Source organism: Arcicella sp. GW822-FHT02H01, from assembly GCF_058802005.1.
The window spans coordinates 3,040,001-3,097,671 of record NZ_JBXANT010000001.1; the positions used below are offsets into that span (position 1 = coordinate 3,040,001).

The 57,671-nt window shown below is 34.8% G+C and carries 50 protein-coding genes and 2 rRNA genes (2 of these 52 running past the window's edge); 27 read left to right on the forward strand and 25 right to left on the reverse strand.

Features of this window, described 5'->3' with window-relative positions; translation table 11 throughout:
• The 4 genes from AC1RNE_RS12920 to AC1RNE_RS12935 form a co-directional block, all read left to right on the forward strand.
• Positions 1–899 (forward strand): 23S ribosomal RNA (locus AC1RNE_RS12920); it begins 1,929 nt to the left of the window's first position.
• A gap of 105 nt (positions 900–1,004) precedes the next feature.
• A 5S ribosomal RNA gene (gene rrf, locus AC1RNE_RS12925) occupies positions 1,005–1,116 on the forward strand.
• A 219-nt stretch (positions 1,117–1,335) separates the two neighbouring features.
• Positions 1,336–4,245: a response regulator gene (locus AC1RNE_RS12930; protein WP_492801354.1), complete on the forward strand. Its 2,910-nt coding sequence runs from the start codon at positions 1,336–1,338 to the stop codon at positions 4,243–4,245.
• 92 nt (positions 4,246–4,337) lie between these two features.
• The gene (locus tag AC1RNE_RS12935) at positions 4,338–6,524 is read left to right on the forward strand and encodes a TonB-dependent receptor family protein (protein WP_492801355.1); all 2,187 of its coding nucleotides are present in this window, start codon (positions 4,338–4,340) and stop codon (positions 6,522–6,524) included.
• Between the two features lie 81 nt (positions 6,525–6,605).
• Here AC1RNE_RS12935 and namA read toward each other — a convergent pair whose 3' ends face one another.
• The 4 genes from namA to AC1RNE_RS12955 all read right to left on the reverse strand — a co-directional run bounded on the left by namA (position 6,606) and on the right by AC1RNE_RS12955 (position 9,602).
• Entirely contained in the window at positions 6,606–7,676 is a 1,071-nt protein-coding gene (gene namA, locus AC1RNE_RS12940; protein WP_492801356.1) for an NADPH dehydrogenase NamA, read from the reverse strand.
• Positions 7,677–7,773: 97 nt separating this feature from the next.
• A complete protein-coding gene (locus tag AC1RNE_RS12945; RefSeq protein ID WP_492801357.1) occupies positions 7,774–8,478 on the reverse strand; it encodes a DUF4386 domain-containing protein in 705 nt (234 codons plus the stop codon).
• Between the two features lie 4 nt (positions 8,479–8,482).
• Entirely contained in the window at positions 8,483–8,938 is a 456-nt protein-coding gene (locus tag AC1RNE_RS12950) for a hypothetical protein (protein WP_492801358.1), read from the reverse strand.
• 97 nt (positions 8,939–9,035) lie between these two features.
• A complete protein-coding gene (locus tag AC1RNE_RS12955; RefSeq protein ID WP_492801359.1) occupies positions 9,036–9,602 on the reverse strand; it encodes a Crp/Fnr family transcriptional regulator in 567 nt (188 codons plus the stop codon).
• A gap of 161 nt (positions 9,603–9,763) precedes the next feature.
• On the opposite strand from AC1RNE_RS12955, the gene AC1RNE_RS12960 reads away from it, so the two are divergent.
• Entirely contained in the window at positions 9,764–10,534 is a 771-nt protein-coding gene (locus AC1RNE_RS12960) for an SDR family NAD(P)-dependent oxidoreductase (RefSeq protein WP_492801360.1), read from the forward strand.
• Between the two features lie 176 nt (positions 10,535–10,710).
• Entirely contained in the window at positions 10,711–11,847 is a 1,137-nt protein-coding gene (locus AC1RNE_RS12965) for a hypothetical protein (RefSeq protein WP_492801361.1), read from the forward strand.
• Positions 11,848–11,887: 40 nt separating this feature from the next.
• On the opposite strand, the gene AC1RNE_RS12970 is transcribed toward AC1RNE_RS12965, so the two are convergent.
• The 4 genes from AC1RNE_RS12970 to AC1RNE_RS12985 form a co-directional block, all read right to left on the reverse strand.
• Positions 11,888–12,439, reverse strand: coding sequence for a DNA-3-methyladenine glycosylase I (locus AC1RNE_RS12970; RefSeq protein WP_492801362.1), 552 nt, complete (start codon positions 12,437–12,439; stop codon positions 11,888–11,890).
• Positions 12,440–12,443: 4 nt separating this feature from the next.
• Entirely contained in the window at positions 12,444–13,361 is a 918-nt protein-coding gene (locus tag AC1RNE_RS12975; RefSeq protein WP_492801363.1) for a helix-turn-helix domain-containing protein, read from the reverse strand.
• 121 nt (positions 13,362–13,482) lie between these two features.
• On the reverse strand, positions 13,483–14,289 hold the full coding sequence (locus AC1RNE_RS12980) for an SDR family oxidoreductase (RefSeq protein WP_492801364.1): 807 nt from the start codon (positions 14,287–14,289) through the stop codon (positions 13,483–13,485).
• 105 nt (positions 14,290–14,394) lie between these two features.
• Positions 14,395–15,276: a DMT family transporter gene (locus AC1RNE_RS12985; protein WP_492801365.1), complete on the reverse strand. Its 882-nt coding sequence runs from the start codon at positions 15,274–15,276 to the stop codon at positions 14,395–14,397.
• Positions 15,277–15,772: 496 nt separating this feature from the next.
• On the opposite strand from AC1RNE_RS12985, the gene AC1RNE_RS12990 reads away from it, so the two are divergent.
• The 3 genes from AC1RNE_RS12990 (at position 15,773) to AC1RNE_RS13000 (ending at position 20,310) form a co-directional block, all read left to right on the forward strand.
• Entirely contained in the window at positions 15,773–17,578 is a 1,806-nt protein-coding gene (locus AC1RNE_RS12990) for a tetratricopeptide repeat-containing sensor histidine kinase (protein ID WP_492801366.1), read from the forward strand.
• A gap of 21 nt (positions 17,579–17,599) precedes the next feature.
• The gene (locus AC1RNE_RS12995; protein WP_492801367.1) at positions 17,600–18,370 is read left to right on the forward strand and encodes a LytR/AlgR family response regulator transcription factor; all 771 of its coding nucleotides are present in this window, start codon (positions 17,600–17,602) and stop codon (positions 18,368–18,370) included.
• A gap of 206 nt (positions 18,371–18,576) precedes the next feature.
• Positions 18,577–20,310 (forward strand): hypothetical protein, encoded by a 1,734-nt coding sequence (locus tag AC1RNE_RS13000; protein ID WP_492801368.1) that lies wholly within the window; start codon positions 18,577–18,579, stop codon positions 20,308–20,310.
• A gap of 266 nt (positions 20,311–20,576) precedes the next feature.
• Here AC1RNE_RS13000 and bla read toward each other — a convergent pair whose 3' ends face one another.
• From bla to AC1RNE_RS13030, 6 genes are all read right to left on the reverse strand, one after another.
• Positions 20,577–21,479, reverse strand: coding sequence for a class A beta-lactamase, subclass A2 (gene bla / locus AC1RNE_RS13005; RefSeq protein WP_492801369.1), 903 nt, complete (start codon positions 21,477–21,479; stop codon positions 20,577–20,579).
• A 113-nt stretch (positions 21,480–21,592) separates the two neighbouring features.
• Positions 21,593–22,441 carry a carboxylesterase family protein gene (locus AC1RNE_RS13010; RefSeq protein ID WP_492801370.1) on the reverse strand — a complete coding sequence of 283 codons (849 nt, stop codon included), beginning with the start codon at positions 22,439–22,441 and terminating at the stop codon, positions 21,593–21,595.
• Between the two features lie 26 nt (positions 22,442–22,467).
• A complete protein-coding gene (locus AC1RNE_RS13015; RefSeq protein WP_492801371.1) occupies positions 22,468–23,082 on the reverse strand; it encodes an HD domain-containing protein in 615 nt (204 codons plus the stop codon).
• Positions 23,083–23,166: 84 nt separating this feature from the next.
• On the reverse strand, positions 23,167–23,565 hold the full coding sequence (gene yiaA, locus AC1RNE_RS13020; protein ID WP_309924142.1) for an inner membrane protein YiaA: 399 nt from the start codon (positions 23,563–23,565) through the stop codon (positions 23,167–23,169).
• A gap of 186 nt (positions 23,566–23,751) precedes the next feature.
• A complete protein-coding gene (locus AC1RNE_RS13025) occupies positions 23,752–24,540 on the reverse strand; it encodes a type 1 glutamine amidotransferase domain-containing protein (protein ID WP_492801372.1) in 789 nt (262 codons plus the stop codon).
• Positions 24,541–24,635: 95 nt separating this feature from the next.
• Entirely contained in the window at positions 24,636–25,199 is a 564-nt protein-coding gene (locus tag AC1RNE_RS13030; protein ID WP_492801373.1) for a Crp/Fnr family transcriptional regulator, read from the reverse strand.
• A gap of 241 nt (positions 25,200–25,440) precedes the next feature.
• On the opposite strand from AC1RNE_RS13030, the gene AC1RNE_RS13035 reads away from it, so the two are divergent.
• The gene (locus AC1RNE_RS13035; protein WP_492801374.1) at positions 25,441–26,559 is read left to right on the forward strand and encodes a DUF2891 domain-containing protein; all 1,119 of its coding nucleotides are present in this window, start codon (positions 25,441–25,443) and stop codon (positions 26,557–26,559) included.
• A gap of 69 nt (positions 26,560–26,628) precedes the next feature.
• On the opposite strand, the gene darG is transcribed toward AC1RNE_RS13035, so the two are convergent.
• The 3 genes from darG to AC1RNE_RS13050 all read right to left on the reverse strand — a co-directional run bounded on the left by darG (position 26,629) and on the right by AC1RNE_RS13050 (position 30,758).
• Positions 26,629–27,657 (reverse strand): type II toxin-antitoxin system antitoxin DNA ADP-ribosyl glycohydrolase DarG, encoded by a 1,029-nt coding sequence (gene darG, locus AC1RNE_RS13040; RefSeq protein WP_492801375.1) that lies wholly within the window; start codon positions 27,655–27,657, stop codon positions 26,629–26,631.
• Positions 27,658–27,669: 12 nt separating this feature from the next.
• Positions 27,670–28,296 carry a type II toxin-antitoxin system toxin DNA ADP-ribosyl transferase DarT gene (darT, locus tag AC1RNE_RS13045; protein WP_492801376.1) on the reverse strand — a complete coding sequence of 209 codons (627 nt, stop codon included), beginning with the start codon at positions 28,294–28,296 and terminating at the stop codon, positions 27,670–27,672.
• A 134-nt stretch (positions 28,297–28,430) separates the two neighbouring features.
• Positions 28,431–30,758 (reverse strand): TonB-dependent receptor, encoded by a 2,328-nt coding sequence (locus AC1RNE_RS13050; RefSeq protein ID WP_492801377.1) that lies wholly within the window; start codon positions 30,756–30,758, stop codon positions 28,431–28,433.
• A 360-nt stretch (positions 30,759–31,118) separates the two neighbouring features.
• Between AC1RNE_RS13050 and AC1RNE_RS13055 the strand changes: the two genes are divergently transcribed.
• From AC1RNE_RS13055 to typA, 6 genes are all read left to right on the forward strand, one after another.
• Complete coding sequence (locus AC1RNE_RS13055; protein WP_492801378.1) at positions 31,119–31,625, forward strand: RNA polymerase sigma factor; 507 nt, start codon at positions 31,119–31,121, stop codon at positions 31,623–31,625.
• A 264-nt stretch (positions 31,626–31,889) separates the two neighbouring features.
• Positions 31,890–33,359, forward strand: a complete 1,470-nt coding sequence (gene crtID / locus AC1RNE_RS13060) for a bifunctional phytoene desaturase/3,4-desaturase (RefSeq protein WP_492801379.1) — start codon at positions 31,890–31,892, stop codon at positions 33,357–33,359.
• A 34-nt stretch (positions 33,360–33,393) separates the two neighbouring features.
• Complete coding sequence (locus AC1RNE_RS13065) at positions 33,394–34,236, forward strand: phytoene/squalene synthase family protein (RefSeq protein ID WP_492801380.1); 843 nt, start codon at positions 33,394–33,396, stop codon at positions 34,234–34,236.
• A 166-nt stretch (positions 34,237–34,402) separates the two neighbouring features.
• Positions 34,403–34,900, forward strand: coding sequence for a hypothetical protein (locus AC1RNE_RS13070; protein ID WP_492801381.1), 498 nt, complete (start codon positions 34,403–34,405; stop codon positions 34,898–34,900).
• A 126-nt stretch (positions 34,901–35,026) separates the two neighbouring features.
• Positions 35,027–36,865, forward strand: coding sequence for a sensor histidine kinase (locus tag AC1RNE_RS13075; protein ID WP_492801382.1), 1,839 nt, complete (start codon positions 35,027–35,029; stop codon positions 36,863–36,865).
• A gap of 331 nt (positions 36,866–37,196) precedes the next feature.
• The gene (gene typA / locus AC1RNE_RS13080; RefSeq protein WP_492801383.1) at positions 37,197–39,005 is read left to right on the forward strand and encodes a translational GTPase TypA; all 1,809 of its coding nucleotides are present in this window, start codon (positions 37,197–37,199) and stop codon (positions 39,003–39,005) included.
• Positions 39,006–39,566: 561 nt separating this feature from the next.
• Here the strand turns inward: typA and AC1RNE_RS13085 are convergent.
• Complete coding sequence (locus AC1RNE_RS13085) at positions 39,567–41,297, reverse strand: hypothetical protein (protein WP_492801384.1); 1,731 nt, start codon at positions 41,295–41,297, stop codon at positions 39,567–39,569.
• Positions 41,298–41,656: 359 nt separating this feature from the next.
• Here AC1RNE_RS13085 and panB point away from each other — a divergent pair, with 359 nt between their 5' ends.
• Positions 41,657–42,472, forward strand: coding sequence for a 3-methyl-2-oxobutanoate hydroxymethyltransferase (gene panB, locus AC1RNE_RS13090; RefSeq protein ID WP_492801385.1), 816 nt, complete (start codon positions 41,657–41,659; stop codon positions 42,470–42,472).
• Between the two features lie 51 nt (positions 42,473–42,523).
• Positions 42,524–43,249, forward strand: a complete 726-nt coding sequence (locus AC1RNE_RS13095; RefSeq protein ID WP_492801386.1) for an RluA family pseudouridine synthase — start codon at positions 42,524–42,526, stop codon at positions 43,247–43,249.
• Here the strand turns inward: AC1RNE_RS13095 and AC1RNE_RS13100 are convergent.
• Together AC1RNE_RS13100 and AC1RNE_RS13105 are read right to left on the reverse strand one after the other, a co-directional pair.
• Positions 43,215–43,400, reverse strand: a complete 186-nt coding sequence (locus tag AC1RNE_RS13100) for a hypothetical protein (RefSeq protein ID WP_492801387.1) — start codon at positions 43,398–43,400, stop codon at positions 43,215–43,217. The genes AC1RNE_RS13095 and AC1RNE_RS13100 overlap by 35 nt on opposite strands.
• Before the next feature lie 297 nt (positions 43,401–43,697).
• Entirely contained in the window at positions 43,698–44,108 is a 411-nt protein-coding gene (locus AC1RNE_RS13105) for an RrF2 family transcriptional regulator (protein ID WP_492801388.1), read from the reverse strand.
• 590 nt (positions 44,109–44,698) lie between these two features.
• Between AC1RNE_RS13105 and AC1RNE_RS13110 the strand changes: the two genes are divergently transcribed.
• The 3 genes from AC1RNE_RS13110 to AC1RNE_RS13120 all read left to right on the forward strand — a co-directional run bounded on the left by AC1RNE_RS13110 (position 44,699) and on the right by AC1RNE_RS13120 (position 47,890).
• A complete protein-coding gene (locus AC1RNE_RS13110; protein WP_492801389.1) occupies positions 44,699–45,778 on the forward strand; it encodes an LptF/LptG family permease in 1,080 nt (359 codons plus the stop codon).
• Between the two features lie 132 nt (positions 45,779–45,910).
• On the forward strand, positions 45,911–46,801 hold the full coding sequence (locus AC1RNE_RS13115) for a DMT family transporter (protein WP_492801390.1): 891 nt from the start codon (positions 45,911–45,913) through the stop codon (positions 46,799–46,801).
• A gap of 141 nt (positions 46,802–46,942) precedes the next feature.
• The gene (locus AC1RNE_RS13120) at positions 46,943–47,890 is read left to right on the forward strand and encodes a glycosyltransferase family 2 protein (RefSeq protein ID WP_492801391.1); all 948 of its coding nucleotides are present in this window, start codon (positions 46,943–46,945) and stop codon (positions 47,888–47,890) included.
• 50 nt (positions 47,891–47,940) lie between these two features.
• Here the strand turns inward: AC1RNE_RS13120 and AC1RNE_RS13125 are convergent, their stop codons facing one another.
• Positions 47,941–48,900 carry an AAA family ATPase gene (locus AC1RNE_RS13125; protein ID WP_309924180.1) on the reverse strand — a complete coding sequence of 320 codons (960 nt, stop codon included), beginning with the start codon at positions 48,898–48,900 and terminating at the stop codon, positions 47,941–47,943.
• A 590-nt stretch (positions 48,901–49,490) separates the two neighbouring features.
• Entirely contained in the window at positions 49,491–49,892 is a 402-nt protein-coding gene (locus tag AC1RNE_RS13130) for a MerC domain-containing protein (RefSeq protein ID WP_492801392.1), read from the reverse strand.
• 117 nt (positions 49,893–50,009) lie between these two features.
• Here AC1RNE_RS13130 and AC1RNE_RS13135 point away from each other — a divergent pair, with 117 nt between their 5' ends.
• Positions 50,010–50,561: a hypothetical protein gene (locus AC1RNE_RS13135; protein ID WP_492801393.1), complete on the forward strand. Its 552-nt coding sequence runs from the start codon at positions 50,010–50,012 to the stop codon at positions 50,559–50,561.
• A 218-nt stretch (positions 50,562–50,779) separates the two neighbouring features.
• Here the strand turns inward: AC1RNE_RS13135 and AC1RNE_RS13140 are convergent, their stop codons facing one another.
• The gene (locus AC1RNE_RS13140; protein WP_492801394.1) at positions 50,780–51,298 is read right to left on the reverse strand and encodes a DUF192 domain-containing protein; all 519 of its coding nucleotides are present in this window, start codon (positions 51,296–51,298) and stop codon (positions 50,780–50,782) included.
• A 314-nt stretch (positions 51,299–51,612) separates the two neighbouring features.
• On the opposite strand from AC1RNE_RS13140, the gene AC1RNE_RS13145 reads away from it, so the two are divergent.
• The 3 genes from AC1RNE_RS13145 to AC1RNE_RS13155 all read left to right on the forward strand — a co-directional run bounded on the left by AC1RNE_RS13145 (position 51,613) and on the right by AC1RNE_RS13155 (position 53,084).
• Complete coding sequence (locus AC1RNE_RS13145; protein WP_492801395.1) at positions 51,613–52,230, forward strand: DedA family protein; 618 nt, start codon at positions 51,613–51,615, stop codon at positions 52,228–52,230.
• A 28-nt stretch (positions 52,231–52,258) separates the two neighbouring features.
• Positions 52,259–52,726, forward strand: a complete 468-nt coding sequence (locus AC1RNE_RS13150) for an NADH-quinone oxidoreductase subunit A (protein WP_492801396.1) — start codon at positions 52,259–52,261, stop codon at positions 52,724–52,726.
• 199 nt (positions 52,727–52,925) lie between these two features.
• A complete protein-coding gene (locus tag AC1RNE_RS13155; RefSeq protein ID WP_492801397.1) occupies positions 52,926–53,084 on the forward strand; it encodes a hypothetical protein in 159 nt (52 codons plus the stop codon).
• Between the two features lie 7 nt (positions 53,085–53,091).
• Here AC1RNE_RS13155 and AC1RNE_RS13160 read toward each other — a convergent pair whose 3' ends face one another.
• Positions 53,092–54,123, reverse strand: coding sequence for a PorP/SprF family type IX secretion system membrane protein (locus AC1RNE_RS13160; RefSeq protein ID WP_492801398.1), 1,032 nt, complete (start codon positions 54,121–54,123; stop codon positions 53,092–53,094).
• 522 nt (positions 54,124–54,645) lie between these two features.
• Between AC1RNE_RS13160 and bshC the strand changes: the two genes are divergently transcribed.
• Positions 54,646–56,193 carry a bacillithiol biosynthesis cysteine-adding enzyme BshC gene (bshC, locus tag AC1RNE_RS13165; protein WP_492801399.1) on the forward strand — a complete coding sequence of 516 codons (1,548 nt, stop codon included), beginning with the start codon at positions 54,646–54,648 and terminating at the stop codon, positions 56,191–56,193.
• A gap of 84 nt (positions 56,194–56,277) precedes the next feature.
• Here the strand turns inward: bshC and AC1RNE_RS13170 are convergent, their stop codons facing one another.
• The gene (locus AC1RNE_RS13170) at positions 56,278–56,745 is read right to left on the reverse strand and encodes an Lrp/AsnC family transcriptional regulator (protein ID WP_309924199.1); all 468 of its coding nucleotides are present in this window, start codon (positions 56,743–56,745) and stop codon (positions 56,278–56,280) included.
• Positions 56,746–57,412: 667 nt separating this feature from the next.
• Between AC1RNE_RS13170 and AC1RNE_RS13175 the strand changes: the two genes are divergently transcribed.
• A protein-coding gene (locus AC1RNE_RS13175) for a glutamine--tRNA ligase/YqeY domain fusion protein (protein WP_492801400.1) crosses the window boundary here: on the forward strand, positions 57,413–57,671 show its 5' portion. 1,415 nt of this gene lie beyond the right edge of the window; the window shows 259 of its 1,674 coding nt (coding positions 1–259); the start codon lies at positions 57,413–57,415; the stop codon falls past the right edge of the window.

Sequence of the window (57,671 nt, forward strand, 5' to 3'; positions counted from 1 at the left end):
TGTAACGATCTGGACACTGTCTCAGCCGTGAGCTCGGTGAAATTGTAGTAACGGTGAAGATGCCGTTTACCCGCAACGGGACGGAAAGACCCCATGAACCTTTACTATAGCTTAGCATTGAGTTCTGGTACTGGATGTGTAGGATAGGTGGGAGACTGTGAAATTGTGTCGCTAGGCATGATGGAGTCAACGTTGAAATACCACCCTTCTTGTACTGGAATTCTAACCTAAATAGGGACATTGCTTGGTGGGTAGTTTGACTGGGGTGGTCGCCTCCAAAAGAGTAACGGAGGCTTTCAAAGGTACCCTCAGCACGCTTGGTAACCGTGCGTAGAGTGCAATAGCAAAAGGGTGCTTGACTGTGAGACATACAAGTCGATCAGGTACGAAAGTAGGATATAGTGATCCGGTGGTTTAGTATGGAACAGCCATCGCTCAAAGGATAAAAGGTACTCTGGGGATAACAGGCTGATCTCCCCCAAGAGCTCACATCGACGGGGAGGTTTGGCACCTCGATGTCGGCTCGTCACATCCTGGGGCTGGAGAAGGTCCCAAGGGTTCGGCTGTTCGCCGATTAAAGTGGCACGCGAGCTGGGTTCAGAACGTCGTGAGACAGTTCGGTCCCTATCTGTTGTGGGCGTAGGATTATTGACAGGTTCTGACTTTAGTACGAGAGGACCGAGTTGGACTGACCGCTGGTGTATCAGTTGTTCTGCCAAGAGCATAGCTGAGTAGCTACGTCGGGACCAGATAAGCGCTGAAAGCATCTAAGTGCGAAACTGACCTGAAGATGAGTAATCCATATAAGGGCGGTCGTAGATGACGACCTTGATAGGTTGCAGATGTAAAGGTAGAAATACCAAAGTCGAGCAATACTAATTACCCAACAGCTTTATTAATACAACCGTATGATATATAATCTTTATAGTTCTTACTCTTCAACATCTTTCACAATATTATATGAATTACTCATAAAGAAATAGAGCTTAATAGCTCAAAGAATTTATGGGGTTGATAGGACTGGTGTTCACCTCTTCCCATCTCGAACAGAGAAGTTAAGCCCAGTTCCGTTGATGATACTGCAATCACATGCGGGAAAGTAAATAAACCCCAAAAATATTAGAACACCCCTTATTAATTAAATAATAAGGGGTGTTTTTGCGTTTAAAAACAAATCTGCCATTACAGTGTTATTTATAAACTTTCGTTATTGATTATTTATGCTTAATTAATAATGAAAATAACTTTGTACAAAAGAATTATTTAATATTCTTTTGTAACGGAATTAACTGCTATGATTTCAGTTCTAGTATCAATAATTAATCAAGTATTCTGATGAAAAAGTTCTTTTTAGAAATTCAGCGTTATCAGTACTTGCAAAAACAAAATAAAAACATGAATCAAAGGATGTATTATTTTGTTTTTGAGAATTATAATGTAAAACATAGCGTACTTACCTTTACTATATTCTTCCTATCTTTCATCACTTCACCTTTATTGGCAACAGAATATCATGCTAATAAAGGAGTTTTGGATTTAAGACAACATAATTTCAAAAAAGATAATACAGAGTTAAGAGGTCCTTGGGCATTTTATTGGAACCAGCTATTAACTCCTCAGATGCTTGCTGCTAAGCCTAAACCAAGTTATTATACAGATTTAACCAAAGTTTGGAATAAGCATGAGCAATTGAATATGCCTTATAAAGCTTTTGGAGTAGCTACCTATTCATTAGATTTGGTGATTGACCACAGGAGAAATCCTTCTTTAGCCTTCTTTCTGCCTGCTACTTACTGTACTTTTAACTTTTGGGTGAACGGAGAACTATTTGCTGTTAATGGAGTAGTTGCTAAAAATAAAGAGCAGTATAAACCGCAATGGTTACCCATCCTTAGGAATTACTATGCTAAAACTGATACATTAAAGTTAGTCTTACAGATTGCTAATTTTGAACATTATAAGGGTGGAATTTCTCAAATGATTGTGTTGGGTGACTCCGAAATAATGCATGAACAAAGAGAAAGAGAAATTGCCTCTGATTTGTTACTCGCAGGCGTATTGTTTATGGGAAGTCTATTCTTTTTTGGCCTTTACTTCATGGGGCAACGAGACCGCGAAATTCTTTATTTTGCCCTCTTTTGCTTATTCTTTATTTACAGAATCGTTGGCGTTGATAAGCAATATTATTTGCATCATATCTTGCCTAACTTAAATTGGTATTTTTCAATCCATGTTGAATATTTTGCGATATTCTTCTGCATTTTTATTTTCACATTATTTCTTAAAGACTTATATCCCGACGAAACAAAAGATTGTTTTATCAAATTTGTAAGCTTTTCAAGCATATTTTATATCGTTATATTGATGCTGACGCCAATTTCATTTTTTACGTTGGCTTCTCAGTTATTCCTTTTTATTGTATTATTCTTTATCGTATATAGTTTTTATGTGGCGATTAGGGCTGTAATTAATAAACGGGTAGGCTCAAAATATGCCTTTTTAAGCTTTTTATCGTTAGGAATTGCTATTGGTCTAACCATTCTGAGTTATTTGAAAGTATTAGATGCTTCACCATTTTACTTCATTTTTGGTTTTTTAGGCTTTATATTTTTTCAAAATCTGATTCTGTCTTACCGATTTGCCTATTCTTTGCGAAAAGCTAAAGAACAAGCAGAGCAAGGTGGAAGGGCAAAATCTGAATTCTTAGCAAATATGAGCCATGAAATCAGAACGCCTTTGAATGGCGTAATTGGTTTTGTTGATTTATTGATGAAGACCAAGCTAGACAATACACAGAAGCAATATATGTCTACTGTTTTCCAATCTGCCAACTCTTTATTAGATATCATCAATGATATTCTTGATTTCTCGAAAATTGAAGCAGGAAAACTAGAGCTGTCGATTGAACAATATGATTTATACAAACTGGGCGAACAAGTAGTTGATATCATAAGCTATCAGGCAAATGATAAAAAGCTAGAAGTATTGCTTAATATTCAGTCAGATATTCCTCGTTTTATTTGGGTAGATTCTATTCGCTTACGCCAAGTATTGGTAAATCTTTTAGGGAATGCTGTGAAATTTACGAAGTCAGGGGAGATAGAATTGAAAATCATGTTGCTGAAAAGTGACTTGAGTGGGCATGCTAAATTTAGATTTTCGGTAAGAGATACAGGTGTGGGGATTGATCCTAAAAATCAAAAAAAGATATTTACAGCTTTCTCTCAAGAAGATGCCTCAACTACCCGAAAGTTTGGCGGAACAGGCTTAGGCTTGACGATTTCAAATAAATTGTTGGGTTTGATGGGAAGTAAACTGCAAGTAGAAAGTCAGATGGGCATAGGCAGTACTTTTTTCTTTTATATTTCACTAAAAGCTGTAGAAGGCGATGCTGTAGAGTCGGATGCCTCTTTAGAGAGCATTAAAAATGTATTGATAGTAGATGATAATGCTAATAACCGTATCATTTTGAAAGAAATGTTGGCATTGAAATCTATTCCTTCAGAACAGGTACTAAGTGGTCAAGAATGTATAGAATTATTGAGTGCTGGCAACCGTTATGATGCTATTTTGATTGACTACAAAATGCCTGAAATGAATGGTATTCAGGCTGCAAGAAAAATTAGAGAAGAACTTAGACTATCTCCAGAAGCTCAGCCAATCATGCTATTGTATAGCTCGTCGGATGATTATGAAATTACGAAGGCATGCGAAGAGCTAGGCATAAAACAGCAATTAGTAAAGCCAATTAAGATACAACAGTTATACAATGCATTGCATGAATTAATAAATAGAATAGAGCCTGTAGAAACAGTTCAAATAGAAGAGCAACCTCCTGCTAAAATAGGGAATAGGCTACATAACATAACGATACTTATCGCGGAAGATAATCCAATAAATATGCTATTAGCTAGAACAATATTTAGCAGATTATTTCCTGAAGCGAAAGTAGTTGAAGCTGTTGATGGCAAAATTGCGATAGAAAAGTACAAGGAGAGTAATCCAGATATCATCTTTATGGATGTTCAGATGCCAGAAATAGGTGGTTATGAAGCAACAAAAATTATAAGAGCACTCGAAAAACAAGAAAGGAGAGTACCGATTATTGCTTTAACTGCCGAAACCATTGTGGGAGAGAAAGAAAGATGTATGGAAGCAGGAATGGACGACTATATCACAAAGCCCGTATTAAAAGCAACAATAGAAAAAACAGTGTTGAAATGGCTATTAAAAGATTATAACTAGACTAGTTAAAAATTACGTTCCGTATTTTTGGATAAAGATATAAATTTCCATAATTTTGGAAAAATACAAATAGATTAACTTTAGCCAACAATATGAAACATATTTTACTCCCCTTTTTATTACTCCCCTCTTTAGCATTTAGCCAAAAGACTACCAGTGATTCAAGCAAGGTTAAGCATCTCGACGAAGTAGAAGTAAAAGCTTTTAAACGTGATGAAAATAGCTTATTGCCTTTAAACGATGTTCATAATTCCTATATTTTCTCGGGTAAAAAACATGAAGTAATTTCTGTTCAAAGTTTGAACGCAAATATATCAGAAAAAACTGGAAGACAAATTTTTGCGAAAGTAGCAGGTGCATTTGTGTATGATATGGATGGTTCTGGAAACCAAATGAATATATCAACACGTGGACTCGACCCACACCGTAGTTGGGAATATAATGTTCGTCAGAACGGAATAATGACCAATAGTGATATTTATGGCTATCCCGCAAGTCATTATAGTGCGCCAATGGAATCTATTCAAAAGATAGAAATTGTACGTGGTACAGCTTCTTTACAATATGGTGCTCAGTTTGGTGGAATGATAAATTATGTAACCAAACAGGCTGATACTACTAAAAAAATATCTTTTGAAAGTATCAACTCAGTAGGTTCGTATGGGTTATTTAGTTCTTATAATGCGATTGGTGGTAAAGTGGGGAAATTGAAATATTATGGATATTTTCAAAAAAGAGTTTCAGATGGCTATCGTAAAAATGCACAATCTGATGCACAGTCGCAGTTTCTTGCTTTAGAATATGAGTTTTCATCTAAATTAAAAGCAAAAGCTGAAATCGGAAGAAGCCAATATGTTTTTCATATCCCCGGTCCATTGACAGACGATATGTTCTATCAAGACCCTCGCCAGTCAACCCGTAGCAGAAATTACTTTAGTCCAGATATTGTGGTTCCTTCTTTATCATTCGATTGGAAAATTAATGAAAGTACACAACTAAACTGGATAAACTCAGCTGTATTAGGAACTAGAAATAGTGTACAAATAGTAGCTTTAGCAAATGTTCCAGATGCCATTGACCCAGCAACAAATCAATACAAAAACCGTCAGGTTGATATTGACCATTTCAATAGTTATTCATCTGAATTGCGTTTAACGAAGTATTACAATATCGGCAATTTTAAAAATACTTTAGTCGGTGGACTTCGTTATATCAATAATGATTTGAATCGTCAGCAATTAGGAAAAGGAACTACGGGTTCAGATTATGATTTAACATTGGTTGACCCAGCTTGGGGAAGAGATTTACATTATAAAACACAGAATGTAGCGGTGTTTGTAGAAAACATATTTTATGTAACACCAAGATTTAATATTTCGCCTGCGTTTCGTTTAGAAAGTGGTACAACTAAAATGTCAGGATATATTAAATACTTAGCCTCTGATAAAGTACCTAACGAGATTAAACATTCTTTCCCTCTTTTTGGTGTTAATTCGCAATACAAGATTAACAATCATCTTAAAATTTATGGAGGGTGGTCTCAAGCATATAGACCAGTTATTTTCTCAGATATTATACCACCAACAGCGTTGGATGTTACTGACCAAAATCTTAAAGATGCTTCGGGCTATAATGCTGAAATAGGTATCAGAGGAAATCACAAACAAATTTTACACTTTGATATTACTTATTTCCAGATTCAATATGATAATAGAATTGGAAGTTTGATTTTACCAGATGCGTCGGGAAACAACTTCGTGTATAAAACGAATGTTGGAAGTAGCTTGACTAAAGGGTTAGAAGTATTTATTGAAGCAAAACCAATTAGAACAAAAACTACTGAGGTATCTATTTTTACAGCCACTTCATATTTTGATGCAAGTTATGTAAAAGGGTCTGTTACGTTGAGTGGTGAAAACAAAAGTATCGTAGGCAATCGTTTAGAGACTGTACCAAGATGGATTAGTAGAAATGGTGTAATGATTTCGCATAAAATTGTAAGTGCTACGTTGCAATATAGTTATGTAGCAGATAGTTATTCAGATGCCCTTAATACCGAAAAGCCTAGTGCAGATGGTTCAAAAGGGTTAGTGCCATCTTATAGTATTTTAGACTTTAATACTTCGCTAAAAATAGCACCAAGCTATACGTTAAAGTTAGGTATCAACAATATTACTAACGAACAATATTTTACAAAACGCCCAACGGGTTATCCTGGTGTTGGTGTTTGGAGTTCAGATGGAAGAAGTATTGTAGCTACTTTGCAGTTTAAGATTTAGACATTGAGTTCTTTAATTAATAAGGCGGGAATTAATTCCCGCCTTATTTTATTTTTGACGAGTTGAAAACTCGTGCTACTATTATCTAAATTTTCCTCTTTCATACTGTACTGGCCATTGCACATCTTTTTGCCCTAATTCAGCGGCAGCTCTTAATGGGAAATATGGGTCACGGAGTAATTCTCGTGCTAAAAAGATTAAATCAGCTTGACCTGTTACAAGGATTGATTCTATCTGAGCGGAACTAGTTAACAAACCTACTGCACCTGTAAGAATCCCCGTTTCTTTTTTGATATTTTCAGCAAAAGTCACCTGATAAGCAGGACCTACTGGAATTTTAGCAGTATGGATATTCCCTCCTGTCGAGCAATCAATTAAATCGATACCAAGGTTTTTAAGAATAGCTGAAAGCTTGATGGCATCATCTTGATTCCACCCTCCTTCTGCCCACTCTGTAGCCGAAATTCTTACGAATAAAGGTAATGTATCGGGCCAAACGGTTTTTACGGCTTCAACGACTTCCACCAAAAAACGTATTCTATTCTCAAAACTTCCTCCGTATTCATCTGTTCGTTGGTTGCTGAGGGGAGATAAAAACTGATGAATCAGATAACCATGTGCTGCATGAATTTCAACAACGCTAAATCCTGCTTTCAAAGCTCTTTCAGCAGCGTTTTTAAAATCTATCACAATTTGTTGGATTTCAGCTTGTGTTAAGGGTTTTGGTAAACCATAAGCATCATTAAAAGGAATTTCGCTTGGTGCTACTACTTGCCAACCGCCTTCTTCTATCGGCACTAATTTACTTCCTTTCCATTGAGAAGCAGTACTTGCTTTTCTGCCTGCATGAGCTAACTGAATACCTGCTTCTGCGCCGTTTGCTTTGATGAAAGTAGTTATTTTCCGTAAGCCTTCTATATGTTCATCTTTCCAAATGCCTAAATCATCGGGTGAAATTCTGCCTTCTGGTGAAGTAGCGGCTGCTTCGGTAATGACTAACCCTGCTCCGCCAACGGCTCTACTGCCTAAATGTACAAAGTGCCAATCGTTTGCAAAACCATCTATGGATGAATATTGGCACATCGGAGAAACAACAATACGATTCTTTAAAGTAAGCTCCTTAATTTTTATCGAACTAAATAATTGTGACATACGTAACTGAACGGTTTTAGAATGATGAATGAGTATGAAACTCTTTAATCATAATGTTCAATTGTATCTCATAGTTCAAATTATCGTTGAAATTCGACTAAAGTTTAAGCTTCAAAAACTTAACTCCAATAATTATTAACCAAATCAACCATAACGTACTTCCGATAAATCCTGCGAAATTAACTACTGGAAAAGTAGGAATAACGGTTGCAAATAATTCTGTTTGAGCCAACAAATAAATACCCGAAGCTATATAACCCCAATAAATTATCCATTTGGGCATTACCTTCATTAATTGTAAAGCAGAGGCAATCATGATTGTCCATGCAATGGTAAAAATTTGCCCTAAATGTTCCCCCAATATTACGCCACCAAATTGGTGAATTAATTGAAATGAAACTACATTCGCTGCTTTTTGCATGGCATTTCCGTGAACATAATTATTTGCCAGCATTGGTACAACGAAAGTCCAACGTAATAATCCTATCATCTGCACTACTAAACCAATAATGCCTAAAGTAGTAGCCCAACGAACAAAGTAGAACTTGTTTTCTAGTTTTTGACCCATTAATATAACGGCTTCTAATAATGGTAAACCCACTATAGCAAATGCCCACCAAGTCCAGATAAGAGGACTTCCTCCTTCATGGAATTTTGTTAGAATGACACCCGTGTCTTGTCTGAGAATGACAGGGTATTCAAAAATGATTGAGAGAATAGTATAAGGAATCAATAAAAGAATGCTACCTGTAATTAGTAAAATACCAATTGTTTTTTCTGTGTTGAATAATTGCTTTTCCATGATTTTAGAAGAAGAAGGCATAGCCAATGCTTGGTGTAGGGTTTATTTTTAGGCTTTGTCCTTCTGCTGCTAAGGCAACTACGCCAATTCTAAGGTTTAATCCTTGCCAAACCATCCAACGGAAACCAACATCTACCGAAGCACCGTTTTTATCTTCATATGCTCTGTTTAACCCTCTTAGATAACTTAGTTGTGCATAAAATGAAGATGGGTTTTCTTGATGTCCTACTGGCAAAAACCATAAAGTAGCACCAACCTTAATGAATTTTGTGGTAATGCCCGGATCAAAACTAGTGATATAATAACCACCATGAATAGAAACAGATTTGTAGCGATACTCTAATCCGATAGATGGATTTCTAAAAGCATTGATGCTAATTTCTTGTTTAGAAAACTTGTTTTGTGTGAAAGATTTACTTGCAACCAAAAGAAGTAAAGAGAGTAAGAATAACTTTTTCATATCATCGTTTATTTGTTAAATTGATGATACAAAGTTCGCTAGGTGATTTTTGAAGGTACTAGACAAATGTCTAAAAGCAATTGAATGAAGAAAAATATTAAGCAATATTTTTGCGGATGCGACTTAAATGCCGAGGTGTAACACCAAGGATAGAAGCTAAATATTGTAAAGGAATTTTGTGTAAAAGATGCGGTTCTTCTTTTAACATTTTCTCATAGCGTTGTTCGGCTGTAAGCATAATAAAATCAAGACGACTTTTATCGATACAGCTTATTTGCCATTCTAACAATTCGATGTAGAAGTCTTTGAAAGCGGGAATGGTATTTTGTAAATTTAAAAGGCTACTTTTTTCAATGAGCCAAACGCTTGAATCTGATAATGCTCGGATGTATTCTCGCGAGGGAGTTTCATTCAAAAAACTTAGTAAAGAAGCTACAAAACTGTTTTCAATAGCCATGTAGGTTGTTCTTTCCTCGCCATCATTCAGTAACACAAAATATTGAAATGTACCCGTGGCAATAAACCCTAGATGTTTGCTTATTTTATCTGCTTCAATAAAATATTCATCCTTTTTGAATTCTTTTAAGAAAAAAGAATTCATGATAATCTCTAAATCTTCTTCCGAGAAACCTACGCCTTGAAAATATTGCTTTAAATTTTCCAAAATAAAATTCGTTAAATAAGTACTAATTTTATTTTATGAAAATACAATATTAAAATTTAATCCTAGTATAGAAATATGTTTTTAACGAAGGATTTTGACTATTTTTATGAAAATACAAGCAGTTTATTTTAAAATTCTATCAACTAAACTTACAAAATACCATGTCAAGATTCTCAGGGAAAGTAGCTTTAATAACAGGTAGCAGTAAAGGAATTGGTCGGGCGATAGCCGTTCGCTTTGCACAAGAAGGGGCAAACGTAGTAATTAATAGCAGAAACGATGATGAGCACGTAGCCGAAACCAAGCGACAAATAGAAGCCACAGGAGCAAAAGTACATTTTATAAAAAGTGATATTTCGAAAGTGGAAGTGGTGTATGCCATGATTAAAGAAAGTGTAGAGGTATTTGGGAAACTAGATATTTTGGTAAACAATGCTGGCGTAGAGATTAATGCACCTTTCTGGGACGTAACCGAAAAAGACTATGATACAGTAATGAATATCAACCTAAAAGGTATGTTTTTCCTGACACAAGCCTTTGTTCGTTACATGAGAGAAAACAACGTAGTGGGTGTAATTGTGAATAATAGTTCTGTACACGAAGAGTTACCTTTCCCGAATTTCACGGCTTATTGTGCTAGTAAAGGAGCGATGCAAATGGTCATGAGGAATTTAGCGGTAGAATTAGGGCCTATGAATGTTAGAATTAACAATGTAGCCCCTGGAGCCATTCGTACACCAATAAATGCAGATTTATTAAGTAAGCCCGAATTGTTAGGAATACTACAAAATAATATTTCATTACGCCGTTTGGGTGAACCAGAAGATGTAGCAGGTGTGGTAGCATTTTTAGCGTCTGATGATGCAAAATATGTAACAGGCTCTACTTATTATGTAGATGGAGGACTTACATTTCATTATACAGAGCAGTAAAATAACTATGTTAATTGCTATAAATAGTCTAAGCTTAAGGTTTAGACTATTTTTTTTATTAAAGTTTCCTCTAAAACTAATTGATATACGCTTATGCTTAATAACAGTAAATGAGCTACTTTTGCCCAAAATTGGTATATACCCAACTAAAAAACTACAAATAAAACAAAGAAAGCATGCAAGAAAACATTACAAGACTTATAGAAGAGGTGAAATCTAACACGCTTCATAATAAAACAATATGGTGGATTGTATTTAGCTTTTTTTTATTTGTTTGGACAGTACAATTAAATCCTCCTGTAAATACAGGAGATTTACATACGGGCTTGTGGGGAGTAATGTTGATGCAGGCAAAGGATATTACTAATAATGATTATTTAGAGAATGTGCTATATGGCTATAACAGAGCTTTGAGGCTGACTGTACCTGTGATTATGAAACTTCTTTCTATCAGTAGCACCAAGCAAATGTATCTTATCCAATTGCTAGTAAGTTTTATTTTTCAGCTTCTGTTGGTAAAATTGGTTTATCGAATCAATAAGGGACACATTATCAATACCATCTTGTTTTGTATCGCGTGTACTTATTGTTATTTCAGTCATACGGCAACAGGCGATACCTTTGGGCATGCAGATACCTTTGCCTTTTTGTTTATTCTCATCTCTATTTATAGTAAACAGCCAATTATTGTAGCCTTTAGCTTATTTTGTGCCATTTTCGCCAATGAACGAACATTGATTATAACCGTACCAGCTGTTTGGTTTTGGTGGTTTTTGCAAGACCAACAAAACAAAAAATTGATGATATATGGAGCAGTTCCATTGGCGGTGATTGGCTATTTTATTGGAAAATACACGCTGTTAAGTCTGCCAAATTTTAAAACAAGCTTACCAGACGATTTTAGTCTTGGCTACTTGTTAGGGCAACACTCTTTTTTTAGTATATTCATCTTTACATTCAAAGGACTATGGGTGTTTGTTTTTTTGCTAGTAGTTAGACTAAAAAAGATTCCTTTTTATTTAATCGTATGTTTGGTTTTTTCAGCCTCTGCTTTTGTAGTAGCCGACCAAACAAGGGGTATTTCTTTCCTTTTTCCATTGTTTATGCTTGTATTAAGCCAGCTTAACAAATTTGTGGATAAAGAGGAAATAAGTAAAACCACTATTTATTGCCTGATTGCATCCGTTGTCATTCCTAACATTGTATTCTACGGGCATTATGAATTAAGACCTTCGTTTTTCTATATCGTGCTTGAAAAAGTAGTATTTATTCCTGTTCAAGATATTGTAGCGAGTTTAGTTAATCATCCATAAAGAGAAAGAGATTATTATAAAAATATCTGCTGAATAGTCGTTAAACCGTTGTCAACCACATCGGTTTAGTCGCTATTATCTCTTGATGAATAGCACAATTTTCGGAATGTGCGCCTAATAAATATCCTGTACTCATTAAAAATTCATTCACAATCTCGCCACCTGTGAATTTAAAGGTCTTCTTAAATATTTTCACCCATTCTTCTTTTGTTTTTGGATGATGGTGTTCCAGCCATTTTTCGAATGAACCATATTCTTTTTGAAGTACTAAAATCGTTTTGGCATTTTCTATGGCAGCATTTATTTTTAGGCGATTGCGAATAATTCCTGCATCCGCCAATAGTCTTTCGCGGTCAGCTTCTGTATAGGCCGCTACAATTTCGATATTAAAATTATCATAAGCCTTTCTGAAAGATGCTTCTTTTTTTAAAACAGTTTCCCAACTCAATCCTGCTTGATTTATTTCAAGCACTAGTCGACAAAACAGCTCGTTATCATCGTGTATAGGGAAACCATACAGTTTGTCGTGATAGGCTTTGTGTAAAGCTTTTCTATCTTCCGACATAAATTCTATTGCATTACAATATGACATGGTGTTAGTTGAATGATTGCTTAAAAGCAATCGGTGTAAGGTTAGTTTTTTGTTTGAATATTTTATTGAACGACTGTGGATGTTCAAAACCCAACTGATAGGCTACTTCGGCTACTGTCAGATTACTAGTCGATAATATCTCTTTCGCCTTTTCAATCAAATGATGATGAATGTGCTGTTGTGCATTCTGACCCGTTAATGTACGAAGCATATCACTTAAATACCGTGAAGATACATTTAATTTTTCAGAGAGGTATTGAACAGTGGGTAAGCCATGTTCAATACCCGTTTTATGATTGAAATAATCATTTAATAAACTTTCTAGTTGTGCCAATAAATCATGATTAACAGCCTTTCTAGTGATAAATTGCCTTTTGTAAAAACGATTACTATAATTTAATAACACTTCAATGTGAGCTATCATTACATCTTGACTAAAATCATCTATGGTAGCTGTTAACTCTTGTTCTATATTTTTAAAAACCGATATGATTGTTTGCTTTTCTTTTTCTGAAAGAAAAAGCGCCTCATTGACTGAATAGGAAAAGAACCCGAAGTTTTTAATGCTTTTTCCTAATGGATAATGCCTGATAAAATCTGGATGGATCAACAAAGTATAACCAGCATAATCTTTCTCTGATTCATTGCTTGATATTAACTGATTGGGTGAAACAAAAGATAAACCACCTTCGTCAAAATCATAATAATGTTGTCCATATTTTACTTTTCCTTGCAAATTAGTTTTATAAGATATTTTATAGAAATTCAGTAACAAAGAAGTTGGTAATTGGTCTGGCGCTGTTTTTATATCACTATAGTCAACCAAACTAATTAACGGGTGCAAAGGCTTAGGAAATCCCAAAGCTTTATGAAGTTCAGAGATAGAATTAAACACAGTAGGTAAACCAATTTCTCTTTTCATTTTGCAAAGAATTAAAATAATACAAATGTAACAAAATGATTAAGTAGCCGTAGGTAAATAAATGACGTTTTCACGATGATTTAAATAGTGTATATCAGCGATTTGTATTCACAACTTTTAACTAAGATTGTAGATGTAGTAATTTTTTCATACCAATCCTAAATGCTTCCGTTCCTTGGGTTAATCGCTGCTGATAAGTTCTTTTAGCATCATTGCCAGCAAGATAACGCAATTGGTCTTTACCATCAGTGGCAGCTTCATAAACTACCTCCGCAATGAGGGTTGCCTCTGTAAATTCCATTAAAGTCCCATCGGCAAATAGTTCCGTCATTCGGTTGTTTAAATTATCATAACTTGCATCTGAAGATACCTGCATAACATTCATAAAATTACTTTTAATACCCCCTGGTGCTACTGTTTTAATGCCAATATTAAAGAGGGCTAAATCATAAGAAATGCTTTCGCTCCAACCTTCCAAGGCCCATTTTGTAGCATTATACACACACGATAACGGATTGGATGATAAACCGCAAATAGAAGTAGTAGTGATAAAAAGACCTTCTTGCTTTTCTTTAAAATAAGGAATAAATGCCTTAGTTACCCTAAGAACACCTACCAAATTAGTTTCAATTTGGGTCGTAATTTGTTCGTCGGAATAAGCTTCCAAAGCTCCAACTAAACCATAGCCTGCATTATTGAAAACAATATCAATGTTGGCTAATTGGATAGCTTTTTGTACAGTTGCGTTGATTTGGGTCGGATTGGTAACATCTAAAGGTAGTAAGATTACATTTTCTAACAGTGATAAATCTGTCTCTTTTTCGGGATTTCGCATGGTAGCAATTACTTGCCATCCTTTCGCTTGAAATAGTTTGGCTGTGGCTTTTCCTAAACCTGCTGATGCTCCTGTGATGAATATTGTCTTCATTTTCTTCTGTTTAAAATTGAATACAAATTTCATCAGTTGTCATTGGCGGAATGTAGCCGAATTGGAAAATGATGTAGCCAAAATGGAGTGGAGAAGTAAAATAGGCTACTTCCCTGCTGTATCTTTAGAGGCTATATTTTCTTTCTTTCCTAAGTACAAACCAGTAATGACTAAAACTGTCCCGATTACTGTGTAAATGGTAATAGGTTCGTCTGTAAGTAATGAGGCATACAAAAAGCCAAAAATAGGGCATAAAAATAACCATAGTGAAGCCTTTGTAGGTTCGACTTTTAATAAGTATAGCCAAAGTTGGATAGCTAAAATAGAGACAGGAATTACGAGCCAAAGAATAGAAGTCCAGAATTTTGTGTCAATAGTATTGAGACTTGCTTCATAGAAATAAGTAGTAAAAGGCAGTAATACCAATCCTCCGAATAATACTTGCCAGCCATTGATACTTAATCGAGGTAATGTCCAGTTGATGCTTTGATAATAAACCGTTCCTACTGAATAGCATAACATGCTAAAACTTAACAAGATTATCCCGAAAGGGGTAGCATAGGCTTTTAATAATAAAGGATAAATAGCGATAGCCACGCCACCTAAGCCTATAAAAAGCCCTGCCCAGATGTTCCAAGTGATTTTTTGTCGTAACCACACAGCATTTAAAACACTTATTATGAGTGGACAAGCTGCGCTACCCAATGTGCCAATACCAGCAGTGACGTGTTTCATCGCAAAAACAAAGGCACTTGGATAAATAGCCATGCTTAGCACTCCACATATTATTAAGGGAAGCCATTCATGTTGTTTGGGGAAACGTGTTTTATTAATGAGTAATGATACTGCTAACATTATCAATGCAGCAATAAAGAAGCGAGTAGTGATTAATAAAAGTGGTTGAGCAACTTTTAAACCTATTTTTGTAGCAACAGAGCCAGAACCCCAAAGGGCTGCAAAGAATAGGCCTGCTAATATTTTTTTCATGGTATTTATTCTTTATAGAAAAGGTTTTTTAAGATTTACTATTGTTGTCAATTGAGCAAAGATTTCAGAATACTAATTTACATGGAAGACTTTATCTTTTCTATTTGTTCAGATAGATATTGATATCTTCATCCTATTTTATAATGCACAACATTTAGAATTTCGAAACATTTTAAAATATGGCTTATAAAACGAATAATATTCTCAGTGTTGTGTCATAATCATCCTTGGATAATAGAAGATTATAATGAAATATTGAATGTTGAGAGAGTATCAACTAGTATTTTATGGAAGCATCATGAGGTAAGTAAATGATTTTTATTAGCATACATAAAACTCTCACTTACATCCTTAAATAGGTTGTTTAAATACTTTGATTTGTATTATTTCAATTATTGTCCATACATTAGTATCATAATTTTCACTATTAACTTGTTATGTGTGTAATCGAAATAAGGTCTGATATACTGTTTTGTTAGGTTGCCATTGCTTAATTATGCTTAAAAAGACGATTTACGGTGTTTTTATATTAATACTATGCCTTTGTGCCTCAGGTTATGGCCAAGGAGGGAATACAAAAGGCGATGAGGCAACTTACAAAGAAGGACTTAATAAGTTAGTCACACAATCGCGTAAGCTTAGTAATGATTCTTTGTTGCTGATTGTGAAGGATTTTAACAATTTTCATACTGTATACCAAGATGAAGCGTCGTTGGTGTATGCTTCTTTGTCTCAAGCCAATTATGAGCATTTAAAAGCTAATCATGTTGGCGCTATGCGCTATGCCATTGATGCTTTGAACAGGGCTCATAAATACAATATAAAAGAACCTATGGCAGAAATATATATGCTGATAGGTAACTTACATAAAGAAAATACTAACTATCCTATGGCATTTGAGGCTGCTGCAAAAGCGCTACAAGTTGCCAAATTAAACAAAGATACATTGCGGATTATTGGTGCGATGGGGCTATCAGCCATGTTTAAAAGAGGATATGTCAGGCATTTTGGGCTTTCGATAGCTGCTGATAGTAGTATCTATACCCAGTTTGAGGCCTTGAAATTGGCAGAGTCAAGTCCTAAATATGAACGCGAACGAGTAAGCTTTTATCATAATATCGCCCAACATTATAAAGATATGAGGGATTATGATAAAGCAATTATGTATGCTGAAAAAGGCATAGCCTTGGCAACGGCGCTCAACAAAAAAAGATCATTAACGTATGGCTATTGCTGGCTAGGCGAGGCATATTATCGCAAAGGCAATCGTGCTCTTGGAACAAAGTACATAGAAAAAGCTATTAGCATTAGCATAGAAATTAAGCAACCATACCGCACAATGGAGCTTTATGAAACAATGGCTAACTGCTATAGATCATCTGGTGATTTAAAGAAGGCAATCCCTTTTATGGATAGATACTTGGAGGTTCATGATTCGCTAAATGTGCAGAATAATGAAAAGCTGATGGGAGAATTGCAGATTAAGTATGAGAGTAGTAAAAAAGATACAGAGTTAGCTTTAATGCACCAGGCATCGGAGCTAAAAAGCAAACAGATGCAATGGCTAATTGCGGGTATTATTGTTTTTATGCTCCTTAGCTCTACGCTGGTATATTCTTATAATATTATTCGCAAGAAGAATACGACCTTAAATGATAAAAATATAAAAATCAATGATCAGGCAGAAAAGCTACAAACTTTAATGCAAGAACTACACCATAGGGTAAAAAACAATCTGCAAATTGTATCAAGCTTACTTACTTTACAATCAAATCGAATGGCAGATGATGATGCAAAGCAAGCCCTTGATGTGAGTAGACAAAGAATTGAAGCCATGTCAATCATCCATAGTAGCCTTTATCAGCACGATAATGCCAACATGGTTGATATGAAGGAGTTTGTAGCGGTATTGATAAGTAGTATATTAGAAAGCTTTGGTATAAATCGTGATAACATCGACATTACTGTAGACATCGGTATTGATGATATCAATGTGGACGTAGCTATGCCCCTTGGCTTAATAATGAATGAATGGATTACCAATATCTTTAAGCATGCCTTTAAAAATTGGGAGGGAAGACCCTCAATTGTTATTGCTATCAGTCAGACACCAATAGCTATCCAATTAAAAATTAAGGATAATGGAATTGGAATGCCTCAGTCGTCATGGGATAATCCTACGGGTTCTTTCGGAGTAAAGATGATAAAGATGTTGATTAAGCAAATAGCAGGTCTACCAAACATTTTAAATGAAAACGGTACAACATTTGAATTGGAGATTCCATTAATTGCAACCAAATGAATTACTAACACACCATAATTTATGCATACCAAAGTAAGTATTTTAATTGTAGAAGACGAGGGCATAGTAGCCCTTGAACTACAAGAGAGCCTTGAACAAGAAGGGTTTAAAGTTGTGGCAGTTGCAGATAACGGAAGAGAGGCTCTTGAAATACTTAAAGGAGAAGATGTAGATTTGATTTTATTGGATATTCATATCAAAGGAGATTGGGATGGTATCGAAACAGCAACACAGTTGAGTGCTTTTAAAAAGATTCCTTTTATCTATGTTACTGCTTATTCTGATAATAGCACATTTGAAAGAGCTAAGGCTACAATGCCTTCGGCTTATTTAATTAAGCCTTTTCGTATTCATGACTTGCGTAAAGCCATTGAATTAGCGATGTATCATTTTTCGCAACTTCAACCTTCTGTAGTAGATGTACGAGAAAAAGCTGTTGTCAAAAAAGAACCAACAGAACAAGAAGGTATTTTGCATTTTAACAATGCCATATTTATTAAGCAGAATTATAAATACACCAAAGTGTCTTTTGAAGATATTCAGTATTTAAAGGCTGATGGCAACTATACCTATATTCAAAGCACTGAAAAACGGTATGTTATAAAAAACTCCTTACAAAATGTGATTGATATTTTTAATACTGAACGATTTGTGAGAATACACCGATCATACGCTATTAATGTAAATTATCTTACGGCATTTAATGAAAATATGGTTCACCTCGGGGAAGAAGAAATCCCGATTGGTCGAAACTATAAAGATGTGTTTTTTCAATTGTTTAAACAGTTGTAATACTATGTTATTACCACTTTTATAAGTACTGTACTTGCCTCTAAAAGATTTTGATAAAGCAAAAAATATAATAGGTTTTTGATACTACATGCTTTGGTAATCGTAGATGAAAATCTTTTTTAATATCAATAAAACCGATTTTAACACTCTAATAATCAATTATATATAGCGAATTTCCTGAGCTTTTGTAATTAGTTGTTGTACTTATGAAAATAACTTTTACTCTAATTAAATTTTTTGGGGAGAGATGCTATGGTTGTGTAATACTATTCATCGTTGTTTCAACCCTTATTCCAGCGTCTGCTCAGGATTTTTCGAATATTAGAGGGCAAAAGCCTGTGAGCCTTAATGGTACTTTCGAAAGCCGTGGGACTTTTTATGATGCGAGCGGTATCGCAAATCGCCGTCAGCCGTTTTCGTACCTGTTCAACGTGGCAGCTACGTTAAATATTTATGGATTAAGTATTCCTTTTTCGGGTACGTATAGCGAAGCCGACCGCTCTTTTAGGCAGCCCTTTAACCAATTTGGTATTAGCCCTACCTACAAATGGATTACCTTGCATGGTGGTTATCGCAATATTGACTATTCGCCATATACATTGGGTGGTCACACGATATTGGGAGGAGGAGTAGAACTACACCCTGGCAAACTGCGCGTAGGATTTATGTATGGTAAGCTGAACCGTGCTACTACGATTGATACTACTACACAAGCGTTAGTGCCTTACTCATTCTCGCGAACAGCTTATGCAGGTAAAATAGGCTATGGTACTGACAATGCATTTTTTGAATTCAGTTATTTACAAGCCAGGGATGATAGCACGACGGTCTCCCGTAAAGATGTAAAAGCAGACCAATATATAGCACCTGCCTCAAACAATGTATTGGGCTATAATACGCGCATTACCTTCTTCAAAAGATTAACGTTAGAAACAAGGGGAGCAGTAAGTGTTTATACCCGTGACCTTAATTCGCCTATTGCCATTGCCGAAGATAGCAAAGCGGTTCAAGACATAAGAAAATATATTGATGTAAATGGCACTACCGAATTTTATACTGCATTGGATGCTTCATTAAGTTACCGTGCTAAAAACTATAGGCTTAAGGTTGACTATAAACGCATTGACCCTGAATACAAAACGATGGGCTCGTATTTCTTCAATTCAGATGTTGAATCATGGACGTTTGGGCCTAGCCTGAATATCTTTAAAAACAGGTTGAGAATAAGTGGTAGTTTAGGGTTTCAGCACGATAACTTACTGAATCAAAAACGGTCGACGAATAAACGAATTATCGGCTCGGGTAGCCTAAGTCTGGATATCTCTCAGGCATTCGCATTGGATATGAACTATAGTAACTTCTCGAACAATCAGATGCCTAATACACTGCGTTTATATCCAGATTCGTTGCGTATTGTGCAAACTACTCAAAATGCTACTGTATCGCCACGTTATACGATTATTAAGCCTAATCTGATTCAGACTATCAGCGTTTCGGCATCTCAGAATCAACTCAGTGATTTTAACCAGATAATTACTAGCGGAGAAGCGTCAAACAGAACGATTGATACGAAGCAATACATGGCTAACTATTCAATTAATTTCCCTAAAAAGAGCATGGGTGCTTTTGTAAATATTAATAGAACTGAACTAACGAGTACGGTATTAAACAATACTTATCAAGGGGTTACCTTAGGCTTTTATGGTACATTCATAAAAAAATTACAGGTTAACGTGAATAACTCGTTGACACAAGGTATTACGGAACAAGGTAAAAGTTTACTCATCAGTGCAACAGGGCTTGTCAGCTATAATATAACCAAGCGACAACAATTGAGGACAGCACTTTTCTATACCTCTAACAAGCCAACACCAGGTTCTAGTCAGACAAGTTTTAATGAATTTAGAAACGAGCTCAGTTATATCGTTAACTTCCGCTAACAGGATAAATGGATAGTAAAATGGGTCATCTCCACTTTTAAAAGCAAAAAGAAGCGGTCTAAAACTAACTTTAGATCGCTTCTCTTTGCTTAATGTTCTCCGAATTCCTACTGTTTGAGCGGAGCGAGTTTAGGAATTCTTGATTTTTTTGTTACTTTTTGCATCAAGGCAAAAAGTAAGGACGACAATAAACCCTAAATCTTCTAAAACTCGCTATTTATTAGAAAATTTGGGATGACTCATGTCTTTACATTTAGCCCTAACAACTATTTTTTGCTCTTATTGATGTAATAATCCCAGACTAACTTCGATATATCGGCAATGATTTTTTCATTGGTTTGTTCATTCTCTTTAGAGTTTGCTACATAAAAACAAATAGCAAAATGTTTACCATTGGGTAAAGTTACAATACCGATATCGTTGATTGCAGAGGTTATTCCTGCTTGATTAGTACCAGATGTTCCTGTTTTATGAGCCACTATTGTTCCTGAGGGTAACTGAGCTTTGATTCTGTTTTTACCCGTTGAAGTTTCAACCATGATTTTCCATAGAAAATCATGACTTTTTTGAGATAGAATTTTTCTTTCATAAAACTTTTTAAGCAATGCGATGGTCGCTTGTGGAGTCGTCCAGTTCAAAAACTGCACAGCCCAATCTTTGTGCATGGCTTCTTCGTTTGCCAAGATTGCTACATCTTTTATACCAATACTGTGGAGGTATCGATTAGCGACCTTTTCTCCCCCAATAAGTCGGAGTAATATATCACACCCATTATTATCACTTTGAGAGACAGTATAACCAAGAATTTTATCTAAAGAAACATTTACATCACCATTTGGATAATCATCTCTCAGCGGACTCCAAGTGTCGGGTAATAAATCACTTTTTTTGATAAAAATATTTTGTGTTAACGTAAAACGTCCTTTATCAACTTCGTTCAAAACCGCCAAAGCAATATGAAATTTAAAGACACTTTGCATCGGGAAATGCGTGGTATTATGAATGCTTAAAGTGTCCTTGTCTTCAAGTCCATAAACGGCTAGCCCTACAGTAGCTTTTTTTGTTTGGAGGATTTGCTCAATGTTGACTTTTAAAGCATCTGTCTGAGCAAAAACAGTATCCTTAAAAGATGAACATAAGAATAAAGTAATGAGGAATATTTTGTTCATGATGATATTAAAATAAGGAGCTAAAAAAGTGTTTGATTGTTGTATAAGTCTAAAAATGTAATGATTAGTTGAAGTTACGACACTGTTAGAATTTCTACAATATCAGAAAATTTTTATTTTTTCCGTTGTTTAAACAACCACTCTGGTATTGTTTCTCCTAATATTTGTCTTAGAAAAATATTGTCGTGTGTAGTTTGTTTAAGTCTCCAAAATCTAGTTTTATAGTTCGTGTTAATCTCCTTATAAAAGATGTCGTCGCTATCGATAGGATTTTCCGTATCATCAATACCGTGAATTAACCAAATAGGGATTTTTGATAATTGCTTATTATTATCAAACTGTGGGATTCCTGCAATACTGACGCCAGCGGCAAATAGTGTTGGTCTGGCAGACAGTGCGTTAATGACAGTTGACCCTCCCATAGAAAATCCTACTACGTATATTCTAGTGGTATCAATATTAAGACTTTGTTTTAGAGAGTCTATCAATTGTAAGGCAGTATGTAAGTTGTTCCGAGGTGTTGATGTAAGGATATTTCGATGCTTATCCAAAGCGTAATCTGATGAACGGGTTGAGAATTGAGGAGCTAAAACATAAGCTGGATATTTCTTTTGAATTTCGGGAAGTAACCAAAGTTTAGCTAATACTCCGAGCTGAGCTTTATTATCATCTCCTATGGGACGCCCTGCACTATGAAATACAATAACTAAGGGTAACTTGTCAGTAGATTTAGGGTTAAATAGACGATACTTTATGATAATATTTTCTTTGCCAACAAATGTACTTGTATCAAAGAGGTCGTTTTCTAAGCTTCTAATGTTAGCAATTTCTTGTTTTGCTTTAGTGGTATCGGTACTAATATCAATAGTACTGACTCCAAATGAAGATTTAGTTGTTGAACAAGAAACTGCGAATAAAGAAAGGCAAATCAATAAAATAATATAGGTTTTAGTCGATGTCATAATAAGAGGATAGGTCGTTTGCAAAATTAAAGTAACGCTAATTCATTCATGAGGTTTTGTTTCGCTTGTTTTTCAAATTCGTTGAAGAAATAATCAGTTTTATAGATGCTGTCCATTGCTAAAAAATGCTTTAATACCTTTTTCCGTCCAGCATTGTAAATTAAATTGGGATAATAAGAATATTCTTTTCTTACATTTTTACAATATTCAAAATAGATTTCCCAGTCTTGCCCAAGTACAGAAAGGTCAGCATCTGTAAAATAATTAGTATCAGTTTGTTGATTAATCAAATGGCTTTTTGTTGCTAAAATCTGCTGTTTACAAACCTCAATCATCTGAGATGGAATAGCAAGTTGTTGCATTCTATTAACAGCTAATTCAGCACTTTTTTCTTCATTATCTGATTTTAAAGCATTGTAAATAATATCATGATAGTAAAGCGAGAATAGCACAGTATCCCAATCTTGAATACTTGTTTTTACTTTATTGAGTTGTATTAATAAGTTATCAAGATGCTGTAATGTATGATAATATCTTTTTTTGCTTGAATAGTGCTTCTCAATTTCCAACCATAGTTCATTAATAAGCTCATGGTTGCTTGAATATTTTGTCAGTAAAATGATGAATGTTTCTTGAAGCATAGAATGAGAGGATTATAAAACAATAATAACACTGTGTCTCAACAGTGTTATTAGTATTGAATCTATTAGATTTTTAACCTTGTATTAGTCTTTCTTTTCTGCATTCAAAGAATCTCTAGTATTTTTTTGAACAGCAATAGCTCCAAAAATAGATAGTAGGAAGGCAAATGCATAAAAGCCTTTTTCGCTTGGTAGTAAAGTGGCATTCCAAAGTCCAACGACTAAGAGGAGGATTGATAAAATAGTAGAGAACCAGCTAAGCCCATAGTAAATATCTGTAACGGGAACACCTTCAAGTCGGTCACGAACACTTTTTTGAACAGAGATAACAGAGAAAAGTCCGTACATTAATACGGTGAAATAATATCCTATTTCATTAAGTAACATCTCAGATCTCCAAAGTCCTATAAGAAAGCCTACCATTCCTGTGCCTAAGGCAACCCATGATGCTCCGATAAAAGCGGCTGATGGTTTTTGATACATTGATTTTGTGGTTTTATTAGTTTGGAAATCTATTTACTATTTACAAACATAAAATAAAATCAGTGAAAATCTATGTCAATGATGATAGAAATTATCAGAGAGTGAAGCAAGGGTAAAACTTAATGAACATATACTTGAATAAACGCCCATTAAGGCTTTTATTAACCTTAATGGGTAGTCCTTCAATTATTTTAATTGTTGTAATTCTTTTAAAGTAGCCACACCAACAGCGTGTGCCGACTGTGGATTTTGTCCAGTTATCACGCGTTGGTCAACTATTACGTGTGATTGCCAAAGTCCTGATTTTTCAAATTTTGCTCCCCGTTCTATAAGTTTGTTTTCTAAACTAAACGGCACTACCTTTTCAAGACCCACAGCAATTTCCTCCTCATTGGTAAAAGCATTAATCTTTTTGCCATCTACTAGATATTTCCCATTACTCAATTTGATGTTTATTAATCCCGCAGGACCATGACAAACAGCACTTATTAAACCATTGTTTTCATAGATTTTAGTAGCAATGGTTGCTAACGCTGTATTATCAGCAAAATCCCACATTGTTCCATGTCCACCTGCATACAGAATACCAATATATTCGTCAGGTTTAACCTCCGAAGGCTTCATCGTATGTTCAATTTTGTGGCGATATTCGGCATCTTCCCAAAACTTTTTGTTGATAGGATCTGCTAAATCGAAACCATCAACAGGAGCTTTTCCTCCTTTGGGACTCACAAAATCAATTTCATATCCTGCATTATGTAATACTTCCCAAGGGTGCGTAACTTCTCCAAGATAATAGCCTGTTGGTTGTCCCGTGTTGCCTTTTTTGTCGTGGCTAGTTACCACGAATAAAATTTTCTTATTCATCTTCTTTGATTTTAATATTTGTGCCTTTGTGTTGTTAATACCCAATATTAGGGTGCATCCTGCTATCAGCATTATGCTTGTTAAAATACTTTTTAATGTGCTGTTCATTGTTGACTGTTTTAATATTACAGTACAAAATTCAGCACATTAGGGCGTTTAGCACAGGAAGTATATCACAAGTTTGATGTGATGTATGTCACATATTATGAAGAAAGACGGCTCAATGTTTCTCTGGAAACACCTAAATAAGAAGCAATTACAGTTTTGGGAACTCTCTGAAAAAGGGTAGGATATTGTTTGAGCAATTGGTCATATCGCTCTTTTGCACTATTATTTAAAAGAGATAATATTCTTCGTTGTAAAGCAACATATCCCATATTAGATTTCTTTCTAAAAAAATGTTCGATTTTATGAAGTTCAGCACAAATCTTTTCACGGTTGTCAAGCGATAAACAAAGAACCTCGACAGGCTCAATACAATCTATATTAAGGATAGCTTTTGACTGATTGAAATACGCTTGATAATCAGTTACCCACCAGTCTTCCATAGCAAACTGTAAGATATGTTCTTTGCCTTCAGGGGAAATATAGTAAGCCTTTAACAATCCTTTGATTACAAAATAGTCGTTGAACACAAATTCGTTTTCTTGAACCAAAAACTGATGTTTCTTTAGTTTTTTTGTGGTAAAGTGCGACAAGATATAATCAAACTCTTGGTCTGTTAAGGGGCTGATTTTCTCAAAATGCTGTCTTAATGCTTGGCTCATTTGCGCTTTTTAATATCGGTTTAGTTTGTTTTTTAAACAAGGTGGAGAACGCTACTAGGTCAAATAGTTTTGTAAAAATGAAGGACTATCTCTTTATTTTAAAACACCATATAGACTTCTTTGTTGACTTTATGATTAAAATTTTTGCAAAATAGAAATAGTATCGATACCTTTCTAATAACACTTTATCAATGTTTATTCAAAAATAGTATAAACCAATCAACAATTAAAAACCTTACCCATGATTATCAAAAATGTATTACTCACTGCGTTGTTAGCTTGCGGATTATCAGTTTATGGGCAACAAAATCAATATTTAACGGTATCAAAAGACGGGAGTAAAGTAGGGCTAAGTGCGGAGGGAGCTTCATTCTTAGCAAATCTGCCCCTGCATTGTATTCAAACAGAATATCCCAACAAACCCAATCATACGATAGAAACGGCACAAGAAGTGACACTTAGTCCGAAACAATTGCATCCAGCCTTTTATGGTTGTTTAGATTGGCATTCTTCCGTTCATGGGCATTGGATGTTGGTAAAGATACTCAAGACTTACCCCAATTTACCTGAAACACAGCAAATCATTGCGGTGTTAGAAAGTAGTTTTTTAGCAGAAAATCTACAAAAAGAAGCAGATTACTTTAGCCAATATAAGCTTGCAAAAGGCTTTGAACGTACCTACGGGTGGGCTTGGTTGCTCAAATTAGACGAAGAATTATTGACTTGGGATAATCCAATGGCCAAACGTTGGCATAAAAGCTTACAACCTTTGACACAAGTAATCGTACAAAAATGGACGGAATACTTACCTAAACAAACGTATCCTAACCGAACAGGCGTACACCCTAATACGGCCTTTGGGATGGTGTTTGCGCTAGATTGGGCTCGTACGACTAAAAATACTTCTTTTGAACAATTATTAGTACAACGAAGCAAAGACTATTATCTCACTAATAAAGCCGTTGCTGCTACCCTTGAGCCAGATGGAACAGACTTTCTATCGCCCAGTCTTGAAATTGCAGATTTGATGAGAAGAGTATTAACACCACAAGCATTTCAAAAATGGTTCAATCAATTTTACACAGCAGAAGGGCTTAAAAACGTACTACAATTACCCATTGTAAGCGACCGTTCTGATTATCAAATTGTACATTTAGATGGATTAGCATTAAGTAAAGCTTGGTGTTTATTAGGCATCGCCAAGCAATTACCCACTACAGACTCACGCAAGAAACAATTTCAAGAAAAGGCTACGACATTTTTACAAAAAACCTTACCCAATATTGCAAATGGAAATTATGGAGGCGACCATTGGTTAGGGTCATTTGCTATGTATGCTTTGAGTTTGGAGAGGGAGTAGTCTATTATTAAATCCTAAAATAAGCTTGACAATTTCTTCAAGCTTATTTTAGCACAATAAAAATATTAATTAAACAAAATCTGCATTTTGAATATGATTAATTGATAATGCTATATATTTTGGATTTGAAAACAAGCTTCGTTTTCTATCGCTCCACTCTGCTAATTTTTGAATAACTTCTTCTTTATTCAAACTCCTATTAATAGTTATATAGTCAATGCTTGATAGCAGTTCTAATGAAAAATCTGAATAAAATCCATTCAAAAAAGTTGTTGTCTTTTCAGCAATCTCAAAAAGTTCATTATTACTTTCAACTTGACTCTTTACAGTTTCATAACCATCACCCACTAATGTTAATGGTTCAAAAGGTTTCTTGTTCATATCGCTATAGCCCATAATATAACTACCATTCAATGCATTTAGAACAAACCTTACTTTTCCAGAATAAGGACCATAAAAATTAGGTTCAAATTCAAGCTTGAAATACTTTTTAGCTCCAAACCTTTGTAGAAAATAGCATACTTTTTCACTAGCGAATTCAGATACATATTCACCATTCTTTACTAAATCATATAATACGTAAAGCAACAATGCTCTAGCATCGGTTAGTTTAACCCTTTCTTGTTTTAGATATTCTATAATTTCAGCAGTTGGTTCGTAAACAAAAATGTCGGTTTCCAAATGATTGAGTTTTTGTTCTATTATTTTTTTTACTTTCTCCCATTCTAGCCCTCCGTTTCCTGCACCAAGTGGGGGAATAGCAACGCTTTTAATTTGATTTGTTTCAATAACCTCAATCAAATTATTTAGTCCCAGTTCAATAAAACTATATTCTGATGGTTTTCGCCAGCTTTGTTTAGTAGGAAAATTGATTATTATTTTTTCCCCTGAACTTATATTACTATCCTTTGATACAAATAATTTGCCAATACCTATTTTTTCTTTCTTGCAAGCCTCAGCGTAGGCTTTGAAGTTATTTGGATAGGCTTTTTTAAATTGCAAAGCAATTCCCTTACCCATAACACCGTCTGTGTTTACGGTATTGATTAAAGATTGTGCTTTACTTTCTAAAATATTTCCAGTGATGTACTTTATCATAATTCCTTCATTTTAAAAATAAGCCTTTGGGATAATTTTTATTTTTTCATTTTCAATCCCCAAATCAATTAATTTTCGATAGGCTTTGTCGTTATAGCAGCCGAATCCAATTATTAGTTCAGAAGATAAATTATCTGATACCAAAAACTCTGCTTGCTTATTTCGCTTTGTATTTAAGTTTTCTTGTCCTCCCCAATAATTAGCTTTTATAGAGCTCCAATCAATTATATTGGCTAACTCTTGAATTTTACTATTATCATAAAAAGAAGTAAACTTATCCGTTGCATGACCATCACTAAAGTAATATTTTATTTCCGAATTGACTATCATTTTTAATGAACATACAAGATAGACAATGTCTTCTGGCTGAGTTGCTTTTTCTACAAAATTTCCACCATTTTGTATTACATATAACATTGGCATTTTTACTCCAAAATAAAATGGAATGAAATCACCCAAAATAATAGTATTAAAATTCTGATTTGAAAAATCTCCATTATCCACATTTACTTGCTTCGTACTTCTTGTATCAATTAAGCTTAAATCACCAATAGTAATAAAGTTCGGATTCGCATTAGATGAATTCCTATGAGTAATGCCATGATTGAGAATATGAGGTATATTATCAATATGTGTCATACGGTATAGTTTAATATTATCTAATTCCATTTAGATTGTTATTCTATCCAAAGTTACTCTTTTTGTTTTTTTTAGCAATATTCAAATTATCTTTTTTCTGTTCTTGTCTATCTAAATACAAATTGTATTTCCTTCTAAAACCCATACTTCACCCTAACCGAAACATTCCTCCCCATATCATCCGTAAAGTACCTAAAACGATTAAGGTATTCGCGGTAAGATAGGTTAAAGGCATTGCTTACGCTTAAACCAATACTCACTTTGTTGATAGTAAAACCTGCATCTGCTTTCCAAAGGCTGTAGGCTGGCGGAGGAGGAAGGAAATCGCTATTTGCTTCTACTCGGGTTTGTTTGGCTACTAATGAATTGCTGATACTGATAAAGGCTCCATGCTTTTTGAAGTCGTATTTTAAAGTACTTTCCAGACGGTCGGACGGAATATTTACCATGTATTGATTATCTAAAATATCCTTGGCTCTTACCATCGAATACTTTTCAGTAATTGAGATTTTCTCAGTAATCAGATAATTGGCAGAGAGGTCAATTCCTGCAAAGCGAGCGTTTACTTGGGTATAGTCAAAGGCAGGGAAAGCTCCACGTACAGTAAGCACAGTTTGCAATACGCCATTTTCAGAACGAGGTTTTAGATAAATAAAATCATCAATAAAATTCAAGTAAGGACTAAATTCCAGACTAAATTTTTCGCTACTATAATTGGCAGAAAAGCTTAAATTATGAGCCACTTCGGGCTGGAGGTTGATATTCCCTTTCTCATAAGCCGCCGCTCCGTGGTGAATGCCATCAGAAAATAATTCATTCATATTGGGCGCTCGCCAAGCAAGAGCCGCATTGAATTTAAAATCCCATTCATTATTCAGCGTATAAGTAGCACCAGCAGTAGCCGAAAAATTATTAAAGCTAAATGAATTATTGTAAGCCTGATTATTGAAGGTAAGTCCATAAGCCTCAGCATTTCTAAGGTCATAGCGGAGACCAGTTTCAAATTCCCAACGATTTTTCAAATAACGTTCTATCAAAAATATTCCAACCGTACTTACTTGATAATTAGGAATGAGTACGGTATTCACCAAGGGTTTTTTCAATTCATAAGAGGAGGAAAGGTTTTCCTGATACATCCCACTGATACCTACGGAACCTGCAATTTTATTGAAAAGTGGTTTATGGTCGAGCAACAACTCACCTGTATACGTCGTAAGCTTAAAATTTAAGGTATTAAGATTTCTGTTTCCTCTCGGAACGTCATACTCTAAACGCCAATCATATTGACGAGCCAGTGTGAGTGTCCATTTCCCCAAATTTTCAGCAATATCAAAGCTCTTTAGCTTTAATAAATGATGGGCTAAGTCTTGGTTGGGGCGGTTGATGTTATAACTTGGTGAAGTCGGCGTATATGCTTCGTTAGGTTGGGGGTTATTGATAGCATTCTGTAAGTCTGTTGTGTTACCAATGTGTGAACCTGCAAAAATGCCCAATTGAGTATCGAAATAACTAAAAAATAGCTCGCTACCATAATGTATTTTGTTGTAGCCAAGCGCTACAGAAAAATTCCTTTCTTGTACTCCTGTATTGGCCATGTAATAATTGGCCGTTTTCAAATCACCTCCGCGTTTATAAGTGCCTTGCACACGCCAAGAAAAACCTTTTAGTTGAGCCAAGCCGCCTTCTGCAATACCCGAAAATACACCCATTCTTCCATTTGAAAAACCAGCCGTATTGATTTCACCATGAATATTAACAGAGTCGGGTAGGGGGGCGGGTTCTACCATGATAACGCCTGCAATAGCATCCGAGCCGTAGCGTACGCCAGCCGCTCCTTTGATAACGGTTAGTTTTTTGGCGACAAAGGGGTCAATCTCGGGGGCGTGTTCACTGCCCCATTGTTGTCCTTCCTGACGGATACCATTATTTAAAATCAACACCCTGTTTGAATGCATTCCATGAATGATGGGTTTGGAAATAGAGCTTCCCGTTTGCAGGGTAGTTACACCAGTAATGCCCTTTAGGGATTCACCCAGACTTTGCCCACGGGTTTGATCTAGGGCTTGTCCTTCTAAGATGCCTTTTGATTGTGTAACATCCTGTACTTTTTTGCCACTGACTACTACTTCCTGCAAATGTTCATCTTTATCTTCTAAAGAAAAATCTTCATGGTGTTCTGTAGTGAGGTTGACTGGGACTTCCACTTTCTGGAAACCTACTGCTTGACAGATTAACACATAATTCCCTTGGCATAGATTTTTAAATGAATATATACCCTTAGCATCTGTAAAAGTGGAGATGTTAGTGCCTTTAATATAAATAACAGCACCAGGCACTACTTGGTGAATATCTTTTTCGTGGACTACGCCTTGAAGTGTGCAAAAACAATTTTGAGATTGTGCTGTTGTGGAAATCCCTTTTAAGATAAATACCGTAAGTATAAAATAATATATGCTTTTCATGAACGATGATGAAGATTGAGCATGCAATTTACTGATATTTTGGCAATCGATTTCTAATATTTGCAACAATATTGCATTAAAATTTATTATAGTTTATCATTTAATAAAAAGATATACATCACATACAATTATTTAATATGTCCATAGAATTATTTTTGTTTAATTTAATTTGAAATTTATTAAACAAAAATAATTCTATGGAAGCGTCATTTTCTTGCTATATAATAATGTTTTATAGGTTAAATTAATTTAATTAAACTGATAATTATCATGTTATCATAAAATTAATTTAGAAAATATTTGCTTTTTTGTTTATATAATATATATATTTGTTAAACAAAACATCAACAACTTAAACCTATGACAACATTAGAATTTACATATCATATCGGAAAAGTATCAAAATCATTAAAGCCCTTCGCTATGAAACTCACAAGAGACTATGAAGAAGCCAATGATTTACTACAAGATACTTTATTAAAAGCCTTTACTAATCGCGATAAATACACAGAGGGTACTAACCTAAAGGCATGGTTGTACACTATTATGAAAAATACGTTCATCACTAATTATCAAAGAATGATTAGGAAGAATACTTTCATAGACACCTCGGATAACCTACATTATATCAATTCACTTGAAAGTAGCACCGACAATTTAGCTAATAGTGCTTTTGCCATGAATGATATCAATTATGCTATATCAACCTTAGAAGATTCTTATAAAACCCCTTTTATCATGTATTTCAGAGGGTTTAAATATCATGAAATTGCAGAGAAACTAGATATTCCAATCGGAACAGTTAAGAATAGAATTCACATTGCTCGTAAAGAGTTAAAGGATAGATTACACATGTACTCGTATTAGTTGATTGTTTGAGTTACGCTTCATCATTACCAAGAACTCTCATCAACTAAATCACTATTGTGGTTATTGCAAGTCAGAAACACCACAATGTATTAGTTTTTGGTTAACAGAAGAATTCCACAAAAGGTCGGGCAATAGTTCGACTTTTTTGTTATGCTGATTGTCTTAAAAATTCATTAATTAAAAATCAATCAAACAAAACAAGTTTATCTTTGTTAGAAGCTAATAAGGAAATGCATAAATCTCCTTCGGGAATATTGTTCAATGAAAGTAATAGTAATAGGGTCAGGCTTTTCGGGATTATCAGTTGCAACAAGTTTAGCAGATAAAGGATACGAGGTTACTATTTTAGAGAAAAATAGTATGGCGGGGGGAAGGGCAAGAGTTTTTAAAGCAGAAGGCTTTACTTTTGATATGGGTCCAAGCTGGTATTGGATGCCTGATGTTTTCGAGAATTACTTTGCTAAGTTTAATAAAAAACCATCCGACTATTACGATTTAGTTCGCCTAGATCCTTCTTATGCGGTGATTTTCGGAGAGAATGAGACAGTAGAGCTGCCAGCGAGCCTTGATGCATTAGGTAATTTGTTTGAAGGAATGGAAGCGGGAAGTAAAGAAAAATTTCAAGAATTTTTGCGTCAGGCTGAATACAAATATGATGTAGGAATGAATCAATTTGTCTGGAAGCCTTCTGTGAGTATTACAGAATTTTTGAGCCTGAAATTGTTATATGATGTAGTTCGTTTAGATGTGTTCCAATCTTTCGCCACACACATTCGCAAGTTTTTTAAAGACGAGAGAATCTTAAAATTAATGGAATTCCCTATTTTGTTTTTAGGGGCTACGCCCGAAAACACTCCAGCGATGTATAGCTTAATGAATTACGCTGAAATGAAATTGGGGACTTGGTATCCGATGGGGGGGATGTTCAAAATCGTAGAAGGAATGGTTGCTTTGGCAAAGGAGAAGGGAGTAGCGCTACGCTTAAATCATGAGGTTCAGAAAATAGAGGTAATAAAAGGTACAGTAAAAAAAGTAATTACTAATCAGGGAGAATTTATAGCTGATATAGTGGTGGCTAGTGCCGACTATCATCATGTGGAGGATAAATTACTAGAAGACGAATTCCAAAATTATGATGAAGATTATTGGAATTCAAGAGTGATGTCTCCTTCGTCGCTTTTATTTTATGTAGGGGTTAATAAAAAGATTCCTAAATTATTACATCACAATTTATTTTTTGACGAAGATTTCAAGGTGCATGCCCATGAGATTTATACGGCACCACAGTGGCCATCAAAACCATTGTTTTATGTCTCTGCTCCGTCAAAAACAGATGTCAGTGTTGCTCCCGAAGGCTGTGAAAATTTATTTTTGTTGATACCTGTAGCCCCAGATTTAATAGATACGGATGAAACTCGCGAGCAATATTATCATATTATCATGGAACGACTAGAGAAATACTGCGGTGTTCCTATTCGGGATTCAGTGGTTTTCAAAAGAAGTTATGCCCATAACGATTTCAAAACTGACTATCATGCTTTTAAAGGTAATGCATACGGTTTGGCAAATACGTTGATGCAAACAGCTCTTTTAAAGCCATCTTTGAAGAGCAAAAAAGTTAACAATTTATTTTATACAGGACAGTTAACCGTCCCAGGGCCTGGTGTACCACCATCATTGATTTCGGGCATAGTAGTGGCTGAAGAAGTAAGTAAGGCATTCAAAGTTTAGTACAAACTCAGCAAATAAAATCAACTACCAGTTAATGAACCACATGGATTTATATACAAAGACAACCCTCGGATGTAGTAAGCTCATTACTGAACATTATAGCACGTCTTTTACTTTAGGCATAAAAACTTTAGATAAACGTTTTCATTTACCAATTTATGCGATTTATGGTTTTGTTCGTTATGCTGATGAAATCGTAGATACCTTTGATGGCTTTGATAAAAAAACATTATTGAGTCGTTTTAAAGCCGAAACGTATATATGTATTAAAGAAGGGATTAGCCTGAATCCTGTGTTGCATTCATTTCAGTTGATTGTGAACCAGTATAAAATTGACCACGAGTTGATTGAAGCATTTTTACATTCGATGGAAATGGATTTATATTTTGCCGACTATAATCAAGAGGGATATAAGGAATATATTTATGGTTCGGCCGAAGTAGTGGGGCTGATGTGTTTAAGGGTTTTTTGTGAAGGAGATACCGCCATGTATGAGGTATTGAAAAACGATGCAAGAAGATTAGGCTCTGCTTTTCAGAAAGTTAATTTTTTAAGAGACATTAAGTCAGATTTTCAAGAAAGAGGACGAACATATTTTCCGAACGTAGATTTCAGAAATTTTACTTTGGAAGATAAAAAAATGATTGAAGATGATATCCAAGCAGATTTTGATGCTGCTTTGCGAGGAATCCTTGCATTGCCCAAAGGGGCAAAATCAGGGGTATATCTGGCGTATAGATACTATCTGAGGCTATTTGATAAAATAAAACTTTGTCCTGCCTCCAAAATACAAAATGAGAGAATCAGGGTACCCGATTTCCAAAAAATTGCTTTATTAGCAAGTACCTATTTTCAGATAAGGCTCAATTCTCTTTAATTTCTGCTGCATTAATATCAAAACCACTAGCTTCATCACGAATCTGGTGGTTTTGTTGTATTATCCCTTTTTTGCTCAGAAATATCATAATATTTGTAATTTTGAGTTATTAAATTACCTCTAATATATCTCTAAATTGTCATATATCTCCAAAACCTACATTAACATGGAAAACATCTACAGGAAGTATTACTTTCTTAGTCAAAATCAATTAAAAACTATCTTTGAAAGAGGCAAACAACCTATTACTTCCGATTTGATTGGCTGGGAGTTTATAGGGGTTAATATTGGTGTATTAACAAAGGTGTTGGGTATTAGAAAATTCTTTAAAGTATTTACCACGCATATTGAAGGAGACGCAGTAATTGGCTATAATTTAAAAGCGCAGCAAAACGGGCTTGATGAACCCCACCTTAAATCTTTAATGACAAACAATACCGATGGATATTATCATGTTTCGGAAGATGGGTCATCAAAAACACTATTGATTAATTATGGGCATCACCAAGCGAATGCGAAATTTTCGCCAGTAAGATTACTCCGTGATTATCTAGTGGAAGTAGAGCCTGATATCTATTTAGGAAAAGCATATTTGAAGTTTTTTTCCTTTTTTGTACCGTTAACATATTTTGTATTGAGAAAATACCAAAAGAGACTAGATTAGGCACAGGTTTTTTGTAAGTTAATAACGTCAATAAACGGCATATTTATAAAATGCTTGGGTTTATTGAAAAACATTCATTGCTTTCTTTTACTATACATATTAGTGAAAGCGAGCACAACTATTATTATGAAAGAGGTAAAAGGTTTTTGTCTAATCTTCTTATTTACACAGCTGTTTTTCTTTGAAGCATTTTCTCAACGTCAGGTCGTTATTGATAATCCTAACGAGTCCCGAATCATTGGTAGAGAAATTGAAATCTTTGAAGATAAAACGGCGTCCTTAACTTTTGATGAAGTAAGTAAACGACGTGATATTGACGCGTATTTTACTAGAAGCTTACAAACAAATCCTAATTTTGGAATTACTTCTTCTGTTATTTGGGCAAGGGTAACGTTGCAAAATAAAACAACACAAAGACTATTCTTAGAGATTGCCGAGGCTACTATTGATAGCATTATTTTCTATAAAATAGATTCACACAATAAAGTAACCTTAAAAAAATCGGGTACTTATGTGCCTGTTACAGAAAGAGATTTAAAAACCAATTTCTATTTGTTTGATTTAAACATCCCTGCTGGCGAAACCTGTACGTATTATATACGTTTCCAGACATCCCTGCCTTTATTGTTCCCCATGCGGGTTGCTCCGCTTAAAGTCTATTTTGAAGATAACCACCCTAAAGACTTAATGCAGGGCATTTACTTGGGCATTATGATAGTAATGGCAATCTTCAATTTCTTCATTTTCTGTACAGTTCGTACTAAGGTGTACCTCTATTATGTCATTTACGTTTCCTCATTTGCGTGCTTTTTCGCGTATAACAAAGGGATTTCGCATGAATTTATATGGCCAAATGCTGTTTGGTTCAATCGCTTTACGCCCATTTTTATTTCAATGGGCATAATATTCAGTCTATTATTTGCAAACAGCTTTCTGAATGTCCAGCGTTATTTACCTATTTCCAACAAAATTTCTCGTGTTTTAATCATACTCATTTTGCTCTTTCTGGTGGGTCATTGGATGGGGCTAGGTACTACTAGCATTATATTATTAAATTCAATCGCTTTTGTGGCAGTAATTTATGTGTTAGTAATTGCCACTTACGTATGGATGAAGGGCTCAGAAGAAGCGCTCTTCTTTTTAAGTGCATGGTCTATCATGCTGATAAGTGCTTTGATATTTATCATGCAACTTTCAAACATTTTGCCAAGCGATAATTTTACAAGGAATGCACTACAGGTAGGGTCGGCGCTAGAAGTAGTGCTTCTATCATTTGCTTTGGCTTATAGAATCAATAAAGACAGGAAGGAAAAAGAACAATTTCAGGCGGAGGTAATTACACAATTGAAAGCCAATGACCAAATGAGAAATAGAATAGCACGTGATTTGCACGATGACATTGGTTCTACCTTAAGTAGTATTGGTATTTTAAGTCAAGTTGTTGAAAACCAAATTGATAGAAATCCTACTTCGGTAAAAGATTTGATTCATAGAATTAGTGAGAGCTCGCAAAAAGTACAGCGTTCGCTAAGTGATATTGTCTGGACAACAAAACAAACGGAGGAAAGTCTGGATAGTGTAATCGTAAAGATGAAGGAGTTCACAGCCGAAATGCTAGAGCCCAAAAATATTGATTATAGTTTTAATGTAGCAGACTTAAGTAAGATTCAGTTTTCTCCCTTAAAGCAATATAATATCTACCTTGTTTTTAAGGAAGCTGTTAATAATAGTGTCAAGTATGCACAAGCTACTTACCTTGAAATTGCTATTTATTTTACAGAAGAATATTTTACTGTGATTGTGAAAGACAATGGAATTGGCTTTGAAGAAGTCAACATCAAACAGGGAAATGGGTTAAATAATATGAAAGAAAGAGCCGCTGCTATGAACGGGAGTCTTCAAATCTTGACGCAACCATCTAAAGGAACATTAATAGAACTGAAAGTACCGCTGAGTATTAAATAGAACTTAACGAAAGCTCTGGTTTTGGTAAATTGTATTATTGCTATTTTTTCTTTTATAATTTATATTAAATCCTTCGAATTAATATTTCTAAATCTACTTCTAGCCATTGATTTACAATCATTTAACTCTTTTATGCCAAATCTGGGGCTTCAATTTATTTCTTTGTTATTTTTTCAAGCTAATAGCATTTTTCTAAGATAATATCCTTACCTTTGCACCCTTAAATGTAAATTTGGAAATCAGATAGTTTGAAGAGTATAATTCTTACAATTTCATTTTCAAATTAATTCATCGCACGGGCGAGCCCGTTTCAAATTTTCAAATTGAAATCATGCAAAGTATTCGTAACATTGCCATCATTGCTCACGTTGACCACGGTAAAACTACCCTCGTTGATAAAATCATCCATGCTTCAAAGTTATTTCGTGATAACCAAGAGTTCGGAGATTTAATTCTTGACAACAACGATTTGGAGCGTGAACGTGGTATCACTATCGTTTCTAAAAACGTATCTGTTCGCTACAAAGGCGTAAAAATTAATATTATTGATACTCCGGGTCACTCTGACTTTGGAGGTGAAGTAGAAAGAGTATTGAAATTGGCTGATGGTGTTTGCCTTTTGGTGGATGCTTTTGAAGGTCCAATGCCTCAAACTCGTTTTGTATTAGGTAAAGCAATCGACTTAGGTTTAAAACCTATCGTAATCATCAATAAAGTAGATAAAGAAAACTGTCGCCCTGACGAAGTACACGAGCAAGTATTTGACTTGATGTTCAACTTGGGTGCTACAGAAGACCAATTAGATTTCCCTACTTTGTATGGTTCATCTAAACAAGGTTGGATGAGTACTGACTGGAAACGTAAAACGGAAGATATTACTGAATTATTAGATGTAATCATCGATACGATTCCTCCAGCACCAGAAAACGAAGGTATCCCACAAATGCAGATTACATCTTTAGATTATTCTTCATTCGTTGGTCGTATCGCTATTGGTCGTGTTCACCGTGGAACTTTCAAAGAAGGTATGCAAGTAGCTTTGATGAAGGCAGATGGTTCTGTAAAAAGAATGAAAATCAAAGAACTTCAAGTATTTGAAGGACTTGGAAGAGTAAAAGTTGCTGAAGTAAGTGCTGGTGAAATTTGTGCAATGATGGGTATCGAAGATTTTGAAATCGGTGATACAGTTACTGACTATGAAACTCCTGAAGCATTACCAAGAATCTCGATTGATGAGCCAACAATGAACATGTTGTTTACCATCAATAACTCTCCATTCTTTGGTAAAGAAGGTAAATTTGTAACATCTCGTCACTTACGTGATCGTCTATACAAAGAAACTGAGAAAAACTTAGCGTTGAAAGTTGTTGCAACTGACTCTGAAGATAAATTCTTAGTATTTGGTCGTGGTATTCTTCACTTGTCTGTATTAATCGAAACGATGCGTCGTGAAGGTTATGAATTACAAGTAGGTCAACCACAAGTAATTTTCAAAGAAGGTGAAAATGGCGAGCGTTTAGAACCAATCGAAACTTTAGTAGTTGACGTTCCAGACGAATCTGCAGGTAAAGTAATCGAATTGGCTACGCAAGGTAAAGGTGAGTTGTTGATTATGGAACCTAAAGGTGACTTACAACACTTAGAATTCAACATTCCTTCACGTGGTTTGATTGGTATGCGTTCTAAAGTATTGACAGCTACTTTCGGTGAAGCTATCATGGCACACCGTTTCAAAGCTTATGAGCCTTACAAAGGAACTATTGCTGGACGTATCAATGGTTCATTGATTTCTATGAACTCAGGTGTTGTTACTCCTTATGCTGTAGATAAATTACAAGATAGAGGTGTTTTCTTTATCGACCCTACTGAAGAAGTTTATGCAGGTATGGTAGTTGGAGAGCACAACCGTCAGAATGATATTGAAGTAAACCTTCAGAATGCGAAACAATTGACTAACATGCGTGCTTCTGGTACAGACACAAATGTTAAAATTGCTCCGAAAATCCAGTTCTCTTTGGAAGAGTCTATGGAATATATCCAAAAAGATGAATACTTAGAAGTAACGCCAAAGTCTATTCGTATGCGTAAAATTTACTTGGATCCAAGTATGCGTAAACGTATGGAACAAAAAGCAGACTAGTAGAAAAAACGAAACCCCTCTGATTCATGTCGGAGGGGTTGTTTATGTTACCACTAATTGCTTTATTATTTGTACTTATATAGACAAGCTACTTTTTTTAAAGGTTGCTTGATAAGTAAAAAAAAAATAAACTTTTTTTGAAGTACTGATACATCTCTACATTTATTCATTCTCATTGTACTTTTTAGTCTTCTTTCCACCACTTCCATTTACTTTTCTGTATTCTTTACTGGCTGCATAAATCTGTATAGATTTATTGTTAGTAACTAATTGTTAATTGTGTTCCCGAAAATTATCAAGCATGATGTATTCTAAACTAGAATGCTATGTAAAAGAATAGCCTTGGGTATTTTAGACTATTTGTAGCGACTTGTAGGGGTAATCCTTGCGGTTACCGTTTATTAAATCGATACTTTGTTAACGATACGGTAACAGCAAGGTTTACCGCTACAAGTAATTTATTTTAAAACACTAAAACTCAATTGAATTCATACAAACGAAAAAAGCATTCCGAATTGAATTCAGAATGCTTTTTTCGTTTTATCTAATATTTAATCCTAATTACTTTTTCTTCGGTTTGTCAGGAAGAATACGGATATCATCAGGATTTTTAGGGTCAATATAGAATCTATATTTTGCTACTGGACCAACAGGCTTACAATCACCAGGATTCAAGCGTTGAACTTCGTATTCATAGATTGATGGATTCTTCGGTAATGGAAGATCATCAGGCCATTTTACTTTAGGATTCTCTGTTACGTTTTCGTAGTTAACATAGTTGCTTGCAGGCTTCGTAGATTTTTTACGAGGTACCAATTTCTTAGGAACAACAGCTACAGCAGGTTTAGTTACTTTACGACGTACTTTTGGTTTGATAGAGCTTGGTGCTGTAGTTCCTCCAAATACTTTAAACATATACTGGTCAGTAGTAGGTTTAGTTGGCGTAATTGAAGCTACAGGTTTTGCTTTATAACCAAAGCTAGCAGCATCTGCTTCTGAGAAGTGTTTGTTCTGAACTACTGACTGTACAGAGTAGTAGTAGAAGTCACCTTCGTCACCGTTAGCTAATGCAACATTATCAGGCAATGTTAAGCTAGTATTTTTAGTTGTCTGCTGATAGATTGGAGTATCTGAACCATCAGCTTTGTAAAGTTTGAACAAATATTCTTCCTGATCTGGATTAGGAGAATTGCTTTTCCATTTGAATACAGGTTTTTCAGCAGATTTATAATCATACATCTTTCCGTTTTCTCCTAATATTGTTGGAGCATACACCACGATTGGTGCTGGCGGAGGAGGTAATAGCGTATAAACAGTTTTACCGTTGTCTTCACCAAATGTATGTGATAATGCAAGTCCGAAAGTATAACCTCCGTGTGTGCTTAAATCTTCTTTGGTTAAAGTTTTAGTAGATCCTTGAGAAACGTCTTGACCTACTGTTGTAAATGGAGTTTCTGTAACGAAACCTTGTGCGTTAAGGCCTAATGCCCATGTTTTACCTACTTTGTAAGTTACATCTAAGGCAATAAGTCCGCCAAGTTTATTTTTTGAAGCAGAAGAGTTCATTCTAAAAATCAATGACTGTGCACCAAAATTTCCGTCTTGTAAATAAGCACCAAAACGAGGAGCAGAAGTATTGAATAAACCACCACGAGCATCAAGATTCACATTTAATTTTTTACCAATCGGAATGTCCAATGATGGTCCAATCAATAAATAAAAATCTTCCATGCTCGATATCTTATCATATTTCAAATCATTTCTTGTAATACCAGCAGGGATTTTTCCAGACAATACTAAAGCATCATAATTTTTATAGATACGTCCATCTGGACCATTATAATCATCACCAACCTGAAAGAACTGATAACCTCCAGTGATACCAAGACCAATTATACCCCATTGACGTGTCACTGAAAGCGAGTTAGAACCACCCGGTTTCAAGAACATCGTTATATCTTTGCCATTTACTGTGTTTCCAACAGGGATCGAGACCCCTACTCTATCAGTAAGCTTCCAGTAACGTTTGCCTTGAGTAGCTTTTAAGACATTGCTGTTTTTGTAAAAAGCAGAATCTAAATAATACCCGTCTGCAACCGTTTTTACAATTTGACCATTTGAATAGGTCGTCGTTGTAATTCCATTGTCTGTGATTGTACTTACAATCGTTGGTTTTTTACTAGAGTCTTGAGCAAATGACGGATTGCTTAGCGCTAAACACGTCAATAAACCCAGGCCAATCTGAGCAGACTTGTTTTGCAATAGACTTCTTGTTGAAAAAATCTGTTTCATAACTTGATTTGATTTAGTATAAATGATAGGGACTGAAATAGATTTATTAGATAAAATGAATATAAGAATGAATATAAGATTTATCAAGTAAAAGTACCCCTTTTTTAGTAAATATTTAGTGATATTCTCTGAAAAAAGCACTTATTTTGAAAAAAAGCATATCGAAATATATTTTAACTATTTTAGATACTAATAAATCTTAAATTTGTACATTATTTAATTTTACTTGGACTATATATAAATATCTGTACTTAATTTAAATTGAAAATCGATTTATTTTTCATGTAAAAGAATCATTCAGCTTAAAAGTATGTATTTATGTATATCTTATTTGTAACGAAAAAAAAGCTTAAAAAATCATGCCAGTGAATAACGAAATCAAACGAATTACTACACATATTTTGCAAGAAATGAAAAATAGGGGTGAAAAAATCTCTTGCCTTACTGCTTACGACTACTCTATGGCTCGTATTGTAGATGCAGCAGGCGTAGATTTAATCCTCGTTGGTGACTCGGCATCGAACGTGATGGCTGGACATGAAACTACTTTGCCTATTACACTCGACCAAATGATTTATCATGCTACTTCGGTAGTGAAGGCTGTAAAAAGAGCATTGGTTGTTGTGGATATCCCTTTTGGTTCATATCAGGGAAATTCTTCTGAAGCACTTCGTTCGGCTATCAGGATTATGAAAGAATCTGGTGGGCATGCCGTGAAAATGGAAGGTGGCTCAGAAATTAAAGAGTCGATTATCAGGGTATTGAGTGCAGGTATCCCCGTGATGGGGCATTTAGGCTTGACGCCACAATCAATTTATAAGTTTGGGACGTATAATGTAAGAGCAAAAGAAGACCAAGAAGCCAATAAATTGATAGAAGATGCACAAATGTTGGACGAAATTGGTGCTTTTGGTGTTGTACTTGAGAAAATACCTTCAAGTCTTACTAAAAAAGTATCTCAGAGTATCACCATACCAACAGTTGGAATAGGAGCAGGTCCTGATGCAGATGGGCAAATCTTAGTAATTCATGATATGCTTGGCATCAATAAAGAATTTAAACCAAGATTCTTAAGAAGATACGCTGATTTGGATGGCATTATGAATGAAGCAATCACACAATATATTCAGGACGTAAAATCAGTTGATTTTCCGAATGAAAAAGAGAGTTATTAATCAAAAATCGAGTTTAAATAGTAATTGAACTCGTAAAATCAAAAATAGAAAATGAAAGATTTTCACGTAGTATATGAAGACAATCATATTATTATTGTCAACAAGAGGGCTGGAATTTTAGTGCAAGGAGATTCAACAGGGGATAGAACATTGACGGACGCCGTTAAGGAATATATCAAAAAAGAATATAATAAACCAGGAGATGTATTTTTACATCCTGTTCATCGCCTAGATAGGCCTGTTAGTGGGTTGGTAATTTTTGCCAGAACGTCTAAAGGGCTAGAGCGCATGATGGAGCTGTTTAGAAAAAGGGATATTCAAAAAACTTATTGGGCAATTGTTAGGCGTAAACCTAAAGAAGCAAAGGGTAAGTTAATTCACTGGATTGTTAAAGACGAAGCGAAAAATGTGGTGACGGCTCATGAGACTGAAGTAAAAGGCTCGCAAAAAGCGGAACTTAATTACAAAGTATTAGGCGAAATCAATAAACATTTTTTGATTGAGGTAGAACCCATTACTGGCCGTCCTCATCAAATCAGAGTTCAGTTAGCCTCAATGGGTTGTCCTATTCGTGGAGACTTAAAATATGGGTTTGATCGCCCCAATGCTGATGCAAGCATTAACTTACATGCCAGAAGGGTGTATTTCGTTCATCCGATTAAGAAAGAACCTATTATTTGTAAAGCGGCTGTCCCTACTAATGCTTTCTGGGAAGAGTTTCTTGAACTTGATCCAGACGATTTTAAGCAAAAGAATCTGGATTTTCTTCATGAATAATAGGATGTGCCACATCTCTTGATATCTGCTCTACAAGGTCGCTAATAGAGTGTTTAACACCATGAAGAATGCCCGAAACAATGCTCAAAGGAAGTATTAATGGTAGAAATACTAGCCATTGTAGAATCATGAATTGATTAAACTTTTTCATTTTATTAGATAGTGGTTATTGTGAACAATTATGTTGTAAAAATAATAATAATTCTCAATATAGCAATATTTAATAGGTTGAAAATATTACAATTATTTAATGCTTATTATGCAAATAATTATGAAAATGCTTTCTAATCTTAAAAAGAAGCATTTTTTGGAGCTAAAAAATTGAAAAAAGGTTTTTAAGGAATGGGAAAAAAATAAACTTTTTTCCTTGAAAGAATACCAATTTCAATATTTTGTAAAAGCTGATATAAGCCAAAAAAATAGCCCAAGCATCAGCTTGGGCTATTTTTTATTTTACTAAATCCATTAATGTATTGTCCTCTAAAACAGCAAGATTGGCGTCTCTCCATTTTTCCATAACGTTTCTTAATGAACAGCTTTCTTCGTCTCCACAATCATCACATTTGCCATAGAAATGTAATGATACACAGAGCGTTGGCGAAATAGGGCCGTCAATGATACGAATGATTTTAGCGAAAGAAACTTGGTCAGGTGGTATTCTTAAATAATAACCGCCACCTTTACCTTTTTGGCTTTGTAAAAGCCCATGATTGCGTAATTCAAGAAGAATTGCTTCTAAAAACTTTTTGGGAATATTTTCTGATTCAGCAATATTTGAAATAAGTAATGGCCCTTTTTCATATTCACGAGCTAGAACCTTTAGGGCTTTCAAAGCATATTTAGCTTTTTTAGAAATCATAATGATGAAGTTTTAATTTAGTTGCTTCGCCAATAAAATAGTTTTGATGAATTATCTACTGCTTGCGCTTTGAATAAAATAGTAATATATCTACTAAGTTCAGGAATTCCATTCGATTGATAGACAAAAGTACATAAATTATCATAATTTATTATATCATTGATTATTCAACAAGGTCAAATAATTTTAATACACTCTCAAAAAATATAAATATTATCCCAGAATAATGATAATGTTTTATAGTTTTTGCTGAACGATAAGCTACTCGGATATGTGTAAAAATATGTCGCTATTCTTTTAAGCAACATTCGTTCTATAAAACCATCTTAAATTTGTAGATGTTCTATAAAAGTGGGTATTTTTTTGCACACATTTATAGTATATGAGCCACTATATGACAGACAATAATTTGAACAATATTGTTTAGATACCCACAGTTGCCTATTTTGTTATAACGAAGAATATTAACTTTTAACATTTTTTAATCTTATAGAATGGCTCTTCAAACCACAGACATTTATTTATTCGTAGCTTTGTAGCATATTACTATTTCAATAGCGATAATTTAGGCTATTGTTACCTGAAAAAAAATGAAGATTCTTGATTTATATATCATTAAAAAATTTCTTAAAACTTACTTTTTTGCGGTTTTAATCATCGTTTCTATTATCATGGTGATTGACTATACCGAGAAAATTGACAACTTCATCGATAATAAAGCGTCTGTTCATGCTGTTCTGGTTGACTATTACTTGAACTTTATTCCCTATTGGGCCAATTATATTAGCCCATTAATGGTGTTTATTGCTACTGTTTTTTTTACAGCAAACTTGGCAGCACGTACAGAAATCATTGCCATTCTAAGTACAGGTGTCAGCTTCACTCGTTTTATCAGACCTTATTTTATCGCCTCGTCTATTGTGGGGATTCTTACCTTCTTTATGGTAGGGTGGATAATTCCCAATGCCAATAAAACACGTATTGCTTTTGAACGAAAATACGTAGTAGGTTCCTACTATTATAGTGATAGAGATGTGCACATCAAAATAGGCCCACAGGATTATGCTTACATGGAAAGCTATGATACGGGTTCACAAACGGGCTATCGCTTTTCTTTGGATAAAATAGATGGGCATGAATTAAAAATGAAATTATTAGCAGACCATATTACATGGGATTCTACTCGCAAAAAATGGTCTATTTTCGATTATAGAGTGAGAACATTTCTGCCTAATGGCAAACAAAAACTAACTTACGGCGCTAAGATAGACACCACGCTTAATTTACTTCCCAAAGATTTTGAAAGCAAGTACCAGATTCATGAAACGCTAACAAACTCAGAATTAGAAGCTACTATTAATCAGATTCGGACACGTGGAGCAGATGGTATTGAAATTTTCTTAATTGAGAAATATTTACGATTTGCCAATCCGTTTGCCGTCATCATTCTGAGTGTAATCGGTGTAATCGTATCAGCTCGGAAAGCAAGAGGTGGAGTGGGCTTTCAGATTGCCCTAGGCTTTATGTTGGCGTTCTTATATATATTATTCTTTATGATGAGCAAAGGAATTGCCCAATCAGGGGGAATGCCTCCGCTACTAGCCGTTTGGTTACCTAATATTGTTTTTACGGCGATTGGGTTTATTTTATATTACACAGTGCCTAGATAGTATGAAGTTTTGAATTTAGCATGTAGAGTATCTTGTTATCAATCATTCAGGCACTCTTTCTAACGGATAAATCAACATAATAGTCAACGATATTTCAGCATTACTAATTGCTAACACAGACCAAAGCACTTCATGAAAACAAACAGTATAAAAGATTATTTCCAACTTCATTTTGTCGTGCTCATTGCTGGGTTTACGGCTATTCTAGGAGCCTTAATTTCTGCCCATTCTTTAAGTGTTGTTTTCTTTAGAACCTTTATGGCATCCGCAGGATTATTCCTGTATTTATACCTTAAGAATGTGCCTATTAAAATCTCTACAAAAGCTACTTTTCAATTATTAGCCACAGGCGGAATTATTGCTTTGCATTGGTTTACATTCTTTTATGCAGCTAAAATCTCAACAATAGCGATATGTCTTGCAGGTTTTTCTACAGGGTCATTATGGACAAGCTTGCTTGAGCCTTTGTGGGACAAAAGGAAAATTAGGGTCATAGAAGTAGGACTAGGTTTAATGGTAATAGTAGGTTTATATTTAATTTTCTTGTTTGAAGTAGACCATATCATGGGCTTATTAGTCGGAATATTTTCTGCATTTTTAAGTGCGCTGTTTTCTGTCATTAATGCTCAGTTTGCTAAACAACATAGCCCACAAATCATTACTTTTTATGAGATGCTCGGTGCTGCCTTCATTACTCTCATACCTGTTTTGTATTTGTTTATTCAAGCAGATAATGATTTTATCCTTATTCCGCAGGGTTTAGACTGGCTGTGGCTATCTATTTTAGCTTTTGTGTGTACAGTTTATGCTTTTGCTGAAGGAGTGGAGCTAATTCGTAAATTTTCGGCCTTTACCTTTAATCTTACATTAAACCTTGAACCTGTTTATGGGATTATTTTGGCTTATATATTCTTCGGAGAAAAAGAACGAATGACCATAGGGTTCTATGCGGGAACATTTATCATTCTAATCTCTGTGTTGCTGTATCCACTCCTTAAAAAAACTAAATTTTCAAACAGTTAAAACTTCGTCTGATAGCAAAACATATAGGATTCAGACTGACAGAAAGTTTAATCTGAATTTTTTAGGCTATATTTGAGGCTGATTATATTTCTATTGTAGAAACCCATTCATAAAGTCTTTACCTGAAAACAGTTTAATTCGTTGAATATCCCCCAAATTTCAATTATCGCCCCTCTCTATAATGAAAGTGAAACTTTCCCCTTTTTGATAGAAAGGTTAAATGCATTAATGGATTCGACTCAAGTAAGCATTGAAATTGTGTTAGTAGATGATGGAAGCCGTGATAATACAGCAGAACTGATGCAAGCACTGGCATTAGCCGATGGAAGATATCATTGTTTATTTTTAGCACGAAACCACGGACACCAATTAGCCCTTACAGCAGGTTTAGCCATTTCCAAAGGCTCTGAGGCTGTGATGGTTATTGATGGCGACCTCCAAGATCCTCCTGAATTACTCCACGAATTTTATCCTTATTTAAAACAAGGCTATGATGTTGTTTATGCTGTTCGTAAACAGCGTAAAGAGGGCTTTGTTAAACGTAGTGCCTATTATCTATTTTATCGCTTATTGAAGAGTATCGCTTATGTAGATATTCCCTTGGATAGTGGAGACTTCGCTTTGATGAGCCGTAGAGTAGTGAATATCTTAAATAAAATGCCTGAGGAAAGTCGTTATTTAAGAGGAATGCGTACATGGGTAGGTTTTAAACAGATAGGAGTAGAGTACGCTAGAGAAGAACGTCAAGCTGGAGAATCAAAATATTCTTTCAAACAGCTTTTTAAATTAGCCTATAGCGGCATTTTTAATTTTAGTGAATTCCCCATCAAATTTGTTACAAGATTGGGTTTGTTTTCAATTATTGTTTCGTTGATTTATTTTATAAGTGTATTGATAAAAAAATATTATCTTCAAGAAGTAATAGAGGGTTTTCCTGCGTTGCTTTTTATGATTATTCTTTTTAGTGGCGTTCAATTATTAGCGTTGGGCGTACTCGGAGAATACATTTTGAGAGTCTTTTTCCAGTCTAAAAACCGACCTCTTTTCATTATACGAGGTGAAATTCAAAACAAAGAGTTTGTAGAATAAAATACTCAATTTTGTTGTAGAAGATTGTGTGGAAAATCTTCTACAACTCTTTACCTGCCAATCGCTACTCTTCTTAAAATAGTGTCGATTACCTGCATCGTTGTGATACCATCAGCCTCAGCTTCATAATTAAGCATAATTCTATGATTCAATACATCTGGGGCTATTTCTTTGATATCTTCTGGTAATACATAATCTCGGCCATCTAAATATGCTAAAACTTTCGCTGCTAAATTTAAATTGATGCTTGCACGAGGCGATGCTCCAAATTGTACATAGCGGGCTTCTTCCCTCAATCCATAATCTCCTGGCTTACGCGTGGCAAAAATCAATTCGATGATATATCGTTCAAGCGTTTCAGAAATAGTAATATCATTGATTTCCTTTCTGATTTTGAAAATGTCTTCTTTATTAAGGATAGGTTTTGGCTGATAATTAAAATCCATGTTCGACATTTTCCTCATTACTTCCAATTCTTGTTCTTTATTGAGGTAGTCAACAAATACTTTGAGCATAAACCTATCTACTTGTGCTTCTGGTAAAGGAAAAGTCCCTTCTTGCTCTACAGGGTTTTGAGTTGCTAGTACTAAAAATGGTTTATCAAGCGGATAAGTAAAATCACCAATAGTCACTTGTTTCTCCTGCATGGCTTCCAAAAGGGCAGATTGCACCTTTGCTGGGGCACGGTTTACCTCATCCGCTAGAATAATATTAGCGAAAACTGGTCCTTTTTTCACTTCAAAATCATCAGATTTCCGACTATAAATCATCGTTCCGATAAGGTCGGCAGGTAATAAGTCGGGCGTAAATTGAATACGGTGAAAATCTAACTTAAGGATTTTTGATAAAGTATTTACGGATAATGTTTTTGCCAAGCCCGGTACGCCTTCTAATAAAACGTGTCCGCCTGTAAATAAGCCAATAAGTAGTCGATTCGTCAATTTTTCGTGACCTACCACTACCTTTCCCATTTCTTCAAAAACTTGATTTATTTTTTCTCGTGAAGTCATTATTGTATTGAGGTAAGATTAATTAGCCAATGTTTATCCATTTATGAAAACCTAATAAACGTTGGCATCTACCATATAAAGCTTATATGTATGTGTTCATTGTAAAGCAATTTTACGAAAAAAAATTGGCAATCTGTATCTTACAGTTCTAAAATCGTTAGGGAGACCATCTTTTTTAAGATAGCCTATACGCTAATACATTTCGTGCGCTCTTAGGTTTTATAATAGATAAAAAAGTGTTCTTACATAAAAACCCATAAGCCAAAAGCCTATGGGTTTTAGTATTACACTACCTTTATTTTACTTAAGATTTTTATTGAAATACTGGAAATGGGTCTATAAATGTTCCTTTATTTTGCATTCGTACAATTTCTTCTTCAACACAGAGACATTCCTCTAACTCCTCAATAATGGCTTTTTGTCTAAATCTTGACCAATAATTACTAACTCATTGATTCAATCTCCAAAGCGTTTATCCCACCGTTTCATGATGGTTTCCTTGTTTTCTAGCCAAGCGGGATAAAATGGATGTTCCCATGAAGGAACATCTGCCCACCAAGAACCAGCAGAATCCGAAAACCACTTAGCACCTATAACAGGGAGTTTTTAGTTTGACATCTTCTGCAATTTCTAATATTAATGATATGAGTGATGATGAGTCCAACTGAAGCAAAATAGCCCAGTAGATTGATGTATTTAAAGTCGTCTTCAAATAAAATAGCGACTGCGAAAAGCGAAAAGAATAACCAAAATGAACTACTTATTTTCTGTGAAGTGCTTTCTTTAGTAGTAAAAAATACTGCTACAAAGCAGGTAATTAGAAAGATATAATCCCAATAGCGGATACCTTCATGAGCGCTAACACTGACTTCTGTTTTATAATAAGCTTGTACAAGCATTATTAATGGTGTAGCCAAGCAATGCACCAAGCAGATTCCTGAGCCTAATATGCCTAGGTAATCATAACGATATTTAAAAAATAGTTTTTTCATATTTGCAACATTGTTGCAAATATGGCAACAGAAATTTTATTTTGCAACAATAGTGCAAAAATATTATCTCCATTTATTATATTTGCAACGTTATTGCATTATATAAATTCAACAAATATGAAATTGACTAAGAAAACACTTTTAATGGCAACGCTAGCCTTTGCTTTGGTAGTAGGATGTAAGAAGGATGACCCTGTACCACAAGAAGACAATGAGAACCTAACAACGGTAAGGTTGAAATTTACTGAGGGCGGTGTTACTAAAACTTTTTTATTCAAAGACCTTGATGGTATTGGAGGAAATGCCCCGACGATTGATAAGATTTCGTTAGATGCGAACAAAACCTATGCTTTGGCTGTCGAGATGCTAGATGAAACAAAAACGCCTGTTGTCAATGTGACAGAAGAGATTCAAGAGCAAAAAGATGAACATTTGTTTGAATATATAGCTACTCCTGCAACATTATTAACTGTTTCTGGAAAAGATAAAGACTCTCGTGGTTTTGATGTTGGCTTGACGGCCACTGTAAAAACTGCTGTAGCAGGAACAGGCAAATTGCAGGTGGTTTTACACCATCAACCACCAGTGAATGGCTCTCCAATCAAAAATGGTTCATTTACGGTAGGGAGTATAGATTTTGATGGGACTTTTGAGGTGGAGGTTAAGTAGATTTTAGTTGGGACTAGAGGACTTTAGGACTGGAAGACTTTAGGACTTTAAGACTTTAGAGATTTTGGACTGGAGGAATTTGAGATAAGACTGGGGAGTTTTGATTTATCAAAACTTAACAAATAAACCTTAAAGTCCTTTAGTCCAAGAATCCTAAAGTCTTAAAGTGCAATCCTAAAGTCCTCCAGTCCAAAATCCTAAAGTCCAAAACCTACAACTCACCACTTCAACAAATCCCCCTTCTCAATCCCCTTTCTTTGGCAAAACCCTGCGTTTACTTCTAATACATATTTTGAGTTTTCATAAGATGGTATCTCTTCTTCTGAAAATGGAGCTCTATTGGCTTGTATGGTTACAACTCTTTTTTGATTATCTAAAAAAATAATATCAAGAGGAATAAAAGTATTTTTCATCCAAAAGCTTTGAGGCTGATTTTTAGGCATGATAAACAACATTCCACAAGAGTCGGGCATTGAACGACGAAACATTAAGCCCTGTTCTGTTTCCTTATCATTATCGGCAATCTCAATCGTTAACTTTTGTTTAGTCTTTACAAATTCTAACTCTCCTTCTTTTTTAAAAACAGGTTCTGCCATTTCTGGAATGACACTTATTGTATCTGCTTCGGCGGTCTCAGCATCAGAAGATGAATTATAAAAAAACCGAATGAGATTAGAAGAGAAAAACCCTCCGAAAAGTAATAGAAGCACTAAAATGATAATGATAGTTTTTTTCATAGTCTTTAATTCATTTAAGTGTTTTTTAGGAAACAATGATTTGATTAATTAATGATTTTAGGATTAGAGAATTTGTCTGAAATTTAAGTAATTTTACTAATGTAACATTCAATGTTAACAGAACGCTTTGTTAAGTATTTTGTTTTTGATTGTATGAAATACTCTTTAAATCAATTAATAAAATTTAAATAAACAGATTGATAGACTAAATTTGTCTTTCAGTTGTTTAGTTATAAACTAACGTTGAAAAAAGCCTCTTAACAGAAACAAGTATTTTATACTTCAGCCCGACAGGCATTTCATCTATTTGTAAAATGGACATATCCGAAATCATTAAATACTTATCAGATTCTAAGGAAATCATTAGTGCGGGGCTTTTTGCTATTACCTTTGTAGTATATGCTGAAAACGGGTTGTTCTTTGCCTTTTTCCTTCCTGGCGACTATCTTCTTTTTTTGACAGGTGTTTTTGTAGGAACAGGCTTCTTAAAGTATACTATCGGAACGGTTTTGTTATACCTTTTTGTGGCGGCCGTAGTAGGCTCTTTAACGGGCTTTTTGTTTGGGCGATTTTTTGGCAGTAACCTCGAAAATAAGGCCGATACCTGGTATTTTAAGCAAAAACACTTGGATTCTACCCGTGATTTTTTTGAAAAATATGGTAGCCAAGCATTAATAATTAGCCGATTTTTGCCTTATATCCGTACTTTTGCTCCAATTTTAGCAGGAATTAGCCGAATGAATTACCCAAAATACCTCTTTTTGAATATTGCTGGCGGTGCAATTTGGGTTGGTTCTTTAGTAGGCGGAGGTTATTATTTTGGAGTAGAATTCCCTTGGATTATCAACTATGTTCATTACGTTATTTTATTCTTCTTGGCCATCACCACTTTTACGGTAGTAAAAGGATACTTAAATTTCAGGAAAAAATAAAAATGCTTAACGACAATACCTTTTTACGATGATTACTGATTTTGGTTATATATTACTCTTTATCATTGCTGCGATAGTTTTTGTAGCCGTAATATTATTTTTGGCAAAACTGATTCGCCCGAGCCGCCCGAATGAGGAAAAACTGACTACTTATGAATCGGGGGAAGAGCCAGACGGGAATGCAAACGTTCGGTTTAATATTCGTTTTTATGTAATTGCCTTGATTTTTATCCTTTTCGACGTCGAGATTATCTTTTTATTTCCTTGGGCAACAGTTTTTGGAAATCAGCGATTAATTGCTGATACAGATGGTTTGTGGGGTTGGTTCTCGTTAGTAGAAATGTTTGTATTTATTGGCGTATTATTGATTGGCTTAGCCTATGCTTGGATAAAAGGTCATTTAGACTGGGTACGTCCAGAAGTGAAAATTACTGAATATGAATCTAAAATACCTGCTTCGCTTTACGATAAAATAAACGAAAAATATAGCAAGTAAAAGCCGTAAGATGTTGGGAAATCGTAAAAAAGCCTTGTTTTTTACCATCTATTGCCCTTTTCTCAATGTCGATGGCATGGCGATTTTTCCTTTTATACTTGTTAGAACAAAATCCCCCTCTAAAATATTAATTAATCATGAGTGCATCCATTTAGCCCAACAGCTTGAGTTACTCATCCTCCCATTTTATATTTGGTATTTGTCAGAATATTTATTGAACAGGTTCAAAGGACAAAACCATCAGGTAGCGTATAGCAATATTTGTTTTGAGAAGGAAGCTTATGAAAACGAAGACAAGCTAGCGTATTTGGGAAATAGAAGAGCTTGGAGTTTCTTAAAGTATTGGAAGATTGGCTAGCGATAAGCTACCATAGATTTTGCGGACAAAGCACTCGTTGACGATTATTCAACATAATGCCAATTACTACCTCATGCGACCCTCTCGAGCGTTCCTTTAGTCCAGATAATGTATAGTCGTAAGAATACCCCAAGTTGATTAACGAACTAATATTTGCGCCGACTAATCCTACAAAAGCATCTTTATGGCGATACGATGTACCAAACCAAAAGCGTTCCCTGAAAACTGTTTTTAAGTTAACATCAAAACTGATGGGAGCTTGTGCTACTCTTTTGATAAGCGTAGAAGGAATGAGCGTCCAATCTTCACTGAGTTCTTGTCTAAAACCTGCTGTTAGAAAATAATGAGGTATGGCATCGCCACTCCAACTTTGATTAGGGTTATCCGTATTTTTATAATTAAAGCTATTAAAAATAAATTGATTGGCTGATACTCCCACAAAAAACTGCTTTGAATATAGCCAAGCACCAGCATTCAGATTGGGTTGAAGAGCTGTAAGCCTTGAGCCTGCAACAATAGCTTGGTCAGGGTTGTCTTTTACCTGTACTTTGCTGAAATCTACAGTGTATTGAGATATTCCACCAGAAAACCCGATGGCAAGTTTCATCTTCGTGGTAATAGGGACGTGTAATGAATAGCTGATATTAAAACTATTCTGCGTATTGGCTCCTGTTTTATCAGATACTAATATAAACCCAATACCGTGGTGGATAGGTACTTTAGCCGAAGTATTGAATTGGTTTGATAAGGCCATAGGTCGCCGAATAGACTTACTAAAATTAGGACGAACGCCCGTACTTGTTCTATCTGTCTTGCCAATAGGAATATGAGCCGACACATAATAAGTAGTAGGAGCCCCCTCAAAATCTGTCCATTGATTTCGATAACCCGTTTTAATATCAGTATAATCTTCAATACCCCCAACTGCGGGATTGATTAAATAGCTATTCATCATGTATTGACTATACTGAGGTTGGGTTTGGGCAAATGCCATCAAACTCACGGTAATCATCAAAAAAACAAGTATAATTTTTAGCATAATAGCGATGAAATTCACATTTTAATACTAAAGATAATAATAAAAGAGGTTTTTCTATTAATATTCTAATGAGTATCCAACCTTTTGAAAAAAATATGTGTCTATTATCATGCTTACTAGTGACTATTAGTCGATTTATTTACTTCAATCAAAATAACGGGTAGATAAGCCTGTTTTTGGTGAGTAAATATTTAAAAATCAGAGAAGTAACTGAAAAAAAGTAAAGACCCATGAAACCTTAGTTGTTTTTATCACGTAGATGATATTAGAAAGACAATCGGCTTGGGTTTGTGTAGAAACTAAGATTGTACAAGTTTTCATAAAGATGCATTACTGCAAAATTTTATGGAAATAAAAGATAATTAAATAGCTTATGGAGAATATCGAAAGCCTTTAGAAATTTTCTAAAGGCTTTTTTGTTGAAATTCTTGCTAGAAAAGAACAAAGTTTAAAACTTCTACGTTAAACTTGTAATCCAAACAAGACTGTTTGAATTTTAAATATCAAACGCATAAGGCAATAATGCAAATACATCAACTACCGTTAGAGGACGTCAATCAGTTTTCGTCTCTTTTTTTAGACTTCATTAATCAATCCACAAAAACTAAAGATTTTTACGAAAATTATCCCGCTCTTCAAGGATTTGAAAAGCAAATCGCTTTAAAACAATTTGATTCAGCCAAACGTAGTATTTTAGTAGAAATGCTAAAAAAACAGTATTCAGGTATAAGCAATAAGCCAAATGTTGATATTCTTTTAGAAGAAAATACGTTTACCGTTACTACGGGACATCAACTCAATATTTTTACAGGCCCTCTTTATGTAATTTATAAGCTTGTTACAACAGTTAACTTGGCGAAATCATTGAAAAATGCTTTTCCAGCTTACAATTTTGTACCAGTATATTGGATGGCAACAGAAGACCATGATTTTGCAGAAATCAATCATTTTTCATTGTTCGGTAAGAAACTAGCTTGGGAGACAGCCCAAAAAGGAGCAGTAGGTAGAATGAACCCGAAAGAATTAGAGGCTTTGATAACAGAAATGACCGAATGTCCTGCTATTTTCAAGGATGCATACCTGAACAATGAGACTTTGGCGAATGCAGCACGATGTTACGCTAATGATTTATTCGGAGACCAAGGATTGATTTGTATCGATGCCGATGACAGAAATTTGAAAAAACTGTTTGCACCCATTATTAAAAACGATTTACTACACCATACTGCTTTTGATGTTGTTTCAAAAACTTCTGAAAAACTAGAATCTTTGGGCTATAAAACCCAAATTTCTCCCCGTGAAATCAACTTCTTTTATTTAGAAAATGGACTTCGTGAGCGTATTGTCAAAGAAGGCAATACCTATAAAGTATTGAATACTAATTTGCAATTTTCTGAAACAGAAATCCTTGCCCTGCTGGAAGCTGAGCCTGAAAAATTCAGTCCTAATGTGGTATTAAGACCCGTTTATGAAGAAGTGATTCTGCCAAACTTAGCCTATATCGGTGGGCCATCAGAAGTACCTTATTGGCTTCAATTAAAAGGCATTTTTGATTTCCATCAGGTAGCGTTCCCTATCTTAATGCCTAGAAACTTCTGTTTGATCGTCAATAAAGCTACAGCTAAAAGAATAGAAAAATTAGATTTAACCAGTCAGGATTTATTTTTGGATGAAATAAGCTTGAAGAAAAGCTTTATTGAAAAGCATTCTGAAAATAGCTTAAGCCTTTCTACGGAGAGTAATTCTTTTGTGCAGGTTTTTGAGGAGATTCTGACAAAAGCAGTAAAAATAGATAAAACGTTGGAGGGTGCCGTAAAAGGAGAGCAACAGAAGGTATTGAATGCCCTTGAAAACTTAGAAAAGCGTTTGAAAAAAGCAGAGGAGAGAAACCACGAAACAGAAGTAAATCAGCTGTTGGGAGTAAAACAGAAGCTTTTCCCGAATGGAATTCCCCAAGAAAGAGGCGAGAACTTTTTGAATTTCTATTTGAACAACCCTGAATTCTTGACGCAAATTGCTGAAGTCTTCGACCCGCTTAACTTTAAGTTTTATGTGATTACAGAAGAATAGTAAAAAGCAAAATCATAGAAAAAGGTCGGAAATGTTAAATCATTTCCGACCTTTTTTATGAAAGATTATCTATCTAAATAAAGTTCAAGGGATAGGCAATACCTTACTTTCTTTGAAAGTAGAAAGAATGACCATCGTTTGTGTTCCTGCTACTTCTTCAATCTCATTGATTTTCTCAAGCATCAATTTCTGGTATGAAGCAATGTCTTTAGCAATTATTTTCAACAAAAAATCTCCAGAACCTGTAACGTGGTGACATTCAATGACTTCTGGTATCGAGTTTATTTGTGAAACGAAAGATTCAGTAACTTGTTTTTTATGTCCTATCAAAGTAACAGTCACAAAAGTAGTAACTCCTAAACCCACTTTCTCGCGGTTTAATTGTGCATGATAGCTTTCAATTATTCCAGCAGTTTCTAATTTCTTAACACGTTCCAGTGTTGGGGCAGGTGATAGTCCTATTTCTTTTGATAATTGTGCATTAGTAATTTTGGCATTTTGTTGTAAAATTTCTAATACTTTATGGTCTATTTGATCTAGTTTAATACTCATTTCTTCGGAGTTTAGAATTGATGAAAGCGAAAAACGCCATTGATAATTTCAATGGTTTTTCAGAATTACACGATTGTTTAATATGGGTTATTTTTAGTGCGATAGGAAATCTATTGCAAATCTAATAGCTTTTTTGTGATTTTTGTAAGAAATTCTACAAAAAAGCTATTTTTTAGAATAATATTTTTATTATTCGGTAATTATATACCTATCTATTCATAAAATTCTGTGAAAACAGAATTTATATGCTAAAAATAGAAAAGTGCAAAACAGAATCTTATTTTGTATAAATGCTTACTTTCGTTTAGAAATTTTGTGGAAAGAATCTTTTGTTTGTAGCGAATCGTTAAAAATTGGATGGTCAATAGGGCTTTTTAAAAGATATTTTGTCGCTCTTTCTTGTACTAGTTTATGCTACATTCATCAAGATTTTAAATTATTATCTGAAACTTTGTAACCGTAAAGGCTACGAGTTGAAAACTCGTGCTACGGCGTACTTTATAAACTTCTCAGCTAAAAAAAGTTTTTAAAAGCTGATTTGCTGTAAAAACCCTGATTCATTCCCTAAAAAATCCGTAATTTCGTAAGATAGTCTTGTCACGATTTTGTTAATTAGCAAAACAAGTGCTAATATGCGAGAACCAACAAATTGATAACGATTAAGCTTATGGCAGAAGAAGAAAAAAAATCACTTAATTTCCTTGAACAAATTGTAGAAGAAGATTTACAAGCGGGCAAACACGGAGGACGTGTTTTGACTCGTTTTCCACCTGAGCCTAATGGGTATCTACACATTGGGCATGCTAAATCAATATGCTTGAATTTTGGCTTGGCTGCTAAATATGGCGGACAAACTAACCTTCGTTTTGATGATACAAACCCTGAAAAGGAAGAGACTGAATACGTAGATTCTATCAAAGCAGATG

Coding starts and splice junctions, on each gene's coding strand:
- bshC (WP_492801399.1), top strand. CDS start 54,646: ATGCAAATACATCAACTACCGTTAGAGGACGTCAATCAGTTTTCGTCT.
- darG (WP_492801375.1), bottom strand. CDS start 27,657: ATGATAAAGTACATCACTGGAAATATTTTAGAAAGTAAAGCACAATCT.
- AC1RNE_RS12980 (WP_492801364.1), bottom strand. CDS start 14,289: ATGAAGACAATATTCATCACAGGAGCATCAGCAGGTTTAGGAAAAGCC.
- AC1RNE_RS13025 (WP_492801372.1), bottom strand. CDS start 24,540: ATGAACAGCACATTAAAAAGTATTTTAACAAGCATAATGCTGATAGCA.
- AC1RNE_RS13115 (WP_492801390.1), top strand. CDS start 45,911: ATGAAAACAAACAGTATAAAAGATTATTTCCAACTTCATTTTGTCGTG.
- AC1RNE_RS12990 (WP_492801366.1), top strand. CDS start 15,773: ATGCTTAAAAAGACGATTTACGGTGTTTTTATATTAATACTATGCCTT.
- AC1RNE_RS12970 (WP_492801362.1), bottom strand. CDS start 12,439: ATGTCATATTGTAATGCAATAGAATTTATGTCGGAAGATAGAAAAGCT.
- AC1RNE_RS12995 (WP_492801367.1), top strand. CDS start 17,600: ATGCATACCAAAGTAAGTATTTTAATTGTAGAAGACGAGGGCATAGTA.
- AC1RNE_RS13035 (WP_492801374.1), top strand. CDS start 25,441: ATGATTATCAAAAATGTATTACTCACTGCGTTGTTAGCTTGCGGATTA.
- AC1RNE_RS12945 (WP_492801357.1), bottom strand. CDS start 8,478: ATGGAAAAGCAATTATTCAACACAGAAAAAACAATTGGTATTTTACTA.
- AC1RNE_RS13140 (WP_492801394.1), bottom strand. CDS start 51,298: ATGAAAAAAACTATCATTATCATTTTAGTGCTTCTATTACTTTTCGGA.
- AC1RNE_RS13105 (WP_492801388.1), bottom strand. CDS start 44,108: ATGATTTCTAAAAAAGCTAAATATGCTTTGAAAGCCCTAAAGGTTCTA.
- AC1RNE_RS13160 (WP_492801398.1), bottom strand. CDS start 54,123: ATGCTAAAAATTATACTTGTTTTTTTGATGATTACCGTGAGTTTGATG.
- AC1RNE_RS13050 (WP_492801377.1), bottom strand. CDS start 30,758: ATGAAAAGCATATATTATTTTATACTTACGGTATTTATCTTAAAAGGG.
- AC1RNE_RS13015 (WP_492801371.1), bottom strand. CDS start 23,082: ATGCTTCAAGAAACATTCATCATTTTACTGACAAAATATTCAAGCAAC.
- panB (WP_492801385.1), top strand. CDS start 41,657: ATGCCAGTGAATAACGAAATCAAACGAATTACTACACATATTTTGCAA.
- AC1RNE_RS13065 (WP_492801380.1), top strand. CDS start 33,394: ATGAACCACATGGATTTATATACAAAGACAACCCTCGGATGTAGTAAG.
- AC1RNE_RS12975 (WP_492801363.1), bottom strand. CDS start 13,361: ATGAAAAGAGAAATTGGTTTACCTACTGTGTTTAATTCTATCTCTGAA.
- AC1RNE_RS12930 (WP_492801354.1), top strand. CDS start 1,336: ATGAAAAAGTTCTTTTTAGAAATTCAGCGTTATCAGTACTTGCAAAAA.
- AC1RNE_RS13055 (WP_492801378.1), top strand. CDS start 31,119: ATGACAACATTAGAATTTACATATCATATCGGAAAAGTATCAAAATCA.
- bla (WP_492801369.1), bottom strand. CDS start 21,479: ATGAACAAAATATTCCTCATTACTTTATTCTTATGTTCATCTTTTAAG.
- typA (WP_492801383.1), top strand. CDS start 37,197: ATGCAAAGTATTCGTAACATTGCCATCATTGCTCACGTTGACCACGGT.
- darT (WP_492801376.1), bottom strand. CDS start 28,296: ATGACACATATTGATAATATACCTCATATTCTCAATCATGGCATTACT.
- AC1RNE_RS13000 (WP_492801368.1), top strand. CDS start 18,577: ATGAAAATAACTTTTACTCTAATTAAATTTTTTGGGGAGAGATGCTAT.
- AC1RNE_RS13130 (WP_492801392.1), bottom strand. CDS start 49,892: ATGAAAAAACTATTTTTTAAATATCGTTATGATTACCTAGGCATATTA.
- AC1RNE_RS13095 (WP_492801386.1), top strand. CDS start 42,524: ATGAAAGATTTTCACGTAGTATATGAAGACAATCATATTATTATTGTC.
- AC1RNE_RS13030 (WP_492801373.1), bottom strand. CDS start 25,199: ATGAGCCAAGCATTAAGACAGCATTTTGAGAAAATCAGCCCCTTAACA.
- AC1RNE_RS13075 (WP_492801382.1), top strand. CDS start 35,027: ATGAAAGAGGTAAAAGGTTTTTGTCTAATCTTCTTATTTACACAGCTG.
- crtID (WP_492801379.1), top strand. CDS start 31,890: ATGAAAGTAATAGTAATAGGGTCAGGCTTTTCGGGATTATCAGTTGCA.
- AC1RNE_RS12950 (WP_492801358.1), bottom strand. CDS start 8,938: ATGAAAAAGTTATTCTTACTCTCTTTACTTCTTTTGGTTGCAAGTAAA.
- AC1RNE_RS13170 (WP_309924199.1), bottom strand. CDS start 56,745: ATGAGTATTAAACTAGATCAAATAGACCATAAAGTATTAGAAATTTTA.
- AC1RNE_RS13100 (WP_492801387.1), bottom strand. CDS start 43,400: ATGAAAAAGTTTAATCAATTCATGATTCTACAATGGCTAGTATTTCTA.
- AC1RNE_RS13145 (WP_492801395.1), top strand. CDS start 51,613: ATGGACATATCCGAAATCATTAAATACTTATCAGATTCTAAGGAAATC.
- AC1RNE_RS13125 (WP_309924180.1), bottom strand. CDS start 48,900: ATGACTTCACGAGAAAAAATAAATCAAGTTTTTGAAGAAATGGGAAAG.
- AC1RNE_RS13110 (WP_492801389.1), top strand. CDS start 44,699: ATGAAGATTCTTGATTTATATATCATTAAAAAATTTCTTAAAACTTAC.
- AC1RNE_RS12985 (WP_492801365.1), bottom strand. CDS start 15,276: ATGAAAAAAATATTAGCAGGCCTATTCTTTGCAGCCCTTTGGGGTTCT.
- AC1RNE_RS13085 (WP_492801384.1), bottom strand. CDS start 41,297: ATGAAACAGATTTTTTCAACAAGAAGTCTATTGCAAAACAAGTCTGCT.
- AC1RNE_RS12965 (WP_492801361.1), top strand. CDS start 10,711: ATGCAAGAAAACATTACAAGACTTATAGAAGAGGTGAAATCTAACACG.
- AC1RNE_RS13010 (WP_492801370.1), bottom strand. CDS start 22,441: ATGACATCGACTAAAACCTATATTATTTTATTGATTTGCCTTTCTTTA.
- AC1RNE_RS12960 (WP_492801360.1), top strand. CDS start 9,764: ATGTCAAGATTCTCAGGGAAAGTAGCTTTAATAACAGGTAGCAGTAAA.
- AC1RNE_RS13070 (WP_492801381.1), top strand. CDS start 34,403: ATGGAAAACATCTACAGGAAGTATTACTTTCTTAGTCAAAATCAATTA.
- AC1RNE_RS13150 (WP_492801396.1), top strand. CDS start 52,259: ATGATTACTGATTTTGGTTATATATTACTCTTTATCATTGCTGCGATA.
- yiaA (WP_309924142.1), bottom strand. CDS start 23,565: ATGTATCAAAAACCATCAGCCGCTTTTATCGGAGCATCATGGGTTGCC.
- AC1RNE_RS12935 (WP_492801355.1), top strand. CDS start 4,338: ATGAAACATATTTTACTCCCCTTTTTATTACTCCCCTCTTTAGCATTT.
- AC1RNE_RS13135 (WP_492801393.1), top strand. CDS start 50,010: ATGAAATTGACTAAGAAAACACTTTTAATGGCAACGCTAGCCTTTGCT.
- namA (WP_492801356.1), bottom strand. CDS start 7,676: ATGTCACAATTATTTAGTTCGATAAAAATTAAGGAGCTTACTTTAAAG.